The sequence below is a fragment of the Micromonospora palomenae genome (genome assembly GCF_007829925.1).
In the GTDB taxonomy this organism is placed as follows: Bacteria; Actinomycetota; Actinomycetes; order Mycobacteriales; family Micromonosporaceae; genus Micromonospora; species Micromonospora purpureochromogenes.
In genome coordinates, this window is the sequence record NZ_VIXA01000006.1 from 1 (window position 1) to 57118 (window position 57118).

Here is a 57118-nt window from a genome sequence, read left to right on the forward strand (position 1 = left end):
ACCCGCCGGGCCGGGATGATGAAGATCGGCAGCAGGACCAGCGAGAGCGTGGTGATCTGCCAGGAGAGGGTGAACATCACGCCGGCGGTCAGCACCAGCTGGATGACGTTGCTGACCACCCCGGAGAGGGTGGAGGTGAACGCCCGCTGGGCGCCCATCACGTCGTTGTTGAGCCGGCTGACCAGGGCGCCGGTCTGGGTGCGGGTGAAGAACTGCAACGGCATCCGCTGCACGTGGTCGTAGACCCGGGTGCGCAGGTCGAGGATGATCCCCTCGCCGATCCGGGCCGAGTACCACCGCTGGGCGAGGGAGAAGAGGGCGTCGGCGACCGCCAGCGCGGCGATCACCAGCGCCAGGCGGACCACGGTCGCCCCGGCCTCGGCGCCGCCCCGGGTGATGGCGTTGATGACCTTTCCGGCCAGCACCGGGGTGGCCACCCCGATGATCGCGGCGATCACCACCGTGATCAGGAAGACGACGATGTCCCGCCGGTACGGCCCCGCGAAGGCGACGATCCGCCGGGCGGTGCCCCGCTTGAGCCGGTGCGCGGAGACCTCGTCGCTGCTGCGCATCGACCGGAGCATGCTCCACCCGGCCATGCCCCCACCGGACATCGGGTTGGACATCGGTCACCTCCGGGATCTGCGGCAGCGCGCACCGTCGGGTTCGATTCTCCCGACGACTACGACAACCTCAGTAGTAACCCGGATCTTCCCGAACGGTCCTTACTATTCTCCCCGTCCGGCGAGGTCGCGCAGGCGGCGGGTCTGCGCCTCCCGCTCGGCGCGCTGCTGGTCGGCGTGTGAGCGGCCGGCCGCGCCGGCGAGCAACGCCTTGATCTCGACCACCGCGTCGCGGTTGTTGGCCAGCAGCCCGGCGGTGAGGTCGCGTACCGCGCCGTCCAGGTCGGCGGTGGGCACCACCAGCGTGGCCAGCCCGATCCGGTCCGCCTCGGCGGCGTCCATCCGCCGGCCGGTCGCGCAGATCTCCAGGGCCCGCGAGTACCCGACCAGCTCGACGAGGCGCTTCGTCCCGGCGAGGTCGGGCACCAGGCCCAGGGTCACCTCGGCCATGGAGAGCTTGGCGTCCTCGGCGAGCACCCGGAGGTCGCAGGCGAGCGCCAACTGGAAGCCGGCGCCGATGGCGTGCCCCTGCACGGCCGCCACGGAGATCACGTCGGGGCGGTGCAGCCAGCTGAAGCCGCCCTGGAACTCGGCGATCCGGTCGGCGCACTCCTGCTCGGGCAGGGTCGCCAGCTCGGCGAACGAACCCGGGCCGGACGCGCCGGCCACCGACAGGTCGAGGCCGGCGGAGAAGGACCGCCCCTCGCCGCGCACCACGACCACGCGCACGTCGCCGGGGAGATCCCGCGAGAAGTCGCTCATCGCGCGCCACATCGCCGGGGTCTGCGCGTTGAGCACGTCGGGCCGGCACAACGTCACCGTCGCCACCGGCCCGTCGCAGTCAAGTCGTACCCCGGTCGTCTCGGCGGTCACCGGACGGCCCGGAACACGACGCTGATGGACGACGCTGGTGGGCGGGTCACGCCTTCTTGCGGCGCCGGGCGCCGCCGCGCTGCCGCAGCTGGACGCCGGACTCGGTGAGCACCCGGTGGATGAACCCGTAGGAACGTCCGGTCGAGGCCGCGAGCGCGCGGATGCTCTCACCCGAGGTGTACCGCTTTACCAGGTCCTTGGCGAGCGTCTGACGCTCGGCTCCGACGATCCGGCGACCCTTCTCAGTGCTGGTGGCTGTGCCAGTGGCTGCCATGCTGATTCCTCACGTCCCAGACTGTGCGGTTCGGATACGGTCCCACCTATTAGACCGCCTCGAACGATCATGCGCCAGATATCAACTCTTCGCCAACCGACACGCTATGCGATGTCAGCTTCCCGATAGAGTGATCCTTCCGACCGGCCCCACAGGACGTGCGCGCCCGGGCCGTTCGGAGTCCGCCGTGCGCGCCGTACCCTGCCTGGCGTGACCGACCTGCTCGCCGCCGCGGCCGGGGCGGCCCTGGTGTTCGCCGCGACCAACGTGGACGACATCGTCGTGCTCACCGTGCTCTTCGTGGCCGCCCGCGCCACCGGCCGGCCCCGGCCCTGGCGGATCGTGGCGGGCCAGTACCTGGGCATCGGCGCTCTGGTCGCGACCGCTCTGGTGGTCGCGGCGGGCCTGCTCGTGGTGCCCGACCCGTGGACCGGCCTGCTCGGCCTGCTGCCGATCGGCCTCGGAATCCGGGCCCTGCTGGCGCGCACCGACGACGAGGCGCCACCGGCGGTGGTCGGCGGCGCGCTCGGGGTGGCCGGCGTGACCATCGCCAACGGCGCGGACAACATCGCCGTCTACGTGCCGGTGTTCCGCTCGCTGGAGCCGGCGGTCGGGCTGGTCTGGCTGGTGGTCTTCGCCGTCCTGGTGGCGCTCTGGTGCGCGGTCGCCGCCCTGCTCGGCGGGCATCCCCGGGTGGTCCGGCTGGTCGGCCGGGTCGGCCACTGGCTGGTACCGGCGATCTTCGTCGGCGTCGGCCTGGTCATCCTGGTCACCTCCGGCGTGCTGACCCGCCTGGCCGACCTGGCCAGCTGAGCCCTCCCGCCGGGCGCGGCCCCGTCCGGCCGCGTGATCGACCCCGTTACGGCGAGGTGGCGGGGTCGGGACGCCACCGACACCGCCACGTCGCCGTCATGGAGTCGATCATGCTGGCGGGCGACGACAGCGGCACCGGGCGGTCAGGCCAGTTCGACCAGTTCGAGCAGGTCGTCGCTCCAGGCGTCCTCGTCGCCGTCGGGCAACAGGATCGCGCGGTCGGGCTTGAGCGCGAGCACCGCGCCCGGGTCGTGGGTGACCAGCACGATCGCGCCCGGGTAGTTGGCGATGGCGTCGAGCACCTGTTCCCGGCTGACCGGGTCGAGGTTGTTGGTCGGCTCGTCCAGCAGCAGCACGTTGGCTCCGGAACAGACCAGCGTGGAGAGGGCGAGCCGGGTCTTCTCGCCGCCGGAGAGCACCCCGGCCGGCTTGTTCACGTCCTCTCCCGAGAAGAGGAACGCACCGAGGATCTTGCGCAGGTCGGTGTCGGACTGCTCGATGGCGGCGGCCCGCATGTTCTCCAGCACGGTCCGCTCGACGTCCAGGGTCTCGTGCTCCTGGGCGTAGTAGCCCAGCCGCAGGCCGTGCCCGGCGTGCACCTCGCCGGTGTCCGGCGTGAGCAGGCCGCCGAGCATCCGCAGCAGGGTGGTCTTGCCGGCGCCGTTGAGCCCCAGGATGGCGACCCGGGAACCACGGTCCACCGCGACGTTCACGTCGGTGAAGATCTCCAGCGAGCCGTACGACTTGGAGAGGCCGGTCGCGGTCAGCGGGGTCTTGCCGCACGGCGCCGGGGTGGGGAAGCGCACCTTCGCCACCTTGTCGGAGACGCGTACCTCCTCCAGGCCGGAGATCAGCTTCTCGGCGCGGCGGGCCATGTTCTGCGCGGCGACGGTCTTGGTGGCCTTGGCCCGCATCTTGTCGGCCTGGGCCATCAGGGCGCCGGCCTTCTTCTCGGCGTTGGCCCGTTCGCGGCGGCGGCGCCGCTCGTCGGTCTCCCGCGCCTCCAGGTACGCCTTCCACCCCAGGTTGTAGACGTCGACCACCGAGCGGGTGGCGTCGAGGAACCACACCTTGTTGACCACCGACTCCAGCAGCGCGCCGTCGTGGGAGATGACGATCAGGCCGCCCTTGTGGTTGGCGAGGAAGGTGCGCAACCAGGTGATCGAGTCGGCGTCGAGGTGGTTGGTCGGCTCGTCGAGCAGCAGGATGCCGCCGCCGTTCTCGCCGGCGTCGCGGAACAGGATCCGGGCCAGCTCGATGCGGCGGCGCTGGCCGCCGGAGAGGGTGCCGATGGTCTGGGCGAGCGCCCGGTCGGGCAGCCCGAGGTTGGCGCAGATCCGGGCCGCCTCGGCCTCGGCGGCGTACCCACCGAGGGAGGCGAACTGGTCCTCCAGCGCGCCGTAGCGGCGCACCAGCTTGTCGTCGGCGCCGTCGGCGAGCTTGGCCTCGATCTCCGTCATCTGGGCCATGAGCACGTCCAGGCCCCGGGCGGAGAGCACCCGGTCCCGCCCGGTGACCTCCAGGTCGCCGGTACGCGGGTCCTGCGGCAGGTAGCCGATCGCGCTGCGCCGGTCGATCTGGCCGGCGTACGGCTGCCCCTCCCCCGCCAGCACCTTCAGCGTGGTGGTCTTGCCGGCGCCGTTGCGGCCCACGAGGCCGATCCGGTCACCGGGCTGCACCCGCAGGGTGGTGTCGGACAGCAGGATCCGGGCGCCGGCACGCAGCTCCAGGCCGGTGGCAGTGATCATTTTCCGGTACTCGCTCTCGGGGTCTGGAAGGGCTGACTCAGGGCACGCGAAACGGCCGGCGGGCCCGATGGACCGTCGGCGCGGGGCGGTTCAGCCTTCGCAGAGCAGCACGAGGCAAGTGTACCGGGCCGGCTTCGGCGCCCCGCCCGGATTACCGAGCAAGATCATCGGGTACCGAAACGCCGTCCGGACCCGGTCCGGTACCGCAACCACCAAACGTGATGAATCGGTGATCGGGGTCAACATGGAGCTGAACGAGAACGCGCAGATCGACACCAGTCAGGTGGACGATCGGCGAGGGTCCGGCGGGGGCGGCGGGATGGGCATCCCCATCCCGATCGGCGGCGGTCGCGGAGGGATCGTCGGCATCATCATCGCCGTACTGGTCGCGCTGGTCGGCGGCGGCTTCGGGTTGAACGCCGCGACCAACGGCGGCGGGGATGAGCAGGGTGACAACACGTCGCTGCAGCAGAAGTGCTCGGCCGACGACGCGCTCCAGCAGCTGGACTGCCGCAACACCGCGTACGTCAACTCGATCCAGGCGTACTGGCAGGCCGCGCTGCCGGAGAAGTTCGGCGAGCAGTACCGGCCGTCGAAGACGGTCTTCTTCAGCCAGGGCGTGAACACCGGCTGCGGCCAGGCCGACTCCGGCGTGGGCCCGTTCTACTGCCCGGCCGACGACCTGGTCTACATCGACCTGACCTTCTACCGGGTGCTGGCCGACCAGCTCGGCGCGGAGGGCGAGTTCGCCCAGCCGTACGTGCTCGCCCACGAGTACGGCCACCACGTGCAGGACCTGCTCGGCACCGAGGCGCAGATGCGCCGCCAGCAGCAGCGCGACCCGGACAACGCCAACGCGCTGTCGGTGAAGCTGGAGCTGCAGGCCGACTGCTACGCGGGCGCCTGGGCGAAGAACGCCACCGGCACCGCCGACGCGAAGGGCCAGAAGATCTTCAAGAGCGTCAGCGAGCAGGACATCGCGCAGGCGATCGACACCGCCGAGAAGATCGGCGACGACGCCATCTCGGAGCGGGCGAACCGCCCGGTGAACCCCGAGGAGTTCACCCACGGCTCCTCCGCGCAGCGCAAGGAGTGGTTCAGCCGCGGCTACGACAGCGGCGACCCGAAGTCCTGCGACACCTTCGGCGGCAGCCTCTGAGCGCCCCGGTCCGAGGTGCCCGGCGGCGGCCGGTGGGTTCCCCACCCACCGGCCGCCGTCGCGTTTCCGGTCACCGGTTCCGGCCGCGTCCGGCCAGCATGGCTTTGGTCGAGTCAGGTTCGCCGTCGACCCGGCAGCCGCCGGTTACTGCGCCGCCTGAGTCCCTGGCTCGTGACGGCGTGATAGATGATCATGACGATGATCCCGATCAGGCCCACCACGGGGTTGACGAACCAGCCGAGTGCCGCGCTGCTGCCGTAGAGGAAGATGCCGGTGATGGGGCGGGCCCGCTGGGCGTGCAGGTGCTCGGTGGAGATCCCGGGTGCCAGCAGTGCGGGGTGGCGTTCCAGGTAGGCGAAGAAGGCCAGCCAGGGTACCGACATCAGCGCTGCGGACAGTGCGTACAGGACCACCGCCACCCGCTGGTCGGCGGCGCCCGCATGGGCGAATGCCGACGCGAGCACCGCGGTGGGAAACGGGATGATCACGGCGCCGAGCAGGAGGGCGAGGTTGATCCAGTTGAGGGCGAGATTCGTCCGGCCGACCAGGAGCAGCAGCGCGTGGTGGTTCAGCCAGAGCACACCGATGTAGACGAACGAGATGACGAAGGCGAGGTAGGCGGCCTTCTCGTGCAGGAGCGCGTCGAGCAGCCCACCGGATTTGTACGCCGGTGGGCGAAGTTCCAGCACGAGGAGGGTGATGACGATCGCGAACACCCCGTCGCTGAACGCCGTCATCCGGTCGGTGTCGGTCGTCGTCGTGCCCTGCGCCGCCGGCACGGCCCCCTCGTGTGCGGCCATTGCCGCAGGCTAGCGGCCGGAACACAACGAGTTGGCCACGCCACACCGAGCAGGTTCCTGGGATGGAAGTAGGCAGTGTCGGGCGGCCGCCGCACCGCAGGTCAGTCCTCCAGCAGTGCGGTCAGCCTCGCGGAGCCCGTGGCCAGGTCGCCGGGACCGCTCGCCCAGCTCGACAGCAGTCGAAGCTTCTCCTCCGACGGAGAGCCGGTGTCGGCGGTGTAGATGATCAGCGACTGGCCCGGGTCGGCAGGCAGGGCCAGCGATTGATAGTTGATCGTCATCGGGCCGACGAGTTCGTGGTGCAACAGCTTCGTCCCGTGGGTGTGCTGAAAGACCGGGTGGTCGGCCCACCAGCGAGCGAACTGGTCGGAGCGGGCGGTGAGTTCGGCCACGAGCTCGGCCAGCGCGGGATCCTCAGCGTGACGGCCTGCTGCGAGGCGCAGGATGGCCACCATCTGCGGTGCGACCACGTCCCACTCCCGGTAGACCCGACGCGCGCGTGGGTCGAGGAACGTCCAGCGGGCCATGTTCCGCTCTCGCAGCGGCATCGCTTCGAAGTCGTCCAGCAGGACCTTGCCCATCCGGTTGATGCCCAGCACCTCAAGTCGAGGGCCGTGGATGATCGCCGGCGTCGGATCGAGGCTGTCGAGCATCGCCCGCAGGGCCGCGCGTGGCTTCGGCGGCTGCTCTGGGGCCGTCCGCCTGGCAGCCGCAGCCGGGCGGGTGAGGGCGAACAGGTGCCGCGTTTCAAGATCATCGAGCCGGAGCGCCCGCGCAACAGCGTCGAGAACCTGGTCCGAGACGTTTCGGGCGCGGCCCTGCTCAAGCCGGGTGTAGTAGTCGGCGCTCACGCCGGCGGCCAGGGCGACCTCCTCGCGGCGCAGGCCGTGGACCCGCCGACCGCCGTTGGGCCAGGCGAGCCCTAGGTCCGGCGGAGTCAGACGGGCGCGACGCGACCGGAGAAAGTCCCCCAGCTCGGCTCCTCGGTGCATCAGCCAAGTATCCGTCGCGTCCGGCAGGCCGACCAGGTGCTGGGTGGTCCTGACAGACCCAGGATGCGCAGACCGAGGAACAGGAGGGCCGGCCAGCACCTGTCGACAACCCGGTGCAGCGGCTGCAATTGACGAGCCCGCCCGATCCGGCGGACAGCAACGATCCAGGGAGCACAACCATGCCGATGCCGGCCCTTCCCCCCAAGAACTACAAGACCCCGTTCGCGTCGATGATCGGCCACCACGTCGCCATCCGCGTGCCGGACTTCGAGGCGAGCAAGAAGTGGTTCGTCGAGAAGCTGGACTGGCGGGTTCTGCACGAGTGGCCCTACGGCGACCTTCAGCTGGCCTACGTCGGCCCGGCCACCGACGACACCTTCTTCGTCGAGATCCTCGGCGGCGGCGACCCGCAGCCCAAGGTGATCTACGACGATGTCGACGCCAGCCTCGTCCACGCCGGCTACCACCACTTCTGCCTGACCGTCGACAGCGTCGACGACACCGTGGCCGAACTGCGGCGGCGCGGCGTCACGATCATCGGCGAGCCCTTCGAGCTGGAATCCATCAGCCGACGACTGGCGTTCTTCAGCGACCCGTGGGGCAACCTGATCGAACTGGCCCAGGTCATCGCCTGACACCCGCGTCAGCTGGCGTGCTGGTCCGTGGTCGGCGTCCCCTCTCCAGCCGCGCGGCTCACGGGCCAGCACGCCGAGGTCATCCAGGCCCCAGGCCCCCTGCTGACGCCCGGGAGATCCGCCCCCTTCAACTTGCTCCGGCCGGTGCCGCGTCTGGTCGGCTCGACTTCCGAAGCAGCGGCTCCAACACCCCCACTGCTCATCGGTCAGATCACCGCGACCCACCGGAAGATCACCGATGCGATCAGCCAGCAGGATCAACTTCTGCAACAGGCCCCAGGCCGGACGCAGGATGCGCCGCCGCGGGCTCAAGCTGGCACACGACGCGCCGCAGCGAGTGTCGAGCCTGGCGCACAACGGGTCGCAACGGGCTCAGGGCGGAAGCACGACCCGCCGCAACCGGACCGACCCAGGCCACGGCACACCCAAACAGGCTCAGGCCGGAGGAATGACGGGCCGCAGCCGTTCAGGCGGCGTCGGGTGCGGCGTCGCGGACCAGGATCCGCACCGCGCGGGCCGCGGCGATCGCGGCGACCAGCACCGCGTGCCGGGGCTCGGGGACGTCGAGCAGCCGCTCGGCCCGCAGCGCGGCGAGCGGGGCCAGCCGCCGGTCGGCGAGCACGGTGTCGACGGCCCGCCGGTCACCGCCGCAGACCAGCGCGCGCAGCGTCGCCGCCTCCGGCAGCAGCAGCCGTACGGCCAGCTCGGCCGCGTCGCCGAGGGCCGCCTTCGCCTGGTTGTCCCGCCGCCGGGCGAAGCGCTGCTGCGACCACCCGCCCGCGGCGGTGCGGCCCTGCACGTAGCGGGTGTCCACCTTGGAGACCACCAGCTCCTCGCCCACCGCGACGCCGACCGCCACCGCGCCCTTGCGGGCCAGCAGCAGGCCGATCCGGCGCGGCTCGGCCGCGGCGGCCACGAATTCGGGTACGTCCCGGGTGGGCGGCGCCCCGGGCGGGGTGTGCAGCTCGGCGGTCGCGCCGTCCGGCGCGGCGAGCAGCAGGCCGTACCCGGCGACGGTGGTGGTGGGCGGGCCGTGCCGGTCGGCGAAGCCCTCGACCCAGCGGGCGACGCGGGTCGGGTCGACCTCGACCCACCGGCCACCCCCGGCTGCGGGTCGACTGGTCATGGCCGAACGGTACCGAATTGCCGGACCACGGGCGGCGCCCCACTCCGGGCCTTTCATGGGCATCGATGAACGCTTACCATCCGGTAACCGAATGTTTCTCGGATCCACCCTCCGTCTGCGAGGTACCCATGCAGCCACGCGGTCCCGTCCCACCGCACCCCGCCCGCCGCCCCGTCGCCCGCCGGCTGACCGCCGCCGCCGCGGCAACGGTCACCGTGGCGGCCCTGCTCCCCGTCTCCCCCACCGCCCCCGCCGCGGCCGCGACCGCCGCCACCACCGCCACCACCAGCAGTTTCGCCGCGGGCGACCACTGTCTCGGCGAGTGCTCGGACATCCTGCCGCCGGGGCAGAACGGCAACGCCACCCTCGTCGAGGTGCTCGCCAACCAGGCCCTCGGCACCCTGCCCCGGCACGCCGGTGACCAGCTCGGCCGGTACGCCGACCTGGTCTACGGCTACGCGGGGCTGCGCGAGGACCAGCTCGGCGCGTTCTTCAACGACGCCGGCTTCGGCGTGCCGGCCGATCAGGTCGAGCGCAGCTACTCGCCGCGCGCCGACGTGACCATCGTGCGCGACCGGGCGACCGGCGTCCCGCACGTCACCGGCAGCACCCGCGGCGGCACCATGTTCGGGGCCGGCTACGCCGGCGCCGAGGACCGGCTGTTCACCATCGACCTGCTGCGCCACGTCGGGCGGGGCACCCTCACCCCGTTCGCCGGTGGCGCGCCCGGCAACCGCGCGCTGGAGCAGAGCGTCTGGCGCAACTCGCCGTACACCGAGGCGGACCTGGCGGCGCAGGTGGAGGCGCTGCGGCGCAAAGGCCCGCGGGGCGAGCAGCTCTACGCCGACGTGCAGGAGTACATCGCCGGTATCAACGCCTACATCGGGCACTGCATGGCGCACCGCAACTGCCCCGGCGAGTACGTGCTCACCGGGCACCTGGACGCGGTCACCAACGCCGGCGGGCCCGAGCCGTTCCGGATGACCGACCTGATCGCCATCGCCGGCGTGGTGGGCGGGCTGTTCGGCGGCGGGGGCGGCAACGAGATGCAGTCGGCGCTGGTCCGGCTGGCCGCGCGGGCCCGCTACGGCGTGGTCGAGGGTGACCGGGTCTGGACCGCCTTCCGCAGCCAGGAGAACCCGGAGACGGTGCTGACCCTGCACGACGGGCAGAGCTTCCCGTACGGTGGCGCCCCCGCGAACGCGGCCAGCGTGGTGCTGCCGGACGGCGGCTCGGCCCGGGTGGAACCCGTCGTCAGCGACGCCACCGGTGCGGCCACCGGCGCCGCCGCCGGTGGACCGTCCGAGCTGGCCGCCGCACTGTCCGGGCTGACCATCGGCCGGGCCAACCGGGGCATGTCGAACGCGGCGGTGATCTCGGCCGAGCACTCCGCCACCGGCCACCCGATCGCCGTGTTCGGCCCGCAGACCGGCTACTTCTCACCCCAGCTGCTGATGGTGCAGGAGTTGCAGGGGCCGGGGATCAGCGCGCGCGGCGCCGCCTTCGCCGGGCTCAACCTCTACGTGCTGCTGGGCCGGGGCCAGGACTACGCCTGGAGCGCCACCTCGTCGGCCCACGACATCACCGACACCTACGCGCTGCCGCTGTGCACGGTGGACGGCAGCGCACCCACCCTGGCCAGCAACCACTACCGCTACCGGGGCCGGTGCCAGCCGATGGAGGAGATCTCGCACGTCAACGCCTGGCGGCCGACCCTCGCCGACGGCACCGCCGCCGGGTCGTACCGGCTGGTCGCCCGGCGCACCGCGCTCGGCCTGGTCGCCTGGCGGGGCACCGTGGGCGGCCAGCCGCACGCCTTCACCCACCTGCGCTCCACCTACCGGCACGAGGCGGACTCGGCGATCGGCTTCCAGATGTTCAACGACCCGGCCGCGATGGGCGACGCCGCGGCCTTCCGCGAGTCCGCCGGCACCATCGGGTACGCGTTCAACTGGTTCTACGTCAACTCCACCGAGTCGGCGTACGCCAACTCGGGGCTCAACCCGGTGCGCGCGGCCGGGTCCGACCCGAACCTGCCGATGAAGGCCGACCCGGCGTACGAGTGGCGCGACTTCGACCCGGTCGCCAACACCGCCGCGTACCAGCCCCTGGCCGAGCAGCCGTACTCGGTGGACCAGGACTACTACGTGAGCTGGAACAACAAGCAGGCCAAGGACTTCGGCGCCGCCGACGGCAACTTCAGCTTCGGCCCGGTGCACCGGGCGAACCTGCTGGACCGGCCGATCCGGGCGGCGCTGGCGGACGGGCGCACCTTCGACCGGGCCACGCTGACCTCGCTGGTCGAGCGGGCCGGCCTGACCGACCTGCGCGGCGCCGAGGTGCTCGACGAGCTGATCCGGGTGCTGGAGAGCCAGCCGGTCACCGACGCCGACCTGGCCGCCGTGGTGGGCAAGCTCCGGGCCTGGCGCGCCGACGGCGCACTGCGGGTCGAGACGGCCCCCGGCAGCAAGGTGTACCGGCACGCGGACGCGATCCGGATCTTCGACGCCTGGTGGCCGCTGCTGGTCAACGGCCAGTTCAAGGCGCCCCTGGGCCCGGAGCTGTACCAGGCGCTGGTCAACGCGATGCAGATCAACGAGTCGCCGTCCGGGCAGCAGCGCGGCGACGAGTCCACCCTGCCCACCTCGGCCAACGAGGCGCAGGGACACAAGGGCTCGTCGTTCCAGTACGGCTGGTGGGGGTACGTCGACACCGACCTGCGCGCCGTGCTGGGCGAGCCGGTGCCCGGCGGGTCGGACCGCCGGTACTGCGGCGGCGGCGACCTCGCCGCCTGCCGGCAGATCCTGCTGGACACGCTGCGCAGCGCCGCCGCCCGACCGGCGACCGAGGTCTATCCCGGCGACGCGAGCTGCGCGGCCGGCGACCAGTGGTGCGCCGACGCCATCGTCCAGTCCCCGCTCGGCGGGCTGAAGCAGCCCGTCATCGCCTGGCAGAACCGGCCGACCTACCAGCAGGTGGTGTCGTTCCCGGCCCGCCGCGGCGACGACCTGACCAACCTGGCCGCCGGCCGCCCGGTCACCGCCTCCAGCAGCCAGCTCTTCCTCCCGGCCAGCCGGGCGGTGGACGGCGATCGGGGCACCCGGTGGTCGAGCGGCTGGTCGGACAACCAGTCGATCACCGTGGACCTCGGCGCGGTCCGGCCGGTGGCCCGCGCGGTGCTGCGCTGGGAGGCGGCGCACGCCCGGTCGTACCGGATCGACGTCTCCACCGACGGCGTCGCCTGGCGGACGGTCTGGTCCACCACCGCCGGGGACGGCGGCACCGACAACAACCGGTTCGCCACGACAAGTGCCCGCTACGTGCGGATGGTCGGGCTGACCCGGGCCACGTCCTACGGCTTCTCGCTCTGGGAACTGGAGGTGTACCCGCACTGAGCCGGCCGGCTCACCAGACCATCCGCAGCGCCAGCAGCACGATCAGCGCGCTGGCCAGCAGCGCGGTGACCAGCCGGCCACGGTCGGAGGTGAGCAGCCGGCCGAGCAGCGAGCCGCCGCCGGCGACCAGCAGTTGCCAGCTCGCCGAGGCGGCGAACGCCGCGGCCACGAAGACCACCTGGCCGGCGGGCGTCCACCCACCGGACGCCTGCCGGCCGATCACCAGGGCCACGAAGTAGACGATGGTCATCGGGTTGAGCAGGGTGAGCGCCAGCAGCCCGGCGAAGGCCCGGCCGGGCGTGGCCAGACCCCGCTCGGCCCGCGCCGGGCCGGGCGGGCGACGGTGCCGGCGCAGCGCGCCCACGGCGAGCTGCCCGGCGAGGAAGAGCAGGATCACGACGGCCGCCCAGCGCAACGGGGTCGCCACCGGGCGCACCAGGCCGGCGAGGGCCGCGCCGCCGAGCACGGCCAGCGCGGCGTAGAGGCCGTCCGCCGCGGCCACCCCGAGGGCGGCGGCGGCGCCGACCCGCAACGAGGTACGGGCGGTGAGCCCGATGACCACGATGGCGATCGCCCCGACCGGCACCGCCACCCCGTAGCCGGCGAGCAGGCCGGCGAGCAGCGCGTCACCCATGGCGGCGGGTACCGGGTCGCAGCCGCCGCGGCACCGGCCGCTGTCGCCCGGCGGCGATGGCCGCGGCGACAGGGACGGTGCGGGACGACTTCGACTCGATCACGCAGCGATTGTCGCCGGACGCCGTCCGGGCACGCCACCGGTTATCCGTCGGTGCGGGCCGCGCGTACGACAAAGGCCCCGACCTGAGGTCGGGGCCTTTCGTCCGGCCAGCCGGCGCGGTCGGTCAGACGTTGAAGCCGAGCGAGCGGAGCTGGTCGCGCCCCTCGTCGGTGATCTTGTCGGGACCCCACGGCGGCAGCCAGACCCAGTTGATCCGGATGTCGTTGACCAGTCCCCCGCCGGGGCCGGTGGTCAGCGCCTGCCGGGCCTGGTCCTCGATCACGTCGGTGAGCGGGCAGGCCGCCGAGGTGAGCGTCATGTCCAGCGTCGCCACGTTCTCGTCGTCGACGTGCACGCCGTACACCAGGCCTAGGTCGACCACGTTGATGCCGAGCTCCGGGTCGACGACGTCCTTCATCGCCTCCTCGATGTCGGCGAGGGCGGCCTTGCCGCCCGCCGGCGTCGGAGCGCCGTCGGTCGCCACGGCACCGGTCGCCGGCGTCGTGGCGGCGTCACCGGCCTCCGGCGTCGCCGCGGTGGCGGTGTCCTCGCTGTTCATGCCTTCACCTCCGTCGGGCTCACGCCCACGCCGGCGCGTGCCGCGGCGTCCTTGAACGCCATCCACGGCAGCAGCGCGCACTTGACCCGGGCGGGGTAGCGGGCGACGCCCGCGAAAGCCACCCCGTCACCGAGTACGTCCTCGTCCGGCGTGACCTGGCCACGCCCGGACATCAACTCGACGAACGCCTCGTGCACGGCGAACGCCTCACCCGCACCCCGACCGCGCAGCAGCTCGTGCAGCACGCTCGCCGACGCCTGGCTGATCGAGCAGCCCATCCCGTCGTACGAGATGTCGTCGAGGGTGTCGCCGTCGGTGGCCACCCGGACGGTGATCTCGTCACCGCAGGTCGGGTTGACGTGGTGCGCCTCGGCGACCCGGGCGTCCGGGTCGGCGTCGCGCAGGCCACGCCCGTGCGGGTGCTTGTAGTGGTCCAGGATGATCTCCTGGTAGAGCTGGTCGAGCTGCATCAGTCGAACACCTTCCGCGCCTGCTCGAGCCCCGCCACCAGGGCGTCGATCTCCTCCGTGGTGGTGTACAGGTAGAACGACGCCCGCGTCATGGCCGGAACGCCGAACCGGGTGCACACCGGCTTCGCGCAGTGATGCCCCACCCGCACCTGCACGCCGAGCGAGTCGAGGACCTGCCCCACGTCGTGCGGGTGGATGTCACCGAGCGCGAACGAGATCGTCCCACCCCGGCCGACCGGCACCGTCGGTCCGAAGATCCGCAGCCCCGGCACGGTGGCGAGGGCGTCCAGCGCGTACGCCGTCAGCTGCTTCTCGTGCCACTGGATGGCGCGCATCCCGATGCCGGTGAGGTAGTCCACCGCCGCGCCGAGCGCGACCGCCTCGGCGATCGGCGGGGTGCCGGCCTCGAACCGGGCCGGCGGCGCGGCGAACGTCGAGCCCGCCATCGACACAGTCTCGATCATCGACCCGCCGCCGAGCACCGGGGGCATCGCGGCGAGCAGCTCGCCCCGGCCCCAGAGCACGCCGATGCCGGTCGGGCCGCACATCTTGTGGCCGGTGAAGACGATGAAGTCGGCGTCGTAGTCGACCACGTCCATCGGCATGTGCGGCACCGACTGCGAGCAGTCGAGCAGCAGCAGCGCACCCACCTCACGGACCCGCTGGGTGATCCGGGAGGTGGCGTTGACCGTGCCGAGGATGTTGGACATGTGCACCAGCGAGACGATCTTCGTCCGCTCGGTGACCAGCTCCTCCAGCCCCGACTCGTCCAGCCGCCCGTTGTCGGTGACCGGGAACCAGCGCAGGGTCGCGCCGGTGCGCTCGCAGAGCAGCTGCCACGGGACGATGTTCGAGTGGTGCTCCATCTCGGAGATCACCACCTCGTCGCCCGGGCCGAGCCGGAACCGGGGGTCGGCGTCGGCCCGCAGCGAGGCGTTGGAGAACGCGTACGCCACGATGTTGATCGCCTCGGTGGAGTTCTTGGTGAACACCACCTCGTCCACGCTCGGCGCGTTGATGAACGCGGCGATCTTCGCCCGCGCCCCCTCGTACGCCTCGGTCGCCTCGGTGCCCAGGGTGTGCACCGAGCGCGACACGTTGGCGTTGTGCATCGCGTAGTGCTCGGCGAGCACGTCGAGCACCTGACGCGGCTTGTGCGAGGTGTTGGCGCTGTCGAGATAGACCAGCCGGTGCCCGTTGATCTCCCGGTCCAGGATCGGGAAGTCGGCGCGCACTCCTGCCACGTCGAAGCGTGGCACGTCGTCGTACTGCGGCATCCCGGACGGGATCGCGATGGTGGTCATCTCAGCCAGCCCCTGTCGTGTCAGGCCCGCGCCGAACCGGCCCCGGCCGCGTACCGCTCGTAGCCCCCGGCCTCGAGCTTGTCGGCCAGCTCCGGCCCGCCCTGCTCGACGATCCGGCCGGCGACGAAGACGTGCACGAAGTCCGGCTTGATGTAGCGCAGGATGCGGGTGTAGTGGGTGATCAGCAGCACGCCGGTGTCGCCGGTGTCCCGGACCCGGTTCACGCCCTCGCTGACCACGCGCAGCGCGTCCACGTCGAGGCCGGAGTCGGTCTCGTCGAGGATGGCGATCTTCGGCTTGAGCAGCTCCAGCTGCACGATCTCGTGCCGCTTCTTCTCACCGCCGGAGAAGCCCTCGTTGACGTTGCGCTGGGCGAACGCCGGGTCCATCTGGAGGCGCTCCATGGCGCCGCGCAGCTCGCCGCCCCAGGTGCGCAGCTTCGGCGCCTCGCCGTCGATGGCGGTCTTGGCGGTACGCAGGAAGTTGGCCACCGAGACGCCGGGGACCTCGACCGGGTACTGCATGGCCAGGAAGAGGCCGGCGCGGGCCCGCTCGTCGACGGACATGGCCAGCACGTCCTCGCCGTCGAGGGTCACCGAGCCGCCGGTGATCTCGTACTTGGGGTGGCCGGCGATCGAGTACGCCAGGGTGGACTTGCCGGAACCGTTCGGCCCCATGATCGCGTGCGTCTCACCCGAGCGGACGGTCAGGTCGACACCGGCCAGGATCGGCTTGAGCTCACCCTCGGGCAGCTTGACCGACACCTTCAGGTCGCGGATCTCCAGGGTGCTCATTATCGGGTCACTCCATTGCTCGGCGTCAGGCTGACGTAGATGTCGCCGTCGCGGACTTCGACGGGATAGACGGGGACGGGTTCGGTGGCGGGCAGCCCGGTGGGCTCGCCCGTCCGCAGGTCGAAACGGGATCCGTGCAGCCAGCATTCCAGCGTGCACCCCTCGACCTCACCCTCGGAGAGGGCGACCGAGGCGTGCGAGCACTCGTCGTGGACGGCGTAGAAGGTGTCGTCCTCGCCGTGCACGACCGCGATCTGGACGCCGTCGACGTCCGCGCTGATCGCGGTCCCCTTCGGCACGTCCTCGGTCGAGCAGATCTTGATCATCAGGCGCCCGCCTTGGCCAGCCGGGCCTCGATCGCGTCGCCGAGCCGCTCGCGCAGCTCCTCGACCGGGATCTTGTTGATCAGCTCGGCGAAGAAGCCGCGCACCACCAGGCGACGGGCCTCGCCCTCCGGGATGCCCCGGGCCATCAGGTAGAACAGCTGCTCGTCGTCGAAGCGGCCGGTCGCGCTCGCGTGGCCGGCGCCGGCGATCTCGCCGGTCTCGATCTCCAGGTTGGGTACGGAGTCCGCCCGCGCGCCGTCGGAGAGCAGCAGGTTCCGGTTGATCTCGTACGTGTCGGTGCCGGTCGCCTCCGCGCGAATCAGCACGTCGCCCACCCAGACGGTGTGCGCGTCGTCGCCCTGCAGGGCGCCCCGGTAGCCGACGTAGCTGCGGCAGTCCGGCACGTTGTGGTCGACCAGCTGGCGGTGCTCCAGGTGCTGGCCGCCGTCGGCGAAGTAGACGCCGTACAGCTCGGCCTCGCCGCCCCGGCCGGTGTACTCCACCGAGGTGTACTGCCGGACCAGGTCGCCGCCGAGGCTGACCTGGATGTGCGTGACCTTGGCGTCGCGGCCCAGCTTGACCTTGAGGTGCTGGGCCTGCACCGCGTCGGCGGCCCAGTCGGCGACGGTGACCAGGATCAGCTTCGCGCCCTCGGCCACCGACACCTCGACGTTGTCGGCCAGGGTGGCCGAGCCGACGTGCTCCAGCACCAGGGTGACCTCGGCGAACCGGCCCACGTCGACGAAGGTGTGCCCGAAGGCCAGCCCCTCGGCGCCGTCGCCGACCACCCGCAGGGTCACCGGCGCGCCGACCACGGCGTCCCGGGCGACCTCCACCAGCAGCGCGTCACCCGCGCCGCCGTACCCCAGGGCGCTGACCCGGTCGACCGGGGTGAGCACGCTGCCCACCCGCGGGTCGTCCGCGCCGATCCGCCCGACGGTGACGCCCTCGGGCAGGTCGCCGTACTCGTGCCGGACCGTGGCGGTGGCGGCCTGCGCCCCGCCGACCAGCCCGCGCAGGCGCTTGAGCGGGGTGAAACGCCACTCCTCCTCCAGGCCGGTGAGGGCCGGGAAGTCGGCGACGTCGTACGAGCGGAGCGCCTGCGTCTTGGTGCTGGGCGGCGCGGAAGCCTGGGTAGTCATCTCTTCCTTGGTCTGTCTGCGACGACGATGTCAGTTGAACCGGACGGCGGGCCGGGCCGGGCGCGGCCCGCCGCAACGCGGGCGGGCGTCAGCCGACCGCGCCCTCCATCTGGAGTTCGATCAGGCGGTTGAGCTCCAGGGCGTACTCCATCGGGAGCTCCTTGGCGATCGGCTCGATGAAGCCACGCACGATCATCGCCATCGCCTCGTCCTCGCTCAGACCGCGGCTCATCAGGTAGAAGAGCTGGTCGTCGCTGATCTTGGAGACGGTCGCCTCGTGCCCCATCGCCACGTCGTCCTCGCGGATGTCGACGTAGGGGTAGGTGTCCGAGCGGGAGATGGTGTCGACCAGCAGCGCGTCGCACTTGACGGTGCTCCGGCTGTGGTGCGAGCCCTCCAGCACCTGGACCAGGCCCCGATACGAGGTGCGGCCGCCGCCCCGGGCGATCGACTTGGACACGATGGTGGAGGAGGTGTGCGGCGCGGCGTGCACCATCTTGGCGCCGGCGTCCTGGTGCTGGCCCTCGCCGGCCATCGCCACCGAGAGCACCTCGCCCTTGGCGTGCTCGCCGGTCATGTAGACCGCCGGGTACTTCATGGTCACCTTGGAGCCGATGTTGCCGTCGACCCACTCCATGGTCGCGCCCTCGTGGCAGACGGCGCGCTTGGTGACCAGGTTGTAGACGTTGTTCGACCAGTTCTGGATGGTCGTGTAACGGCAGCGGGCGTTCTTCTTGACGATGATCTCCACCACCGCGCTGTGCAGCGAGTCGGAGGAGTAGATCGGCGCGGTGCAGCCCTCGACGTAGTGCACGTACGCGCCCTCGTCGACGATGATCAGCGTCCGCTCGAACTGGCCCATGTTCTCCGTGTTGATCCGGAAGTAGGCCTGCAGCGGGATCTCCACGTGCACACCCTTCGGCACGTAGATGAACGAGCCGCCGGACCAGACGGAGGTGTTCAGGGCGGCGAACTTGTTGTCGCCGACCGGGATCACCGTGCCGAAGTACTCCTTGAAGACGTCCTCGTGCTCGCGCAGCGCGGTGTCGGTGTCCAGGAAGAGGACACCCTGCTCCTCGAGGTCCTCACGGATCTTGTGGTAGACGACCTCGGACTCGTACTGCGCCGCGACGCCGGCGACCAGGCGCTGCTTCTCCGCCTCGGGGATGCCCAGCCGGTCGTAGGTGTTCTTGATGTCCTCGGGCAGGTCCTCCCAGTTGGCGGCCTGCTTCTCCGTGGAGCGGACGAAGTACTTGATGTTGTCGAAGTCGATCCCGGTGAGGTCCGCGCCCCAGGCCGGCATCGGCTTGCGGCCGAACAGCCGCAGGCCCTTCAGGCGCAGGTCCAGCATCCAGGCCGGCTCGTTCTTCTTGGCCGAGATGTCCCGCACCACCGCCTCGCTGAGACCGCGCTGGGCGACCGACCCGGCGACGTCGGGGTCGGCCCAGCCGTACTCGTAGTTACCCAGGGCGGCGAGCTGCTCATCCTGGGTCAGGGGCTGGACGATCTGCTCGGTCATCTATCTGTCCTCACAGTGGTGACGGTGTTACCGGACTGGGCACGCGGCTGAGCCGGAATGTGCGTGGTGCACACCCCGTCGCCGTGCGCGATGGTGGCCAGGCGCTGTACGTGGGTGCCGACCAGACGGGAGATCACCGCGGTCTCGGCCTCGCACAGTTGGGGGAACTCGGCGGCCACGTGCGCCACCGGGCAGTGGTGCTGACACAGCTGGCCGCCGGAGGCGATCGTGGACGCGTTGGCAGCGTATCCCTCGGCGGTGAGGGCGCTCGCGAGCGCCTCCGCCCGCGCGAGCGGGTCGTCCCCGGCGTCCTCCATGGCGGCCCGGCAGCGGGCCTCCAACGCGGCGACCTGGTCGGCGGCGAACGCCTCGACCGCCGACGAACCGCCGTTGCGGGCGATCCAGCGCAGCGCGGCGGTGGCCATGTTGTCGTAGTGGTGGGTGCCGCAGCGGACCCGGGCGGCCTCGGTCAGCAGGAAGACCTTCGCCGGGCGACCGCGCCCGCGGCTGCCGCGCACGGCCTGCTCGCGGGCGACCACGTCACCGTCGGCGAGCATCGCGTCGAGGTGCCGGCGGATCGCGGCCGGGCTGAGCCCCAGCGCCGAGCCGAGCTGGGCGGCGGTGGTCGCCCCCCGCTCCAGCAGCAGCTGGGTGACCCGGTCCCGGGTGGAGGTGGAAAGATCGGTGGACGCGGCCTGCGACAACTCCAGCTCGGCGCGTCTGACGCCGCGCCGCGACCTGGAGCCGCCGCCGACGACCGTCCCGGTCGCCGGCTGCTGCTCGGAGAGCGCCGCCGCGTTTTTCACAACGCCAACGTTACGTAATTCGCCGGAGGCCCGCAAACCCGGCCCCCGGTGATCCCTGACACCGGGCCGGCGGAGTCACCCGATCGTGCTCCACTACGGTGCGTAGGATTCGCTCCGTGAAGCGATCCGTCCGGTTCCCGGTCTCCACCGCTCTGCTGCGCCGCCTCGCGTACGCCTCGATCGTGGCGAACGTGGCCATCGTCGTGACCGGTGGGGCCGTCCGGCTCACCGCCTCCGGGCTCGGCTGCCCGACCTGGCCGCGGTGCACGGACGAGTCGTACCACACCACCGCCGAGATGGGCGTGCACGGGGTGATCGAGTTCGGCAACCGGCTGCTCACCTTCGCCGTCGGCCTCATCGCGCTGGCCACCTTGCTGGCGGTGCTGGCGCACCGGCCGCGCCGCAAGGGGCTGCTGGGGCTGGCGGTGGCGGTGTTCCTCGGTATCCCCGCGCAGGCGGTGATCGGCGGGATCACCGTGCTGACCAACCTCAACCCGTGGGTGGTCGGACTGCACTTCCTCGCCTCGATGGCGGTCATCGCGGCCGCGTACGCGCTCTGGCGGCGGATCAAGGACCCGGACGGCCCGGCGGTCGCCGTGGTGCCCGGCCCGCTGCGCACCCTGGCGGCGCTCACCACGGTGGTCAGCGTCGCGGTGCTGGTCGTGGGCACCTGGGTGACCGGCAGCGGCCCGCACGCCGGCGACGGCGGCGCGGCCCGCAACGGCCTCGACCCGGAACAGATCTCCCAGGTGCACGCCGACGCGGTGTTCCTGCTGCTCGGGCTCTCGGTGGCGCTCGTCTTCGCGTTCCGGGCGGTCGGCGCGACCGGCCCGGCCCGGGCCGCCGTGGTGCTGGTCGCGGTGGAGCTGGGTCAGGGCGTTATCGGCTTCGTGCAGTACTTCACCGACCTGCCGGCGCTGCTGGTCGGCGCGCACATGCTCGGCTCCTGCCTGGTGCTGCTGGCCACCCTGTCGGTGCTCTGGTCGACCCGCGAACGCCGCCCGACCCCCGTCCCGGCCCCCGCTCCCGCCGAGGAACGGGTCCCCGCCACCGCCTGACCCGCCCGCACCCCCCCTCTGTCCCGCCCGGTCCCGCCGGCTGCGCGTCGGCGCCGCCGTTTGCGGCGTGTTGGGGTATCCCAGGCGCCGGACACCCCAACACGCCGCACACGGGGTCGATCAGGGCGAGGACGCCGGCTGGCCGTCTGCGGGCCCGACCAGCGACCCCGCAACGACGCGGCGCCCCGGGATGAGAAAGAGCGGGTGCGTCCGTCGTCGGTGAGGGACGACGGCCGCACCCGCTGCAGGGTCGGACGGGGGTAGGGCGGTCAGGGCCGGCGGCGGGCCAGGTGGGTGAGGACGGCGTCGGCGAGGCGTTCGGCGGCCCCGTCGGCGTACCCGAGGAAGAGCGACGGCTCGGTCAGCTCCAGCTCCACCAGGACGGGCGCGCCGTCCGGGCCGGGGATCAGGTCCACCCGGGCGTAGAGCAGGCGCTCGGGCCCGCCCGGCACCTCGGCCAGGACCCGCTCCGCGACGGCCAGCTGCTCGCCACCGGCGGTGCGGGCGCTGATTTCCTCGGGCTTGTAGAGCCCTTCCACGCCGAGATCCGGGCCGTCCAGCATCGCGCCCTTGCGGATCGCGTGGCTGAACGCCAGCCCCTGCGGGCCGGCCAGGAACAGCAGCGCCGTCTCACCGTCCGAGTCCACCGCGTCGAGGTACGGCTGCACCATGGTCAGCCGGCCGGCGTCCGACAGCCGCCGCACGTGCGCGGCGGCCAGCTCGCGGTGCTCCGGGTCGGCCAGGTCGTAGCGGCCGGTGTCCTGGCTGCCCGCGCTGACCGCCGGCTTGATGACGTACTCGCCGGAGTCGGCGGGCGGTCGCCAGGACTCCCCCGGCGCCACCCACGAGGTCGGCACGACCGGCACGCCGGCCGCCGACAACTCGCCCAGGTAGCGCTTGTCGGTGTTCCAGCGGACCACGTCGGCGGGGTTGACCAGGGCCGGCACGGTCTGCGCCCAGGCGACGAACTCGTCGCGGCGCAGCGCGTAGTCCCAGGGTGAGCGGAGCACGACCAGGTCGTACCCGGCCCAGTCGACCCTCGGGTCGTCCCAGACGGCCACCTCGGCGGTGACGCCGCGCGCGGCGAGCGGGGCGAGTACGAGTCGGTCGTCCGGGTCGAGGTCGGCGAGCCGGTCACAGGTGACGAGAGCGACCCGGGGTTCCCCCCGGGTCGACTGGTGGTGGTTGGTCAATTTATGTCAACGGGCCATCGTGCGCCGGGCCATCGACCGCCAGAGGTCGTTGCTCGGACGCATCTGGTCCATCAGTTCACGCTCCCAGGCGTTCTCGACGGTGACTCCCGCCTTGGCGCACGCCTGCCGCGCGACGACGGTGTCGTCCGCGAACTGGTCGGCCCACGCGCCGTCCTCGCCGACGAGGACGATCCGTGCGCCACGCTTGCCGACGTACTCGATGACCGCCTTGGCGCCACCGTGGCCGGCGGCGAACGACTTGATGCCCGAGACCAGCCCGTTGGGGGCCTGCTCGGCGGTCTGCTCAGCCGTCAGCGTCGTATCGGAACCATCTGCCATGACGCGAAGCCTAAGCAGACATGCCCCCGTACGTGCGAGAAGCATGAACTATTTGTGATGCCAATTACCTACGGGTTTAAGGAAGACCACAGGTGAATCGCCCGTACTTGTCGGATAAATAAAGGCGAATCGGGCGGTCCGGATCGCCCCAATGGGTCCGAGTTGAGTCGATGGGACTCAGACCGAAAACCGACTCTGGAAATTCATCGTCCGGACCCGACGGACCGGCCCGCAAGGCCGCCCGGGGCGGTCAGCGACCGCTCGGCGGCGGTCAGACCAGCGCGTCGAGGGCGACAGCGGCGAAGAGGATGGTCAGGTAGGTCGTCGACCAGTGGAACAGCCGCATCGGCTTGACGGCCTCGCCCCGGGTCACCCGGCGGCAGAGCCGGTGCGCCTCGAGAACGAAGATCCCGCCCACCACCAGGGTCGGCACGCCGTAGATCGGGCTCATCCCCATCGGCCAGAGCGCCAGCGAGAGCAGCACGGTGATCCAGGCGAAGATCAGGATCTCGGCGTTGACCCGGCGGGCCGAGGCCACCACCGGCAGCATCGGGATGCCCGCCCGGGCGTAGTCGTCCTTGTACTTCATCGCCAGGGGGTAGAAGTGCGGCATCTGCCAGAAGAAGACCACGCCGAAGAGCACCCAGGCCTGCGGCGCCAGCGAGCCGGTCACCGCCGCCCAGCCGATCAGCACCGGGGCCGCCCCGCAGGCGCCGCCCCAGAAGGTGTTCGTCGGGGTGGTGCGCTTGAGCCAGAGCGTGTAGACGACGTCGTAGTAGACGATCGCCGCCAGGGTCAGCCCGGCGGCCAGCAGGTTGGTGCAGGCCGCCATCAGGACCACCGACACCGCCGCCAGCACCAGGCCGAAGACGAGCGCGTTGCGCGGCGACACGGTGTGCGCTGGCAGCGGGCGGCGCTTCGTACGCCGCATCAGCTGGTCGATGTCGCGGTCGATGTAGCAGTTGATCACGCTCGCCGCGCCGGCCGCGAGCGAGCCGCCGACCAGCACCACGGCCACCAGCCAGAGCGACGGCATGCCGCCGTCGGCGAGCATCATCGCCGGCACCGTGGTGACCAGCAGCAGCTCGACGATGCGGGGCTTGGTCAGCGCGACGTACGCGGCGATGACCGCCCGAACGTCGCGGCGGGCCGGCTCCGCGACCACCGTGCGCACCGGCGGCTGCCCGGCAGAGTTGCTGACGGGGCGCTCGGTGATCATGCTCACGGATTGCCACCTTCCGGCATCGGCAGGGGTGATCAGGTCGGCGGGACCGGGAAGGGTCCACACACCGACCCACAGACTACGCGTCGTCGTTTTGGCTGCCCGGGCGACCCGACAACGGTGCGGGCCGTCACACCGACGGGCTGAACGACCAGACGGGTCCGACCCGTACCCAACAGGGTGGAGTGATCCCCGGGCGGACGTTTAGGGCCGCTCGATAGGGTCATCAGTGAGGGTTCCGCCCATCTGCCGAGGAGCACAAACGATCGTGGCTGCCAACCGACCCGAGCACCCCGCACTCAACTGGACCGACCTCGACCGCCGGGCCGTCGACACCGTCCGCGTGCTGGCCATGGACGCCGTGGAGAAATCCGGCAACGGCCACCCGGGCACCGCGATGAGCCTGGCGCCCGCGGCGTACCTGCTGTTCAACCGGGTGATGCGCCACAACCCGGCCGACCCGAACTGGCCCGGCCGGGACCGGTTCGTCCTCTCCGCCGGGCACTCCAGCCTGACCCTCTACATCCAGCTCTTCCTCTCCGGCTACCCCCTCGCGCTGGAGGACCTGCAGTCGCTGCGGCAGTGGGGCTCGCTCACCCCCGGCCACCCGGAGCACGGGCACACCCCCGGCGTGGAGACCACCACCGGCCCGCTCGGCCAGGGCCTGGGCAACGCGGTCGGCATGGCGATGGCCGCCCGCCGCGAGCGGGGCCTGTTCGACCCGGAGAGCGAGCCGGGCGGCTCGGTCTTCGACCACGACATCTGGTGCATCGCCTCCGACGGCGACATCGAGGAGGGCATCAGCCACGAGGCCAGCGCGCTGGCCGGGCACCAGCAGCTGGGCAACCTCACGGTGATCTACGACGACAACGAGATCTCCATCGAGGACGACACCCGGATCGCCAAGAGCGAGGACGTGGCGGCCCGCTACGAGGCGTACGGCTGGCACGTGCAGACCGTCGACTGGCGGACCGGCGATGCCGACCAGGGCGACTACCACGAGGACGTGGAGGCGCTCCACCAGGCGCTGCTGGCCGCCAAGGCGGAAACCGGCCGTCCCTCCTTCATCGCGCTGCGCACCATCATCGGCTGGCCCGCGCCCAACAAGAAGAACACCGGCAAGATCCACGGCTCGGCGCTCGGCGCCGACGAGGTGGCCGCCACCAAGCAGGTCCTCGGCTTCGACCCCGCGCAGAGCTTCGAGGTCGACGAGGAGGTGCTGGGCCACGCCCGCCAGGTGATGAGCCGCGGCGAGGCCGCCCAGCGGGAGTGGACGACCGCGTTCGACGCCTGGTCGCAGGCCAACCCCGAGCGCAAGGCGCTCTGGGAGCGGATGGCCGGCCGGGTGCTGCCGCAGGGCTGGACCGAGGCCCTGCCGACCTTCCCCGCCGACGCCAAGGGCGTGGCCACCCGGGCCGCCTCCGGCAAGGTGCTGGAGGCGCTCGCCCCGGTGCTGCCGGAGCTCTGGGGCGGCTCCGCCGACCTGGCGGAGAGCAACAACACCACCATGAAGGGCGAGCCGTCGTTCATCCCGGCCACCCACGCCACCAAGGACTTCCCGGGCCACGAGTACGGCCGCACGCTGCACTTCGGCATCCGTGAGCACGCCATGGGAGCGATCCTCAACGGCATCGCCCTGCACGGCGGGACCCGCCCGTACGGCGGCACCTTCCTGGTGTTCAGCGACTACATGCGCCCCTCGGTGCGGCTGGCGGCGCTGATGAAGCTGCCGGTGGTCTACGTCTGGACGCACGACTCGATCGGCCTGGGCGAGGACGGCCCGACCCACCAGCCGGTGGAGCACCTGACCGCGCTGCGTGCCATCCCCGGCCTGGACGTGGTCCGCCCGGCGGACGCCAACGAGACCGCCTGGGCCTGGCGGCAGGCGCTGGAGCACACCGACCGGCCGACCGCGCTGGCGCTGAGCCGGCAGGCGCTGCCGACGCTGGACCGGGAGACGCTGGGCAGCGCCGAGGGCGTGACCAAGGGCGGCTACGTGCTGGCCGAGGCGTCCACCGGCAAGCCGCAGGTGATCATCGTCGGCACCGGCTCCGAGGTGCAGCTCTGCCTCACCGCCCGGGAGCGGCTGGAGGCCGACGGCACCCCCACCCGGGTCGTCTCGATGCCCTGCCAGGAGTGGTTCTACGAGCAGGACGAGGCCTACCGGGAGTCGGTGCTGCCGCGCGGGGTAAAGGCACGGGTGAGCGTGGAGGCGGGCATCGCCATGTCCTGGCGCGGCGTCGTCGGCGACCTCGGCGAAAGCGTCAGCCTGGAGCACTACGGCGCGAGTGCCCCGCACACCGTGCTCTTCGAGCAGTTCGGGTTCACCCCCGACCGGATCGTGGCGGCGGCACACGCCTCGATGGCCCGGGTGGGCGACATCACCGGTTTCACGACCGGCAACTGAGGGGAGCGTGGACGGCATGACGGACAGGCTGGGTGAGCTGAGCGCCGCTGGGGTGGCGATCTGGCTCGACGATCTTTCGCGGGTACGACTGAGTTCCGGCGGGCTGGACCAGCTGCGCCGGGAGAAGCACCTGGTCGGGGTGACGTCCAACCCGACCATCTTCGCCAAGGCGCTGAGCGACGCGGACGAGTACAACTGGCAGCTCAAGGACCTCGCCACGCGTGGCCTGGAGGTCGAAGAGGCGGTTCGCCTGCTGACCACGTACGACGTGCGGTGGGCCTGCGACGTGATGCGGCCGGCGTACGACGCGAGCGCCGGGGTCGACGGCCGGGTCTCCATCGAGGTGGACCCGCGGCTGGCCCACGAGACGGAGAAGACGGTCGCCGAGGCCAAGGGGTTGTGGTGGCTGATCGACCGTCCCAACCTCTTCATCAAGATCCCGGCTACCGAGGCGGGCCTGCCGGCGATCACCGCCACCCTGGCCGAGGGGATCAGCGTCAACGTCACGCTGATCTTCGGCCTGGACCGGTACTCCGCGGTGATGGAGGCCTTCCTCGCCGGCCTGGAGCAGGCGAAGGCGAACGGGCACGACCTCTCCAAGATCGGCTCGGTGGCGTCGTTCTTCGTCTCCCGCGTCGACTCCGAGGTCGACAAGCGGCTGGAGAAGATCGGCTCGGACGAGGCCAAGGCGCTGCGCGGCAAGGCGGCCGTCGCCAACGCCCGGCTGGCGTACGAGCGCTACGGCGAGGTCTTCTCCTCCGACCGGTGGCAGGCCCTGGCCGACGCGGGCGCCCACCCGCAGCGGCCGCTGTGGGCGTCCACCTCGACGAAGAACCCGGACTACCGGGACGTCATCTACGTCGAGGAGCTGATCGCCCCCGGCACGGTCAACACCATGCCGGAATCGGTCATCCACGCCTACGCCGACCACGGCGAGACCCGGAGCGACACCATCACCGGGGCGTACGACGAGGCCCGCAAGGTCTTCACCGACCTGGAGTCGGTGGGCGTCGACATGTCCGACGTGATCGCCACCCTGGAGCGGGAGGGCGTGGAGAAGTTCGAGGCCAGCTGGCTGGAGCTGCTCGACGGGGTGCGCAAGTCGCTCACCGCCGCCGCGCAGGGCACCGGCGCCCCGAACAAGGCCGCGAAGGGCAACGCGCAGGCCGCCGAGCAGGCCGGGGGCAACGCGTGACGGAAAGCGTCGGACGCGTCGCGGGGCCCCGCCCCGCGCCGCTCCACGCCGCCACCCGACGCGGGTGGCGACATGGGTGACCTGCTGGCCGGCCCGGCGGACGTCGCCGCCGGGCTGGCCGTGCACGGCGCGGACGCGGTCGACAGGTCCGCGCCCGCGTCCGTGCGGGACGCGCTGGCCGGCCGGGACGTCCCGGCCCGGCTGGCCGCCGGGGACCCCGGACTCTGGGGGCCGGCCGTCGAGGAGGAGGCGACGACCCGCCTCGGCTGGCTGGACACCCACCGCCGCAGCCGGGAGCTGCTCCCCCAGCTCGCCGAGCTGGCGGCGGAGCTGGAGGACCTGGACCACGTGGTGCTCGCCGGGATGGGCGGTTCCTCGCTCGCCGCCGAGACCATCACGCGGACCCTGGGCCGGCCGCTGACCGTGCTCGACACCACCGACCCGGGCCGGGTCCGGGCGGCGTTGGCCGACCGGCTGGAGCGCACGGTGGTCGTGGTGGCCAGCAAGTCCGGCACGACGGTGGAGACCGACAGCCACCGCCGGGCGTACTGGCAGGCGTTCCTGGACGCCGGGATGACCGAGGCCGAGGCGGCCCGGCACTTCGTGGTGGTCACCGACCCGGGCTCCCCGCTGGAGGCCACCGCCGACGAGATGGGCGTGGTGGTGCTGCCGGCCGACCCGCAGGTGGGCGGGCGGTACGCGGCGCTGACCGCGTTCGGCCTGGTCCCCGCCGCGCTGGCCGGGGTGGAGGTCACCGAGCTGCTGGACGACGCCGAGGCGGTGTCGGCCGCGCTGGGCGGGGACCGGGACAATCCGGGCCTGGCGCTCGGGGCGGCGCTCGCCGCGGCGGCCACCACCGGCCGGGACAAGGTCGCCCTGGTCCCCGACGGCACCGGCCTGGACGGCCTGGGCGACTGGATCGAGCAGCTGCTCGCCGAGTCGACCGGCAAGGCCGGGCTCGGCGTCCTGCCCGTGGTGGTGGAGTCCCCGCAGGCGCCGGGGGCGACCGGACCGGACGTGCTGACCGTCAGCCACGGTGGCGCGCTGACCGCGGGGGACGTCCCCGGCGGCGGCTGCGAACCCGACCTGGCGGTGAACGGCCCCCTCGGGGCCCAGTTCCTGACCTGGGAGTACGCGACCGCGGTCGCGGCGGTGGTGCTCGGCGTCGACCCGTTCGACCAGCCGGACGTCGCCGCGAGCAAGGACAACACCCGGCGGATCCTGGAATCCGGGCCGCCGGCGCAGGCGCCCTCGTCGACCGAGGGCGCAATCGAGGTGTACGCCCCGCCGGGCACGCCCGCCGACCTCACCGGCGCGCTGCGCCACCTGGTGGACGGCGTGGGCGACGCGGGCTACCTCGCCGTGACGGCGTACCTGGACCGGGTGGACGACGCGGCGGCGGCGCAGCTGCGGCCGCTGCTGGCGCGGGCCGCCGGGCGTCCGGTCACCTTCGGCTGGGGCCCCCGGTACCTGCACTCCACCGGGCAGTACCACAAGGGCGGCCCGCCGGTCGGCAGCTACCTTCAGCTCACCGGCGCGGTGCACGTTGATCTCCCGGTACCGGGTCGGCCGTACTCCTTCGGAGAGCTGCAGGCGGCGCAGGCCGCCGGCGACCGGCAGGCACTGGCCGACCGGGGCCGACCCGTGCTACGCCTGCACCTGACCGACAGGTCGGCGGGCCTGGCCCAGCTGCTGGATGCGATCGGACGATGGCGGGCGTGAGATGAGCGACATGGACCAGACGGAGCGAGGAGGCGGCGTGAACCCGCTGCGCGACGCGCAGGACCGGCGACTGCCCCGGATCCCGGAGCCCTGCGCTCTGGTGATCTTCGGCGTCACCGGTGACCTGGCGCGCAAGAAGTTGCTGCCAGCGGTCTACGACCTGGCCAACCGTGGGCTGCTGCCGCCCGGGTTCGTGGTGCTGGGCTTCGCCCGGCGGGACTGGGGCGACGGCGACTTCGAGTCGCTGGCCCACGACGCGGCCAAGAAGCACGCCCGTACCCCCTGGCGGGAGGAGGTCTGGTCGCGGCTCGCCGGCAACATCAAGTTCGTCGGTGGCTCGTTCGACGACGACTCCGCCTTCGACCACCTCGCCGCCACCCTCGACGAGCTGCGGGACAGCCACGGCATCCACGGCAACGCCGCGTTCTACTTCTCCATCCCGCCGGCGGCCTTCCCGGTGGTGCTCAAGCAGCTGGCCCGCACCGGGATGGCCGACAACGCCAAGTCCGGCGGCTGGCGCCGGGTGGTGGTGGAGAAGCCGTTCGGCAACGACCTCCCGTCGGCCAAGGAGCTCAACGACCTGGTCGACGACGTCTTCACCCGCCAGGACGTCTTCCGGATCGACCACTACCTGGGCAAGGAGACGGTCCAGAACATCCTCGCCCTGCGGTTCGCCAACAACCTGTTCGAGCCGCTCTGGAACTCCAAGTACGTCGACTCGGTGCAGATCACCATGGCCGAGGACGTCGGCATCGGCACCCGGGCCGGCTTCTACGACTCCGTCGGCACCGCCCGGGACGTGCTCCAGAACCACCTCCTCCAACTGCTCGCCCTGGTGGCGATGGAGGAGCCGACCAGCTTCGACGCCGACGAGATCCGGACCGAGAAGCTGAAGGTGCTCAAGGCGATCACCCTGCCCAAGGACATCGCCCAGGGCACCGTGCGCGGGCAGTACCTGCCCGGCTGGGTCGGCGGCGAGCGGGCGCTGGGCTACCTGGAGGAGGAGGGCGTCCCGGAGGACTCGACCACCGAGACGTACGTCGCCGTGGAGCTGGGCATCCAGAACCGCCGCTGGGCGGGGGTGCCGTTCTACATCCGGGCCGGCAAGCGGCTGCCCCGTCGGGTCACCGAGGTGGCGGTCGTGTTCAAGAAGGCGCCGCACCTGCCGTTCAACGCCGCCGACATGGAGTCGCTCGGCCCCAACCAGCTCGTCATCCGGGTGCAGCCGGACGAGGGCGTGGTGCTGAAGTTCGGCTCCAAGGTGCCGGGCACGACCATGGAGGTCCGGGACATCGCAATGGACTTCCAGTACGGCGAGGCGTTCACCGAGTCCAGCCCCGAGGCGTACGAGCGGCTGGTGCTGGACGTGCTGATCGGCGACCGGACGCTCTTCCCGGACGCCGCCGAGGTGGAGCAGAGCTGGCAGGTGGTGGACCCGCTGGAGCACGCCTGGGCGGGCACCAAGCCGGAGCCGTACCGGGCCGGCGAGTGGGGGCCCCGGGCGGCCGACGAAATGCTGGCGCGCGAGGGCCGCGCCTGGCGGCGGGCGTGAGCGCGCGGATGATCGGACACAGCGGCGTGCGCGGGCACAGCCAGCGGACCGGGAGGCTCCAGTGATCGGCCTGTGGGACACCACCGGGAACGAGGTGGTCAAGGCGCTCGCCGCCGAGCGGCGCAGCGCGGGCGGGGTGGCCAGCGGCATGGCGCTGACCCTCATCGTGGTGGTGGACGAGAAGCGGGTCCGCGAGGCGGAGGCGGCGGCGACCATCGCCGCGGCGGCCCACCCGTGCCGGCTGCTGGTGGTCGTGCGCACCGACGTGGAACGGGAGCGCAACCGGCTGGACGCGGAGATCGTCGTCGGCGGGCGGCTCGGCCCGTGCGAGGCGGTGGTGACCCGGATGTACGGCCGGCTGGCCCTGCACGCCGAGTCCGTGGTGATGCCGCTGCTGGTGCCGGACGTACCGGTGGTGACCTGGTGGCACGGCGAGCCGCCGACGGAGATCGCCACCGACTTCCTCGGCGTGGTCGCCGACCGGCGGATCACCGACACCGCGCAGGCGGCCGACCCGATCGACGCGCTGCGCCAGCGGGCCCGGGACTACGCCCCCGGCGACACCGACCTGGCGTGGACCCGGATCACCCCGTGGCGCACCCTGGTCGCCGGGGCGTTCGACACCACCGAGGCCCGGGTCACCGCGGCGACCGTGGTGGCGCCGCGCACCGACCCGACCGCGGCGCTGATGCGCGGCTGGCTGACCGCCCGGCTCGGCATCGACCCGGTGTGGGAGCACACCGACGAGTACCCGCGCATGCGCGAGGTGCAGCTGCGCTGCGCCAACGGCGACGAGCTGACGCTGACCCGCGACGACAACATGGCGGTGTTCCGCCGGACCGGTCAGGAGGACCGGACCCTGCCGCTGGTGCGCCGCCCGCTCGGCGACGAACTGGCCGAGGAGCTGCGCCGGCTCGACGCCGACCAGGTGTACGCCGAGGCGCTGGGCGCGGCGGCCGGCATCTCCGGCCTGGACCAGCGGCCCGCCGGGCGGGTGCACGTCTGGAAGGACCCGGCGACCGCGCAGCGGGCCGAGGCCGGGGTCACCGCCCACGCCGGCACCAGCGCGACCCCCTGACCGCTGCCCCGGGGGGCCGACACGGTCCCCGGGGGCGTGGGAGGGCGCGACGGACGGGCCGACCGGCCCCCGGGCACGACGAACACGGACCGCGCGAGCGCGGTCGGGAGACGAAGGCACAACATGAGTGAGGCGAGTGTCGCCGTACACGCCGATGCCGACCTGCTGGCGCAGGCGGTGGCGGCCCGGCTGGTGGTGAAGCTGCTCGACGCGCAGGCGGACCGGGGTCAGGCGTCGGTGGTGCTGACCGGGGGGCGGATCGCCGCCGCGGTGTACCGGGCGGTGGCCGAGCTGCCGGCCCGGGACGCGGTCGACTGGTCGCGGGTGGACGTCTGGTGGGGCGACGAGCGGTTCCTGCCCGCCGGCGACCCGGAGCGCAACGAGACGCAGGCGCGGGCGGCGCTGCTGGACTCCGTGCCGCTGGACCCGGCCCGGGTGCACCCCATGCCGGCCTCCGACGGCCCGCTGGGCGCCGACCCGGAGGCCGGTGCCGCCGCGTACGCCGAGGAGCTGGCCCGGGCCGCGCGGCCCGGCCACGCCGCGCTCCCCCACTTCGACGTGCTGATGCTCGGCGTCGGCGAAGACGGGCACGTGGCGTCGGTCTTCCCCGAGCACCCGGTGCACTACGACAACCGGCCGGTGAGCGCGGTGCGGGGCAGCCCGAAGCCGCCGCCGCTGCGGACCACGCTCACCCTGCCGGCGATCAACACCGCCGAGGAGGTCTGGCTGGTGGCCAGCGGCGCCGACAAGGCCCGGGCGGTCGGCATGGCGCTGGCCGGGGCGGGCCCGGTGCAACTGCCGGCGGCCGGCGCGCGGGGCGTGTCGCGCACCCTCTGGCTGCTGGACCGGTCGGCGGCGGCCGACGTGCCACCCCGGTCGCGCAGCCTGCGCTGAGCCATCACGACGATGAGCCCCGGCCCCCGGTGGGGGTCGGGGCTCCGGCGTGTCATTCCCGGCCGCGACGGCGGCGCAGCGCGGCGAGGGCCTCGGCCAGGATGGCCGCCCCCTCCTCCTCGCTGCGCCGCTCCTTCACGTACGCCAGGTGGGTCTTGTAGGGCTCGGGACGACTCCGCCCGGGCGGGTTCTCCGCGTCCCGGCCGGCGGGCAGCCCGCAGCGGGGGCAGTCCCACAGCGGGGGCGCCTCGGCGTCCACCGCCATCCTGATCTCGGTGGCGTGCCCGTTGCGGCACCAGTAGGTCACCGCCCGGCGGGGTGCGGGCTCGTAGCGCTCGGCGGGGCGTTCGGGGGCGGACCCGATCCGTGAGCCACGGATGACGTTGCCACTGGGCACGGCTGCTCGCTCCTGTCGTCGGAGGGACCGCCGCTCGGCAGGGGGTGGGCGGCGGCGACGCGCTGCACAACGAACTGCGCGCGGTCCGTAACGGACCGCGCGCAGATTGTACGCCGAGACTCCGACGGGCTCAGGCCCCGGTGTTGAGCTGGAGCCGGAGCCAGAGGCCGAGCCCGACGATGCAGGCGAACCAGATGATGCTCACCAGGACGGTGTAGCGGTCGAGGTTCTTCTCGGCCACCGACGAGCCGGCCAGGCTGGAGCTGACGCCGCCGCCGAACATGCTCGACAGCCCGCCGCCCTTACCCCGGTGCAGCAGGATCAGCATGGTGAGCAGAACGCTCGTGATGACCAGCAACACGATCAACGTGTATGCGAACCAGATCGGCATGGCTGGGGTCAGTCCTCTCGTTACGATCCTCGCCCGGACAGATCGGGCACGGTGGCACCGACCGGTGGACGGGCGGCCTCAAGGATAGCGAGCGATCAGCGGGCGGTGTGCTCCGGGAACCGGCAGATCTTCGCGAACTCCTCGGCGTCCAGGCTGGCACCGCCCACCAGGGCCCCGTCCACGTCCGGCTGGGCCATGATCGCGGCCACGTTCGAGGACTTGACCGACCCGCCGTAGAGGATCCGGACCTGGTCCGCCGTGCCCTGGTCGAAGGTCTCGACCAGCCGCTTGCGCACCTCGCCGCAGACCTCCTGGGCGTCCTCCGGCGTCGCCGTCTTGCCGGTGCCGATCGCCCAGACCGGCTCGTACGCCACGACGACCTTGGCCACCTGCTCGGCGGTGAGCCCGCGCAGGGCGCCGTCGAGCTGGTCGCAGCAGTGCGGCACGTGCCGCAGCTGCTCCCGGATCTCCAGGCCCTCACCGATGCAGAGGATCGGGGTGAGCCCGTTGGCCAGCGCCGCCGCCACCTTGGCGTTGACGATCGCGTCGTCCTCGTAGTGGTAGGCACGCCGCTCGGAGTGCCCCACCACCACGTACGTGCAGCCCAGCTTGGCCAGCATCGGCCCGGCGACGTCCCCGGTGTAGGCGCCCGACTGGTACGGCGACAGGTCCTGCGCGCCGTAGCCGATCAGCAGCTTGTCGCCGTCCACCGCGGTCTGCACGGTGCGCAGGTCGGTGAAGGGCGGCAGGACCACCGTCTCGACCTCGGTGAGCTGCTTCTCGGTGAGGCTCGCGGCCAGCTTCTGCACCAGCAGGTTGGCCTCGAGGTGGTTCAGGTTCATCTTCCAGTTGCCGGCCATCAGCGGCCGGCGGGTGACGCTCGCCATCACTTCTCCAGGGCCGCGATGCCGGGGAGGGTCTTGCCCTCCAGGTATTCCAGGGAGGCGCCACCGCCGGTGGAGATGTGCCCGAAGGACGACTCGTCCAGCCCCAGGGCCCGGACCGCCGCCGCGGAGTCACCGCCACCGACCACGCTGAACGCGTCGGCCTTCGTGATCGCCTCGGCCACCCCGCGGGTGCCGGCGGCGAACGGCGCCATCTCGAACACGCCCATTGGACCGTTCCAGAAGATGGTCTTCGCCTGGGACAGCGCGGCGGCGAAGCCGGCCACCGTCTCCGGGCCGATGTCCAGCCCGAGCCGGTGGCTCGGGATGCCGTCGGCGCGCACCGTGTCGTGCGCGGCGTCCGGGGCGAAGGCGTCCGCGGCCACCACGTCGACCGGGAGCATGATCTTGCCGCCGGACCGCTCCAGGAGGTTGCGGCAGGTCTCGACCATCTCCTTCTCCAGCAGCGAGGTGCCCACCTCGTGGCCCTGGGCCTTGAGGAAGGTGAAGCACATCCCGCCGCCGATGAGCAGCCGGTCCACCGTCGGCAGCAGCGCCTCGATGACCGCCAGCTTGTCGGAGACCTTGGAGCCGCCGAGCACCACCACGTACGGGCGCTCCGGCTGACCGGTCAGCTTGGAGAGCACCTCCACCTCGCGCAGCACCAGCCGGCCGGCGGCGTGCGGCAGCCGGGCGGGCACGTCGTACACGCTGGCGTGCTTGCGGTGCACCGCGCCGAACGCGTCGTCGACGTACGCGTCGCCGAACGCGGCGAGCTGATCGGCGAACGCGCCCCGCTCGGCGTCGTCCTTGCTGGTCTCCCCCTTGTTGAACCGGAGGTTCTCCAGCAGGGCGACCTGGCCGTCGGCCAGCGCGTCCACGGTGGAGCGGGCCGAGTCGCCGACGGTGTCCTCGGCGAAGTGCACCGGCGCGTCGAGCAGCTCGCCGAGGCGACCGGCGACCGGGCGGAGGCTGAACTGCGGGTCCGGCGCGCCCTTCGGGCGGCCCAGGTGCGAGCAGACGACCACCTTGGCGCCGGCGGAGACCAGCGCGCTCAGGGTCGGCAGGACCGCGCGGATGCGGCCGTCGTCGGTGATCTCACCGGTCTGCTTGTCGAGCGGGACGTTCAGGTCGGCGCGCACCAGCACGCGCCGACCCGACACCCCCTCGGCGAGCAGGTCGTCGAGGTTGCGGATGCTCACAGCGAGGAACCCACCAGCTTGACCAGGTCCACGAGGCGGTTGGAGTAGCCCCACTCGTTGTCGTACCAGCCGACGACCTTGACCTGGTTGCCGACGACCTTGGTCAGCGGCGCGTCGAAGATGCAGGACGCCGGGTCGGTGACGATGTCCGAGGAGACGATCGGGTCCTCGTTGTAGACCAAGATGCCCTTGAGCGGGCCGTCGGCGGCGGCCTTCATCGCGGCGTTGACCTCGTCCACCGTGGTCTCCCGGCCGACGTTGACGGTCAGGTCGGTGGTGGAGCCGGTCGGGATCGGCACCCGCAGCGCGTAGCCGTCCAGCTTGCCCTTCAGCTCCGGCAGCACCAGGCCGATCGCCTTGGCGGCGCCGGTCGAGGTCGGGACGATGTTCAGCGCGGCGGCCCGGGCCCGGCGCAGGTCCTTGTGCGGCGCGTCCTGCAGGTTCTGGTCCTGCGTGTACGCGTGGATGGTGGTCATCAGACCGTGCTGGACGCCGAACGTGTCGTGCAGGACCTTCGCCATCGGGGCGAGGCAGTTGGTGGTGCAGGACGCGTTGGAGATGATGGTGTGCTTGGCCGGGTCGTACTGGTCCTGGTTGACGCCCATCACCACCGTGACGTCCTCGTTCTTCGCCGGCGCGGAGATGATGACCTTCTTGGCCCCGCCGTCGATGTGCGCCTTGGCCTTGGTGGCGTCGGTGAAGAAGCCGGTGGACTCGATGACCACGTCCGCGCCGACGTCGCCCCACGGCAGCTTCGCCGGGTCCTTCTCGGCGTACGCCTTGATGGTCTTGCCGCCCACGGTGATCTCGTCGGCGGTCGCCTTCACCTCGTGCGGGAGGCGGCCCAGGATGCTGTCGTACTTGACAAGGTGGGCGAGCGTCGCGTTGTCGGTCAGGTCGTTGACCGCCACAACCTCGATGTCAGCGCCGGACGCCAGCACTGCCCGGAAGAAGTTACGGCCGATCCGGCCGAAGCCGTTGATGCCAACCCGGATGGTCACAGGTCCCATCTCCTCGCGTTCTGGTCCGCCGGCGTCAGACCCGGGCCGGCGGAGGTGTGTGCGCCGACCGTTGGAGCCGGCCGTTGACGGTTCATCTCGGCCACCCCGCCGCGGTCCGTGAAGACCTGACCGCCCGAGGCGGTGAGCACGGCGAGGAGTGCCTGTGCCGGCCCCCTTGCCGTACGCAGCGACCTTATCCGAGCGTGTGGCGTCACGCTGCGGCGGGTGGTGATCCCGCTCGCATCGTGGAGCCCCACCGTCCTATCAGACCACGAGCATGTCGGGCGTGACGGCCGCTTCCGTATCCGGGATGCCCAGGTCGCGGGCCCGCTTGTCGGCCAGCGCCAGCAGCCGGCGGATCCGGCCGGCGATGGCGTCCTTGGTCAGCGGCGGGTCGGCCAGCGCGCCCAGCTCCTCCAGCGAGGCCTGCCGGTGCTCCAGGCGCAGCCGCCCGGCCGAGGTCAGGTGGTTCGGCGCGTCCTCGGCCAGGATCTCCAGCGCCCGGGTCACCCGGGCGGCGGCGGCCACCGCGGCGCGGGCCGAGCGGCGCAGGTTGGCGTCGTCGAAGTTGGCCAGCCGGTTGGCGGTGGCCCGGACCTCGCGGCGCACCCGGCGCTCCTCCCAGGCCAGCACGCTGGAGTGCGCCCCGATCCGGGTGAGCAGCGCGGCGATCGCGTCACCGTCCTTGACCACCACCCGGTCCACCCCGCGCACCTCGCGGTTCTTGGCGGTGATGCCGATCCGGCGGGCCGCGCCGACCAGGGCCAGCGCCGACTCCGGCCCCGGGCAGGTGATCTCCAGCGCGCTGGAGCGACCGGGCTCGGTCAGCGAGCCGTGCGCCATGAACGCGCCCCGCCAGGCGGAGACCGCGCAGCAGACGTTGGCCGCCACCACGTGCGGCGGCAGGCCGCGCACCGGGCGGCCGCGCACGTCGAGCAGGCCGGTCTGCCGGGCCAGCGCCTCGCCGTCCTTGACCACCCGGACGATGAAGTGGCTGCCCTTGCGCAACCCGCCGGAGGCGAGCACGTGGATCTCGCTCGGATAGCCGTACACCTCGGCGATCTCCCGGCGCAGCCGCCGGGCCACCGCCCCGGTGTCCAGTTCGGCCTCCACCACCACGCGACCGGAGACGATGTGCAGCCCGCCGGCGAAGCGCAGCAGTGCGGCCATCTCCGCCCGCCGGCAGCAGGGCTTGGGCACGTCGACCCGACTCAGCTCGTCCTTGACCGCAGCCGTCATCGCCATTCTGCGCCCCTCCACGGACCGGTACCGGCGTGTCGCCGGTGATTACGTACGTGCTTAACGATCGGCGCCCAGGACAGGCACCAACGCGGCGCCCAGGGCGGCCGGATCATGACGGGGAGAGCCGTCGGTGACGGCGACAGGGGCGAGGACCAGCCGGGCACCCAGCGATTCTGCCGCACGTCCGGCCGGTTCGGGATCACCCACCGCCTTCGAATCGGCCAGCACGAAGTCCACGGTGAGCTGCGGAAGGTACGAGTGCAGGGCGGCCAGGTGGTCGGCGACGGAGAGGCCGAGGGTCTCTTTCTCGGCCGCCAAGTTGAGAGTGACCAGCCGTCGGGCCCGGCTCGCGACGATCGCGGCGGCCAGCCCCGGCACCAGCAGGTGCGGCAGCACGCTGGTGTACCAGCTGCCCGGCCCGAAGATCAGCCAGTCGGCCTCGCCCACCGCGGCGACCGCCTCGGCGCACGCGTCCGGCGCGGTCGGGGTGAGCCGCAGCGACTCCACCCGGCCGGTGGTCACCGCCACCTGGTGCTGGCCGCGCACCGTGCGTACCTCGTCGGGGCGGGCCGGGTCGGCGCCGCGCACCCGCGCCTCGATCCCCACCGGCTGGCGGGACATCGGCAGCACCCGGCCCACCGCGCCGAGCATCGCCCCGGCGTGCTCCAGCGCGGCCACCGGGTCGCCGAGCTGCTCCATCAGGCCGCAGAGCACCAGGTTGCCCACCGCGTGCCCGGCCAGGCCGTCGCCGGAGTCGCCGGCGAAGCGGTGCTGGAAGAGCCCGGCGCTGCGCCGGGTGGCGGGGTGGTCGCCGGCCAGCGCGACCAGGGCCTGCCGCAGGTCGCCCGGGGGCAACCCGCCGCGCTCGGCGCGCAGCCGGCCGCTGGAGCCGCCGTCGTCGCCGACGGTGACCACGGCGGTGATGTCCAGGTCGAGGTCGCCGGCGCAGTGGCGCAGCGCGCGCAGCGAGGCGGAGAGCCCGTGCCCCCCGCCGAAGGCGACCACCTTCGCCGCCGTCATTCCCGCCCCAGGTCCCGGTGCTGAGCGTTGGCGGCCAGACCCGACTGGCGCAGCCGGCCGGACAACTCCTCCGCGATGGCCACGCTGCGGTGCTTGCCACCGGTGCAACCGACGGCCACGGTCAGGTAGCGCTTGCCCTCCCGCTCGAAGCCGGCGGTGGTGGCGTTGACCAGGTCGGCGTACGCGGCGACGAACGCGTCCGCGCCCTCCTGGCCCAGCACGTACGCGCTGACCGCCTCCTCCCGCCCGGTGTGCTCGCGCAGCTCCGGCACCCAGTACGGGTTCGGCAGGAACCGGGCGTCGAGCACGAAGTCGGCGTCGGGCGGCAGGCCGTACTTGAAGCCGAAGGAGATCACGGTGACCCGCAGCCGGCGGGCGTCCTCGCCGCCGAAGAGCTCCTCGATGCGCCGCCGCAGCTGGTTGACGTTGAGGTGGCTAGTGTCGATGATCACGTCGGCCTGGTCGCGGGCCTCCTCCAGCAGGCCGCGCTCCACGGCGATGCCGTCGGCCAGCCGCCCCTCGCCCTGCAACGGGTGCGAGCGCCGGACGCTCTCGAACCGGCGGATCAGCACCTCGTCGTCGGCGTCGACGAAGACCACCCGGGGCGAGAAGCCCCGGTCCCGCAGCTCGCGGATCGCCCCGGCGAGATCGGTGGAGAAGGCGCGCGAGCGCACGTCGAGCACCATCGCGGTACGCCGGGCCGCGCCGCCGGCCTTGACCGCCAGCTCGGCCATGTCCAGCATCAGCGCCTGGGGCAGGTTGTCCACCACGTAGTAGCCGACGTTCTCCAGCGCCCGGGCGACCGTGCTCCGGCCGCCACCGGACAGCCCGGTGACCACCACCAGCGTGGTGTCCGCCTCCGCCGTCGCCGCGCCGCCGTCCGGGGCGTACCCGTCGGTCGTCCGCACCTCGCTCACCCACTACCCCCCAGCCGTGCCGCGTCCGGTTCGTCCCGGACACGCATGGTCGATCAGCGACTCTATCCCGCCGGGCGGCGTCGATCGGTTCCCGCCCGTCCGACCGGTGCCGGTGTCGGCACGGCGGCCTTTTCAGGAAGCGGCGGCGGCGGAGCGGGTATTCCCGCGCGGGTCGGCGGCGGCGGGTTGTCGGCGTCGGCTCGTAGACTCCGCGGATGACCTCCCCCACCGACCTGCGCACCGAGGACGCGCTGCGGGTGCTCCGCCGGGTCTTCGGCTACGACGCCTTCCGCGGCTTCCAGCGGGAGGTCATCGACCACGTGGTGGCCGGCGGCGACGCGCTGGTGCTGATGCCCACCGGCGGCGGCAAGTCGCTGTGCTACCAGATCCCCGCCCTGGTCCGCGAGGGCGTCGCGGTGGTCGTCTCCCCGTTGATCGCGCTGATGCAGGACCAGGTCGACGCGCTGACCGCCGTCGGCGTCCGGGCCGGCTTCCTCAACTCGACGCAGGACCTGGAGGCCCGCCGCCAGGTGGAGAAGGCCTTCCTCGCCGGCGAGCTGGACCTGCTCTATCTCGCCCCGGAGGCGCTCGGCTCCCGGGCCACCCTCGGGCTGCTCGACCGGGGCCGGATCGCCCTGTTCGCGATCGACGAGGCGCACTGCGTCTCGCAGTGGGGGCACGACTTCCGCCCCGACTACCTGGCCCTGTCGATGCTGCACGAGCGGTGGCCGACGGTGCCCCGGATCGCGCTCACCGCCACCGCGACCAGCGCCACCCGCGCCGAGATCGCCAGCCGGCTCAAGCTGACCGACGCCCGGCACTTCGTGGCCAGCTTCGACCGGCCCAACATCCAGTACCGGATCGTGCCGAAGAAGGAGCCGCGCAAGCAGCTGCTCGCCCTGCTGCGCGACGAACATCCCGGCGACGCCGGCATCGTCTACTGCCTGTCCCGCGCCTCGGTGGAGAAGACCGCCGAGTTCCTGGTCGCCAACGGGGTCGCCGCGCTGCCGTACCACGCCGGCCTGGACGCGGCCACCCGCGCCGCCAACCAGCAGCGCTTCCTGCGCGAGGACGGCCTGGTCATGGTGGCGACGATCGCGTTCGGGATGGGCATCGACAAACCCGACGTCCGGTTCGTCGCCCACCTCGACCTGCCGAAGTCGGTGGAGGGCTACTACCAGGAGACCGGCCGCGCCGGGCGGGACGGCCTACCGTCCACCGCCTGGCTGGCGTACGGCCTCCAGGACGTGGTGCAGCAGCGCAAGATGATCGAGACGTCGGAGGGCGACCTCGCGCACCGGCGCAACCTCGCCACCCACCTCGACGCGATGCTGGCCCTCTGCGAGACGGTCCGCTGCCGCCGGGTGCAGTTGCTCGAATACTTCGGCCAGAGCGGGGCGGCCGGCTGCGGCAACTGCGACACCTGCCTCACCCCGCCGGAGACCTGGGACGGCACGGTGCCGGCGCAGAAGCTGCTCTCCACCGTCTTCCGGCTGGACCGGGAGCGCAACCAGCGCTTCGGCGCCGGGCACTGCGTCGACATCCTGCTCGGCAAGCAGACCGACAAGATCACCCAGCACGGCCACGACTCGCTGAGCACCTTCGGCATCGGCGCCGAACTGCGGGAGGCCGAGTGGCGCGGGGTGGTCCGGCAACTGCTCGCCGAGGGACTGCTCGCCGTCGAGGGCGACTACGGCACCCTGGCCCTCACCGAGGCCAGCGCGGAGGTGCTGGGCCGCCGCCGCACGGTGACCATGCGCCGGGAGCCGGAACGGCCGGCGTCCGGCCGGTCCGCGAAGCCCCGGGGCGCGGCCACCGTCGTCGCCGACCTCACCCCGGAGGCGGCCCCGGTCTTCGAACGGCTGCGCGCCTGGCGGGCCGCCACCGCCAAGGAGCAGGGCGTACCGGCGTACGTGATCTTCCACGACGCCACGCTGCGACAGATCGCCACCGAGGCGCCCACCTCGCTGGCCGGGCTCTCCCAGATCAACGGCGTCGGCGAGAACAAGCTGGCCAAGTACGGCGAGGGCATCCTCGCCGTACTCGCGGAGGGCTGACCCCAGGTACGACGAAAGGGCCGGCCCCGGGTGGGGCCGGCCCTTGTCGGTGGTGCGGTGGGTCAGGAGGCGGTGGAGTAGCCGCGGGTGGCGATCCAGTCGGCGAGGTTGTCGATGCTCATCCGGTAGGAGGCCTGGTCGGGGTTGGCCGAGTCGGCGATGGTGACGGTCTTGCCGCCGTCGCGGTAGCCGATGACGCTGATGTAGTGCCCGCCTTCGAAGGAGTGGGTGGTGCCGTCGGTGTCGGTGGCGGTGCCGGCGATGTTGGCGACCACGGCCCGGCCGTCGTCGATGGTGCGGATGACGTCGGCGCGCAGCTTGTCGGTCTGCTTGCGGTCGGCCTTGCTGTCGCGGATCTCGACCGAGCGGTAGACCTTCTTGCCGGTCTCCTTGTTCAGTACCGGGGTGATGTCGTTGATGCTGTTGGTGCCGGCCTCGGTGGTGCCCATTTCCTTGGCCACGGCGTCGACGTCGATGTCCTTGCCCTGCACGGACAGGGCGTTGCGGGTGGCCGAGGGGCCGCAGTAGTAGAAGTTCGGCTGGGCCTCGTAGCGCACGTTGAGCTCCCGCTCGCCGTGCGGCTTACGGTCGTTGCCCCGGTCGGTCTGCATCGAGGCGGTGGCGCCCTGGGTGGGGGCGGCGTGCGCGGCGAGGGCCGGGCCGGCGATCCCACCGGCGGTCGCGGCGATGCCGGCAGCGGTCAGAACGGTCTTGCGGATCAGATCGGTACGCATGAGGGTGCACCTTTCGATCGGGGGACACGCACACACCGCCGGGGGACGGCTGCGCGTGAAAGGAAGTCAAAGAAGGGGGATGCCCGGCGGCCGCACAAAGGGGCTCTGCTCGGGTGTCCGGGGGGATGTAACCAGCCCGGCGGGCTGCGCATTCCACAGGCCCGAGGCCCATGGTGCCGGGGGATGTAACCAACCGGTGCGGGCCGGCATTCCACCGGGCCTGACTTGCCGGTTCACCGTCCGGCCGGGGGGCCAAGCGCCGTATGCCATGTACAACGACCCCGCCCCGCCGACCATTCCACCACCCGGCCTGCCCCGACCACCCGACACCGCAGGGCAAACCCGACATTCAGGCACGCGAGCGCCCCCCGAATCCGGACATCCGGCGCCGATCCGGAGGAGCGGGTGACGACCTCGCTCGAGGTGTCGGCCGGTCGGCTACCCGCTCGGCTGCCGCACCGGGACCGGTCCAGCGCGGGCCGGTGAGCCGGTTCCGGCGTGTCCCGGCGCGGAGGCATGCCCGCGACGAGCGTGATACCTCTGAGGTATCAAAATGCCTCAGAGGTATCACGCTCACCGGACAGCTTCCCCTCCAACAGTCGCCTGCCGGAGGGGCCACCGGCGCCGCACGGCTGGACCCGACCACCGGGCCGCCGGTCCGGGACCGCCGGTCGCGCCACCCGGGCCCACGCATGCCCACAAGCCGGCATCCACGCCAGTCGGGACGGCCCGCCTCAGACGGCCATGGGCCGACAGGAAGCTGACGGATGGTCAGCGACCAGGACCCGCCTTGGTGCCCTCGTCCAGGGCGGCCAGAATCGCCTCGGCGGTCCGCTTCCCCACCCCGGGCACCTCGGTGATCTCCTCCACGGTCGCGGCAGAGAGCCGCTTGAGCGAGCCGAAGTGCCGCAGCAGCGCCTTGCGGCGTACCTCGCCGAGGCCGGGGACGTTGTCCAGGGCGGATTCGGTCATCCGCTTGGAGCGGCGCTGCCGGTGGAAGGTGATGGCGAAGCGGTGCGCCTCGTCGCGGACCCGTTGCAGCAGGTAGAGCCCCTCGGAGGTGCGCGGGAGGATGACCGGGAACTCGTCGTCGGGCAGCCAGACCTCCTCCAGCCGCTTGGCCAGGCCGCAGAGCGCCACGTCGTCGATGCCCAGCTCGGCCAGCGCCTGGGCGGCCGCCGCCACCTGCGGTGCGCCGCCGTCGACCACCACCAGCTGCGGCGGGTACGCGAACCGGCGCGGGCGCCCGGTGGTCGGGTCGATGCCGGGCCGGTCCGGGTCGGAGGCGGTCTCCTCGCCGATCTCGCCGCTCTCGGCCCGGGCGTCGAGGTAGCGGGCGAAGCGGCGGCGCAGCACCTCGGACATCGCGGAGAGGTCGTCGGTGGCGCCCCGGACGATGAAGTGGCGGTACTCGCTCTTGCGGGGCAGCCCGTCCTCGAAGACGACCATGCTGGCCACCACGTCGGTGCCCTGGATCTGCGAGACGTCGAAGCACTCGATGCGCAGCGGGGACGTCCGCATGCCGAGCGCCTCGCTGATCTCGTCGAGCGCCTTGCCGCGGGTGGTCAGGTCGCCGGCCCGGCGCAGCTTGTGCCGGGCGAGCGCGTCCTTCGCGTTGCGCTCGACCGTCTCCATGAGCGACCTCTTGTCGCCGCGCTGGGGCACCCGCAGCGACACCCGGCTGCCCCGGTGGCTGGAAAGCCAGTCGGCCAGCGCGTCGGCGTCGGCGGGCAGCTCGGGGACCAGCAACTCGCGGGGCACGTCCGCCTCGCCGTGCTCGCCGCCGTACACCTGGGTGCAGAAGTGGTGCACCAGGTCGCCGGTGCTCAGCTCCTCGGTCTTCTCCACCACCCAGCCGCGCTGGCCGCGCACCCGCCCGTCGCGGACGTGGAAGACCTGCACGGCGGCTTCCAGCGGGTCGTCGGCGAAGGCCACCACGTCGGCGTCGGTGCCGTCGCCGAGCACCACGGTCTGCTTCTCCATGGCCCGGCGCAGCGCTGCGACGTCGTCGCGCAGCCGCGCGGCCCGCTCGAACTCCAGCTGCTCGCTGGCCTCGGTCATCTCCCGTTCCAGCTTGCGGACCATGGTGTCGGTGCGGCCGGCCATGAAGTCGCAGAAGCCGTTGACGATGTCGCGGTGCTCGTCGGCGGAGACGCTGCCGACGCAGGGCGCGGAGCACTTGCCGATGTACCCCAGCAGGCAGGGCCGGCCCACCTGACCGGCCCGCTTGAACACGCCCGAGGAGCAGGTCCGCGCCGGGAAGACGCGCAGCAGCAGGTCGAGGGTCTCGCGGATCGCCCAGGCGTGCGAGTACGGCCCGAAGTAGCGCACCCCCTTGCGCTTGGCGCCGCGCATCACCTGCAGGCGGGGGTACTCCTCGTCGAGGGTGACCGCCAGGTATGGGTACGACTTGTCGTCGCGGTAGCGGACGTTGAACCGGGGGTCGTACTGCTTGATCCAGGTGAACTCCTGCTGGAGCGCCTCGACCTCGGTGGCGACGGTGATCCAGTCCACCGACTCGGCGGTGAAGACCATCTGCCGGGTGCGCTGGTGCAGGTTGACCGGGTCGGCGAAGTACGAGTTGAGCCGGCTGCGCAGGCTCCTCGCCTTGCCGACGTAGATCACCCGGCCGGTGCCGTCACGGAAGCGGTAGACCCCCGGTGACTCCGGGATGGTGCCGGGTGCGGGACGGTAGGTCGAGGGGTCAGCCACTCGTCAAGACTAATCCGCACCCCCGACACGCTCCCCCGACCCGCGGGGACGCTCCCCGCCGCCCGGCCGGTGGATCATGAGGCCGGCGTGGCCGACCTCATGATCACGCAGGCCCGGTGCCGGCGCCGGCGGTTCAGGCCAGGCTGATCTGGTCGCCCTGCACCTTGAGCGGCTTCGCCGCGAGCGGCTTGGTGGCCGGGCCCTGCTTCACCGAGCCGTCGGTGATGGAGAACTTGCTGTTGTGGCAGGTGCAGTTGATGGTGCCGCCGTCGACGTTCGACACCGGGCAGCCCTGGTGGGTGCAGATCGGGTCGAAGCCCTTGAACTGCCCCGGCTCCGGCTGGGTGATCACCACGCCCTGGGCGGCGTAGACCTGCCCCCCACCGACCGGGATGTCGCTGGTCGTCGCCAGCGAGGACGAGCCCTCGCGGTCGCCGCCCTCCGCGTCGCCGGCGGTGGCGCCCGGTCCGCCGCTGGTCGGCGCGGTCGTCCCGTCCCCGGAGTCGTCGCCTCCGCAGGCGGTCAGGAGGACCGACGCCCCCACCGCGCCGGCGCCGGCGAGCAGGGCTCGCCGCGTCTGCGTACCGGGTCCGGTCAACACCTGGTCGTCACTCATCTCCGGCCTTCCTCTCGACTGCCGCCGCCGGTCGTCGACCTCGCGGCCTCACCTCGGCACACGCAACACTGTGCCCGACGGTTCAATCCGGTCGACCCGCGGCTCGCCGGGGAACGGGACGGGGCGGGCCGGTTTCCCGACCCGCCCCGCCGTACCGTCGCTCAGCGCGCCGCGGCCGGCACCTTCCGGGTACGCGACTTCGTGGCGCTGCCGTTGGCCTTGGCCGCCCGGCTGGTCGCCGCCTTGGCGCCCTTGGCCGCGCCGTCGAGCTTGAGCACCTGGCGCAGGAACTGACCGGTATGGCTCTCGGCCACCTCGGCGACCTCCTCCGGGGTGCCGGTGGCCAGCACCGTGCCGCCCCGGTGGCCGCCCTCCGGACCCATGTCGATCAGCCAGTCGGCCGTCTTGATCACGTCGAGGTTGTGCTCGATGGTGATCACCGTGTTGCCCTTGTCGACCAGGCCCTCCAGCACCATCAGCAGCTTGCGGATGTCCTCGAAGTGCAGGCCGGTGGTCGGCTCGTCGAGCACGTAGACCGTCCGCCCGGTGGAACGCTTCTGCAGCTCGGAGGCGAGCTTGACCCGCTGCGCCTCGCCGCCGGAGAGCGTCGGCGCCGGCTGGCCGAGCCGGACGTAGCCCAGGCCGACGTCGACCAGCGTCTTGAGGTGCCGGTGGATGGCCGGGATGGCGGAGAAGAACTCCGCCGCCTCCTCAATCGGCATCTCCAGCACGTCGGAGACGGTCTTGCCCTTGTAGTGCACCTCCAGCGTCTCCCGGTTGTACCGGGCGCCCTTGCAGACCTCGCAGGGGACGTAGACGTCCGGCAGGAAGTTCATCTCGATCTTGATGGTGCCGTCGCCGGAGCACGCCTCGCAGCGGCCGCCCTTGACGTTGAACGAGAACCGGCCCGGGCCGTACCCCCGGACCTTGGCCTCGGTGGTCTCGGCGAAGAGCTTGCGGACGTGGTCCCAGACGCCGGTGTAGGTGGCCGGGTTGGAGCGCGGCGTCCGGCCGATCGGCGACTGGTCGACGCCGACGACCTTGTCCACGTGCTCCAGGCCGCTGACCCGGGTGTGCCGGCCCGGCACCAGCCGGGCGCCGTTGATCTGGTTGGCCAGCACCGCGTAGAGGATGTCGTTGACCAGCGTCGACTTGCCGGAGCCGCTGACCCCGGTGACCGCGATGAGCTGGCCCAGCGGGAAGGAGACGGTGAGGTTGCGCAGGTTGTGCTCCCGCGCGCCGTGCACCACCAGCTCCCGCTCCGGGGTCTGCGGGCGGCGCTGCCGGGGCGTCGGGATCGACCTGCGCCCGGACAGGTACGCCCCGGTGACCGAGTCCGGGTTCTCCAGCAGCGCCGGCACCGAGCCGCTGTGCACGATCTCGCCGCCGTGCTCGCCGGCGCCCGGGCCGATGTCGACGATCCAGTCGGCGACCCGGATGGTGTCCTCGTCGTGCTCCACCACGATCAGCGTGTTGCCCAGGCCGCGCAGCCGCAGCAGCGTCTCGATCAGCCGATGGTTGTCCCGCTGGTGCAGGCCGATGGAGGGCTCGTCGAGCACGTAGAGCACGCCGACCAGGCCGGAGCCGATCTGGGTGGCGAGCCGGATGCGCTGCGCCTCGCCGCCGGAGAGAGTGCCGGCCGGGCGGTCCAGGGAGAGGTAGTCCAGACCGACGTCGAGCAGGAACTTCAGCCGGGCGTTGATCTCCTTGAGCACCCGCTCGGCGATCATCTTCTGCCGGTCGGTCAGCTCGATGCCGGCCAGCAGCTCGGCCGCCTCACCGACGGACAGGTTGCAGACCTCGGCGATGCTCTTGCCGGCCAGGGTGACCGCGAGCACCTCGGGCTTGAGCCGGGCGCCGCCGCAGGCCGCGCAGGGCACGTCCCGCATGTAGCCCTCGTACTTGTCCCGCGACCACTCCGACTCGGTGTCGGTGTGCCGGCGCTCGATCCACTGCACCACGCCCTCGAAGCCGGTGTAGTAGGAGCGCTCGCGGCCGTACTTGTTGCGGTAGCGCACGTGCACCTGGTCGTCGGAGCCGTGCAGGATCGTCTTCTGCGCCCGCGACGGCAGCGCCCGCCAGGGCGTGTCGATGTCGAAGTGCTGGCTCTCGCCGAGCGCCTCCAGCAGGCGGAGGAAGTATTCGAGGTTGTGCCCGGTGGCCCAGGGCTGGATCGCGCCCTCGCGCAGGGTGCGCTCCGGGTCGGGGACGACCAGCTCGGGGTCGACCTCCTTCTTGGTGCCCAGGCCGGTGCACTCCGGGCAGGCGCCGTACGGCGCGTTGAAGGAGAAGACCCGGGGCTCCAGGTCCTCGATCGCCAGCGGGTGGTCGTTGGGGCAGGCCAGGTGCTCGGAGTAGCGGCGCTCCCGGTCGGGGTCGTCCTCGGCCAGGTCGACGAAGTCGAGCAGCACCAGCCCGCCGGAGAGGCCGAGGGCGGCCTCGACCGAGTCGGTGAGCCGCTGCTTGGCGCTCGACTTGACGCTGAGCCGGTCGATCACCACCTCGATGGTGTGCTTCTCCTGCTTCTTGAGCTTGGGCGGCTCGGTCAGCGGGTGCACCACGCCGTCGACCCGGGCCCGGGCGTACCCCTTGGCCTGGAGCTCGGCGAAGAGGTCGACGTACTCGCCCTTGCGGCCGCGCACCACCGGCGCGAGCACCATGAAGCGGGTGCCCTCGGCCATGCCGAGGACCCGGTCGACGATCTGCTGCGGGGTCTGCCGGGAGATCCGCTCCCCGCAGACCGGGCAGTGCGGCTCGCCGATGCGGGCGAAGAGCAGCCGGAGGTAGTCGTAGACCTCGGTGATGGTGCCGACGGTGGAGCGGGGGTTGCGCGAGGTCGACTTCTGGTCGATGGAAACCGCCGGGCTCAGGCCCTCGATGAAGTCGACGTCGGGCTTGTCCATCTGGCCGAGGAACTGCCGGGCGTACGACGACAGCGACTCGACGTACCGGCGCTGGCCCTCGGCGAAGATGGTGTCGAAGGCCAGGCTCGACTTGCCGGAGCCGGAGAGCCCGGTGAAGACGATCAGGGCGTCCCGGGGCAGGTCGAGACTGACGTCACGCAGGTTGTGCTCGCGCGCGCCACGGATGATCAGTCGGTCGGCCACTGTCCGTGTACTCCCGGGGTGAAGAAAGTGAGGCGGATCTGTCCGCTCGGAGCGTGATCTGAGCGGTTTACGGGCGCAGAAATGACGCCTCGGCAACTCTAGCCCCGAGGTACGACAACTTTCCGCGCCCGCACATTCCCCCAGCTCACGCCGGTCGGGCCGGGGTGGCCCACGCCGGTGCGGGGTTCAGAATCCGCCCGGTGACGCCGGCGGTGCCGGACGCACCGTCCGCCGGCGGCCACCCCGCCACCCGCCGCGCCGCTCGGCCGCCAGCCGGGTCTCCCGGCGGCGACTCTCGTACGCCACCTCCCGCTGCAACCGGCGCCAACTCTCCCAGCGCCGCGCGGGCAGTTCCCCGGTCTCCAGCGCCTCCCGCACCGCACAGGCCGGCTCGGCCTCGTGCCCGCAGTCGGCGTACCGGCAGCCGGTGGCCAGCTCGGCGATGTCGGCGAAGGCACGGTCCAGCCCGGCGGTGCCGTCCAGCAGGCCCACCGCCCGTACCCCCGGGGTGTCCAGCACCGCGCCGCCGCCCGGAACCGGCACCAGCGCCCGCCAGGTGGTGGTGTGCCGGCCCTTGCCGTCCACCCGGCGGATCGCCTGGGTCGGCATGACCGCGGCCCCGGCCAGCGCGTTGACCAGGCTCGACTTGCCGGCCCCGGAGGGACCGAGCAGGCCGAGCGTCAGCCCGGGGGCGACGAGCGGACGCAGCAGCTCCAGCCCGGTGCCGCGCTCGGCGCTGACCGGCAGCACCGGCACCCCCGGCGCCACGACGGCGAGCTGCCGGGCCACGGCCGCCGGATCGGCGGCCAGGTCGACCTTGGTGAGCACGACCACGGGCCGCGCCCCGGACTCGTGGGCCAGGGAGAGCAGCCGCTCGATGCGGGCGACGTCCGGTTCCGGGTGCACCGGCTCGACGACCGCGGCGGCGTCGAGGTTGGCGGCGAGTACCTGCCCGCTGGCGTCCTTGCCGGCGGTCCGGCGCACCAGCGCGGTGCGGCGCGGCAGCACCGTCTCGACGGTGACCGGGCCGTCCGGCCAGGTGGCGAGGAGCACCCAGTCGCCGGCGCAGGGCAGTGCGGTCAGGTCGCGGGCCGCGGCGGCGAGCACCGCCGGGCCGAGGCTGGCGCGGACGGGTCCGTCCGCGCAGAGCACGGTGCAGACCCCGCGGTCGACCCGGGCCACCCGGCCCGGTCGGCGGTCGGGGCGCCGTCGTGCGTACGCCGCCCGGTCGGCGTCGAAGCCGAGGGCGGTCAGATCGATGGTCATGGCATCCTCATCGGAGTCGGAACTGGTCGTGGTGGTACACGCGTGCTGCTACCGGCATGGCCACCACCTCTCCTCCGATGTCCGGGTGCCGCGTTCGATGCCGACGGTAGGTGCCGCGGCGACGCGCCGAAAGCGATTTCCCCGGCGACGGGCCCGTCCGGTACCGCTAGGGTCGATGCGTGACCACTGATCCGCTTCTGCTGACCGGTGAGGTGGACGACGCCACGGCCCGGCTCCTGCGCGCCGCGGCCGCTCTCGACGACGCGGACGTCGCGGCGCCCTCGCTGTTGCCCGGCTGGACCCGCGGGCACGTCCTGGCGCACCTCGCCCGCAACGCCGACGGCTTCGTCAACCTGCTGACCGCCGCCCGTACCGGCGAACCCATCCCGATGTACGCCAGCCCGGAGGCCCGCGCCGCCGACATCGAGGCCGGCGCGGGCCGGCCGCCGGCGGCCCACCTGGACGACCTGCGCCACTCCGCCGAGCGGTTCGCCGAGGCGGTCGCGGCCATGCCTGTCGAGGCGTGGTCGGCCACGGTGCAGACCCGGCGCGGCCCCTGGAAGGCCGCGATGCTGGTCTGGGGGCGGCTGCGCGAGATCGAGGTGCACCACGTGGACCTCGACGTGGGTTACCGGGCGGCCGACTGGCCGGCGGCGTTCGCCCACCACCTGCTGCACGAGGTGGGCGGCGGCCTGGCCGCCCGCACCGACGTCCCGGCGATGGTGCTGCGCTTCGACGGCAGCCGACACGAGCTGGTCGTCGGTGAACGTGAGGCCGCGCCGCTGGTCAGCGGCCCGGTCGCCGAGCTGGCCGCCTGGTTGATCGGGCGCAGCCGCGGCGAGGCGCTGACCGTCACCCCCGACGGACCCCTGCCGACTCCCCCGGAATGGATATAGACACGTCATGAGCTACACCGGAGACGTCACCGCCGGCGGCCCGCCCGCCGTGCGGGAGCTCGACCGGCTCACCGTCACGAAGCTGTCGGTGGGCCCGATGGACAACAACGCGTACCTGCTGCGCTGCAAGGGCACCGGCGAGCAGGTGCTCGTCGACGCGGCGAACGAGGCCCCGCGGCTGCTCGACCTCATCGGCGACGGCGGGTTGGCCGCGGTGGTCACCACACACCGGCACATGGACCACTGGGTCGCGCTGGAGGAGGTCGTCGCGAAGACCGGCGCCCGCGCCCTGGTGCACGCCGACGACGCCGAGGGCCTGCCGATCGAGGCGGAACGACTCGCCGACGGCGACACCGTGCCGGTCGGCGACTGCGCCATGGAGGTCATCCACGTCCGGGGGCACACGCCGGGTTCCATCGCCCTGCTCTACCGCGACCCGGCCGGCACCCCGCACCTGTTCACGGGGGACAGCCTTTTTCCGGGCGGGGTGGGCAACACCGACCAGGATCCGGAGCGCTTCGGCCGGCTCATCGACGACGTGGAGCAGAAGCTCTTCGACCGGCTGCCGGACGAGACCTGGTTCTACCCGGGGCACGGCAAGGACAGCACCCTCGGGGCGGAGCGCCCGTCGCTGCCGCAGTGGCGGGCCCGCGGCTGGTGAGGCGTCCGGCGTCGGTCAGCTCGGCTGGCCGGCGCCGGTCAGGGCGCGCAGCCGGCGCCGGGTGCCCAGCAGCACCACGCCGGCCAGCGCCAGGCCGACCGCCATGGTGACCAGCATCGGGCTGCCCTCCCCCGGCAGCAGCCCGGCCAGCGACCGGGACGCGGTGCCCAGCGCCAGGTAGAGGCCGGCCCAGAGCGCGGCGCCCGCCGTCGCGCAGGCCACGAACCTCCGGTACGACATCCGCAGCCCGCCCGCGGCCAGCGGCAGCAGCGCGTTGAACACCGGCAGGAAGGGCGCGATGAGCACCATCCGCCCGCCGCCGGAGCGCAGGATCCCCTCGGCCGCCGCCCAGCGGGCCTCGCCGATCCAGCCGCCGACCCGGCTGTGCCGCAGCCGCTCGCCGTACACCCGGCCGGCGAGGAAGCTCAGCGACCAGCCGGCGACGCAGCCCGCCACCACCGCGGCGACGGTGGCCGCGCCGGTCGCCGGGCGGCCCACCCCCACCGCCGCGAGAATCGCGACGTCGCCGGGGACCAGCACCCCGAGCAGTGGTACGGCGTCGGCGAGCATGACCAGCCCCAGCGCCCCCATCAGCAGGGTGGTGGGCAACTCCCCGACCTGGGCCAACGTATCCAGCATGGCCATGACGCTATGGGCTGCGGGCGGCCGGCACATCGGGTTCGGTCCCCCACCCCGCCCTGAACCCCGGCTCGGGGTCACCCTGAGCCGGCCGTCGGGTCAGCGCGGCCGGAGCACCTGCACCCGGCGTACCGGCGAGTCGACGTACGGCTCGGTGGTGGGCACCGGATAGCTGGCCACGACCTCCAGGGCCTCGGCCGGCAGGTGCCCCCGGTCGGGGTCGCCGACCAGCACGACCGCCCCGGCGGCGGCGGCCCGGTGCAGGAACGGCAGCACCCGCCCGGCCAGCCCCGCGTCGTAGAACACGTCGCCGGCGAGCAGCAGGTCCACCCCGGTACCGTCGCCGTCGAGCAGGTCGCCCTCCGTGGCCGTGACCGCCACCCCGTTGGCCCGGGCGTTGACCGTCACCGCCGCCACCGCCCACGGATCGACGTCGTTGGCGACGACCTCGGACGCGCCGGCCAGCGCGGCGGCGATGGCCACCAGACCGGAGCCGGCGGCCAGGTCGAGCACCCGACGCCCGGCGGCCAGCTCGGGGTGGTCGAGCAGGTACCGGGCGAGCCCCTGCCCGCCGGGCCAGGCCGACGCCCAGTACGGCGGCGGGAGGGTACGGCCGGCCGCCGCCTCCATCCGGGCCCACCAGACGATGGCGTCCTCGGCGAGGTGCAGCCACACCTCCGGCACGAACGGCGTGGGCACCAGCCGCAGCCGGTCCAGCCCGTCGCCCGGCGCGCCGATTTCGCGCGTCAGGACGCTCAACGCCGCCGTACTGGGTCCGCCCACCGGTCGAGCATGCCGGAGCCGACCGGGCATCGCGCGGCTTTCGCGTCCGACTCGCGATTTTTCCGTTTGCCGCCTTGCGGCACTTCAGCCAGCGAACGACCGTTCCGCCGGTTACCCTCGGGGAGATACAGGGCGATCATCCGTCGACACGCGGGTGCTCACCCGTCTTGAACAGGGAGAGATGCATGGCAACCGGCACGGTCAAGTGGTTCAACTCGGAAAAGGGCTTCGGCTTCATCGAGCAGGACGGCGGAGGCCCGGACGTCTTCGTCCACTACTCGGCCATCGCCTCCAGCGGCTACCGCGAACTGAACGAGGGCCAGAAGGTCGAGTTCGAGGTGACCCAGGGGCAGAAGGGTCCGCAGGCGGACAACGTCCGTCCGCTGTAGTTCCGTGCCGGTGGCGGCGGTCGGGGTCGGCCGCCGCCACTGCGCGTCCCCCCGGACCGGTCCGACGCGGCCGGCCGGTGTCCGGCCTGCTCAAGCGACCATGCGTCGGGCGAGTTCGTCGGCGACCTGTTTGGCGATGGTCGGCGGGATCGCCGCGGCGATCTTCTCCGGCGTGAGGCCGGCCAGGACACCCTGGACGATCGCCGCCTCGTCGGTGAAGTCCTTGTTGGCGAGCACGGTCAGCGCCGTCTGCAGCGCGGTGAGTTGCGCGCCGAGCGACTTCAGGGTCGGGTGCTGGACGACGAACGCGGGGTCCGTGTGGTCCTCGCCCAACGCCATCCGGGTGTAGATCTGGCCAACCGGGTTACGTCCGTCCAGGACGGTCAGGTTGCGGTGGACGGTCTGCAGCCAGTTGTGCTCTTCGGGGGTCATGTCGTCGTCCTCCAGGAGTCCGATGGTGGTGAGATAGCGCCGGAACAGCGGCCGCTGGTCCCGGTTCGCCTTCGTGGAGTCGCGGAAGTAGCTGAAGTGGGTGTGGTACAGGTGCGAGTCGTCGCCGCTGCTGCGCCTGCCCAGCCGGTCCCACCGGCGGACGACCCTCCCATCCGGTGAGTAGATGATCTCGCGCAGGTCGCGGCTGTCCGGCGTGTTCGCCACGCACTGGGCGACACACCAGGTAGAGAACGTGTGCAGGTTGTGCGTCCGGCCGCCGGAGCGGACCTCGAAGATGCCGACGTCCATCGCGGAGGCGTACAGGGTGAGCCCGGTCGAGTCCCGGGTGGACTCGACCACCGAGTAGTCGTTGGTCACCACCCGGTCGGAGCCGCAGTGGTAGCCGCCACGATGTGCGGGATCGCCGACGATGCCGACCTCACCGGGTTCGAGGTCGTCGTCGCGAGACGTGTCGGGGTCGATGTTGAGGTTGTCGAGCAACAGGCGGCGGGCGGCCAGCAGATTGGCCGGAGCCGTTGTCATGGGATCCCCCTTCCGTAGGGTCAGGGGCCGGGCACGACAGTGACACCGCGTGGCGGTGTACGGATGCGGGAGCGAGCCCGACCAGGAGATGCACTTCGTCGGGCGTTGGCTGAACGATAACCGGACGAACGGACAAACGGCCAGCTCAAATGGCTTCTCTTCAGATGAAACGAAGCTGTGAGCCGGCTGGGACCACCCGCCGCAGCACGCCGCGCCACCCGCGCCGCCGGCCAGGATGGACTGAAGTCCACAACGGAGAGTGACCGCTAAGCCGGACGGCGTATGCGCGCAGCCTTTGGCCGAAAGGCCTCGCTCAGATGCCGGCTCAGCTCGTCGGGCGGCGCGCCGACTCGGCCCGGACGGCGTCCCGGTGCGCCCGCATCGAGTCGACCATCGTCGCCATGAAACGGTGCACGATCTCCAGTTCCTCGTCGCTGAAGCGGGCCATCACCTCGTCGGTGCGCCGGCCGAGCGGGCCGAAGAAACTCATCGCCAGCGCGGCGCCCTGGTCGGCGTAGTGCAGGAAGACCTTGCGCCGATCGGCCGTGTCCCGGTCGCGGCGGATGTGCCCGGCCCGCTCCAACCGGTCGATCAGGGCGGTCACCGAGCCGGAGGAGAGGTTGAGCTGCTCCCCCAGCCGCCCGGGGGTGATCGGGTCGCCGGTCAGTTCCGCGTCCATGACGGCGATCAGGGCGTGCAGGTCGGTGGGGTTGAGCCCGTGCAGGCCGGCGAAGGCGTGCCCGATGTGCTGCGCGTCCACCGAGTACCGCCGCAGGTTGTTGGTGATCTCGGCGACCATCTGACTGCGTCGGTCGTCCCGCCGTCGATACATGCCGTGCGCTGCCACGTCTGGTCGTTCCCCCTGTCGGACCGCCGCCCGGGTGCAGCATAGAACAGCCCTCGATAATCTCGCTTGTCAAGATACTCGACCACTTGCACCAATGCTCTCGTTCGGCAAGACTCTTGACAGCCGAGATTTCAAGTCGAAGGACCGTGAGGGCATCCGATGTCTGTGTTCACCCGCGTCGCCCGCGGCCGGCTGGCCGCCTGGCTCACCGTGGTAGCCGCGCTCGTCGTCGGCGCGGCGGTCTTCGGGCTGCCGAAGCCCGCCAATCCCGACCCGGTCTCCGCCACCGGCCTGTCGGTCGAGTGGCAGTCGACCCAGGCCGAGCGCCTCCAGGACCAACTGCCCTCCAGCGACACCCAGCCGGCGATCGTGGTGCTCAGCCGCGACGACGGCGGGGCGCTCACCGAGGCCGACCGCGCCGCGCTGACCGCACGCTCGGGGGAACTGGCCCGGTTGGCCGTCGGCGGCCGGATCAGCCCGCCGCAGGTCGCCCCGGACGGCACGGTCGCGCTGGTCGCCGTACCGCTGTCCACCGCCGGTGGTCAGGAGCAGGTCGGGCAGACGGTGGACCAGCTCCGCGCCGCCCTGGCCGGCCTGCCCGACGGGCTCGCCGTACAGGTGACCGGCGGACCGGCCTTCACCGCGGACCTCACCAAGGTCTTCGAGGGCGCCGACACCACGCTGCTACTGGTCACCGCCGCCGTGGTCGCGCTGCTGCTGCTGATCACCTACCGCAGCCCGTTCCTGTGGATCGTGCCGCTGGTCGTCGTCGCGGCGACCGAGCAGCTCACCCTGCGCGCCCTGGACACGATCGTCCCGGCGCTCGGCATCAACATGCCCGGCGGCGCCGTCACCGGCATCGCCAGCGTGCTGGTCTTCGGCGCCGCCACCGACTACGCGCTGCTGATCATCGCGCGCTACCGCGAGGAACTGCGCCGTGAGGAGGACCGCTTCGTCGCCATGCGCGCCGCCCTGCGCCGCACCGCCGAGCCGATCCTGGCCAGCGGCAGCACCGTGGTCCTGGGCGTGCTCACCCTGCTGCTGTCCGAGCAGGAGCTCAACCGGGCCCTCGCGGTGGCCTGCGCCACCGGTGTGGTCTTCGCCATGCTCTCCGCGCTCTTCGTTCTCCCCGCCGCGTTGGTGATCTTCGGCCGGGGGCTGTTCTGGCCGTTCGTCCCGCGGGCCGGCAGCGCGGCGCGGGAGGGCCGGCTGTGGGGCCGGCTCGGCGCCGCCGTCGTCCGTCGGCCGGCACCGGTCGCCGTCCTCGCCACGCTGCTGCTCGCCGGCCTGGCGCTCGGTGGGCTCGGCATCCGCACCGGCCTGTCCGAGACCGAGCAGTTCCGGGTGAAGCCCGAGGCCGTCGCCGGCGCCGAGACGCTGGCGAAGGCGTTCCCGGCCGGCACCACCCAGCCGGTCGCCGTGCTCACCACCCCCTCGGCGGCACCGGCCGTCACCGCCGCCGCGGCGGCCGTCCCCGGCGTCGCCTCCGCCCGGCCCGGCGAGGCGGGCGGCGGCATCGCCCAGGTCGACGTCGTGCTGGCGGCCGAGCCGGGCACCGCCGCCTCCGACCGGGCGATCGAGGCGCTGCGGGACGCGGTCGCCGCGGTTCCCGACTCCGCCCCGCCCAC

At 72.4% G+C, this 57118-nt stretch carries 52 protein-coding genes (1 of these 52 cut by a window edge); 16 read left to right on the top strand and 36 right to left on the bottom strand.

What is annotated here, in order from left to right; genetic code table 11:
* From FHX75_RS28810 to FHX75_RS28820, 3 genes are all read right to left on the bottom strand, one after another.
* Positions 1-614 (bottom strand): ABC transporter transmembrane domain-containing protein (locus FHX75_RS28810; protein ID WP_246158822.1); only part of this gene is annotated, 614 nt, incomplete at its 3' end.
* 114 nt (positions 615-728) lie between these two features.
* The gene (locus FHX75_RS28815; RefSeq protein WP_154943602.1) at positions 729-1496 is read right to left on the bottom strand and encodes an enoyl-CoA hydratase/isomerase family protein; all 768 of its coding nucleotides are present in this window, start codon (positions 1494-1496) and stop codon (positions 729-731) included.
* A gap of 46 nt (positions 1497-1542) precedes the next feature.
* Positions 1543-1770, bottom strand: coding sequence for a helix-turn-helix domain-containing protein (locus tag FHX75_RS28820; RefSeq protein ID WP_007462679.1), 228 nt, complete (start codon positions 1768-1770; stop codon positions 1543-1545).
* Between the two features lie 210 nt (positions 1771-1980).
* Here FHX75_RS28820 and FHX75_RS28825 point away from each other — a divergent pair, with 210 nt between their 5' ends.
* The gene (locus tag FHX75_RS28825) at positions 1981-2583 is read left to right on the top strand and encodes a cadmium resistance transporter (RefSeq protein WP_246158802.1); all 603 of its coding nucleotides are present in this window, start codon (positions 1981-1983) and stop codon (positions 2581-2583) included.
* A 143-nt stretch (positions 2584-2726) separates the two neighbouring features.
* Here the strand turns inward: FHX75_RS28825 and FHX75_RS28830 are convergent, their stop codons facing one another.
* Positions 2727-4331 (bottom strand): ABC-F family ATP-binding cassette domain-containing protein, encoded by a 1605-nt coding sequence (locus FHX75_RS28830; RefSeq protein ID WP_154943606.1) that lies wholly within the window; start codon positions 4329-4331, stop codon positions 2727-2729.
* A 244-nt stretch (positions 4332-4575) separates the two neighbouring features.
* Here FHX75_RS28830 and ypfJ point away from each other — a divergent pair, with 244 nt between their 5' ends.
* Positions 4576-5490: a KPN_02809 family neutral zinc metallopeptidase gene (gene ypfJ, locus FHX75_RS28835; protein WP_154943928.1), complete on the top strand. Its 915-nt coding sequence runs from the start codon at positions 4576-4578 to the stop codon at positions 5488-5490.
* A gap of 113 nt (positions 5491-5603) precedes the next feature.
* Here the strand turns inward: ypfJ and FHX75_RS28840 are convergent, their stop codons facing one another.
* Together FHX75_RS28840 and FHX75_RS28845 are read right to left on the bottom strand one after the other, a co-directional pair.
* Complete coding sequence (locus tag FHX75_RS28840) at positions 5604-6269, bottom strand: TMEM175 family protein (RefSeq protein ID WP_170285502.1); 666 nt, start codon at positions 6267-6269, stop codon at positions 5604-5606.
* 122 nt (positions 6270-6391) lie between these two features.
* Entirely contained in the window at positions 6392-7282 is an 891-nt protein-coding gene (locus FHX75_RS28845) for a helix-turn-helix transcriptional regulator (protein WP_154943610.1), read from the bottom strand.
* A gap of 179 nt (positions 7283-7461) precedes the next feature.
* Between FHX75_RS28845 and FHX75_RS28850 the strand changes: the two genes are divergently transcribed.
* Complete coding sequence (locus tag FHX75_RS28850) at positions 7462-7917, top strand: VOC family protein (RefSeq protein ID WP_154943612.1); 456 nt, start codon at positions 7462-7464, stop codon at positions 7915-7917.
* 466 nt (positions 7918-8383) lie between these two features.
* Here the strand turns inward: FHX75_RS28850 and FHX75_RS28855 are convergent, their stop codons facing one another.
* Positions 8384-9043, bottom strand: coding sequence for an acVLRF1 family peptidyl-tRNA hydrolase (locus FHX75_RS28855; protein ID WP_154943614.1), 660 nt, complete (start codon positions 9041-9043; stop codon positions 8384-8386).
* A 128-nt stretch (positions 9044-9171) separates the two neighbouring features.
* Between FHX75_RS28855 and FHX75_RS28860 the strand changes: the two genes are divergently transcribed.
* Positions 9172-12438, top strand: coding sequence for a penicillin acylase family protein (locus FHX75_RS28860; RefSeq protein ID WP_154943616.1), 3267 nt, complete (start codon positions 9172-9174; stop codon positions 12436-12438).
* Between the two features lie 10 nt (positions 12439-12448).
* Here FHX75_RS28860 and FHX75_RS28865 read toward each other — a convergent pair whose 3' ends face one another.
* The 9 genes from FHX75_RS28865 to FHX75_RS28905 form a co-directional block, all read right to left on the bottom strand.
* The gene (locus FHX75_RS28865) at positions 12449-13072 is read right to left on the bottom strand and encodes a LysE family transporter (RefSeq protein WP_154943618.1); all 624 of its coding nucleotides are present in this window, start codon (positions 13070-13072) and stop codon (positions 12449-12451) included.
* Between the two features lie 226 nt (positions 13073-13298).
* A complete protein-coding gene (locus tag FHX75_RS28870) occupies positions 13299-13733 on the bottom strand; it encodes a metal-sulfur cluster assembly factor (protein WP_154943620.1) in 435 nt (144 codons plus the stop codon).
* Positions 13730-14203 (bottom strand): Fe-S cluster assembly sulfur transfer protein SufU, encoded by a 474-nt coding sequence (sufU, locus tag FHX75_RS28875; protein ID WP_154943622.1) that lies wholly within the window; start codon positions 14201-14203, stop codon positions 13730-13732. The genes FHX75_RS28870 and sufU overlap by 4 nt, the downstream gene beginning before the upstream one ends.
* The gene (locus FHX75_RS28880) at positions 14203-15507 is read right to left on the bottom strand and encodes a cysteine desulfurase (RefSeq protein ID WP_154943624.1); all 1305 of its coding nucleotides are present in this window, start codon (positions 15505-15507) and stop codon (positions 14203-14205) included. Before FHX75_RS28880 ends, sufU begins: the two co-directional genes overlap by 1 nt.
* A 20-nt stretch (positions 15508-15527) precedes the next feature.
* Positions 15528-16301, bottom strand: a complete 774-nt coding sequence (sufC, locus tag FHX75_RS28885; RefSeq protein ID WP_154943626.1) for a Fe-S cluster assembly ATPase SufC — start codon at positions 16299-16301, stop codon at positions 15528-15530.
* The gene (locus FHX75_RS28890; protein WP_154943628.1) at positions 16301-16627 is read right to left on the bottom strand and encodes a non-heme iron oxygenase ferredoxin subunit; all 327 of its coding nucleotides are present in this window, start codon (positions 16625-16627) and stop codon (positions 16301-16303) included. Before FHX75_RS28890 ends, sufC begins: the two co-directional genes overlap by 1 nt.
* Positions 16627-17769, bottom strand: coding sequence for a Fe-S cluster assembly protein SufD (sufD, locus tag FHX75_RS28895; RefSeq protein ID WP_154943630.1), 1143 nt, complete (start codon positions 17767-17769; stop codon positions 16627-16629). The genes FHX75_RS28890 and sufD overlap by 1 nt, the downstream gene beginning before the upstream one ends.
* An 88-nt stretch (positions 17770-17857) precedes the next feature.
* On the bottom strand, positions 17858-19288 hold the full coding sequence (sufB, locus tag FHX75_RS28900; RefSeq protein WP_154943632.1) for a Fe-S cluster assembly protein SufB: 1431 nt from the start codon (positions 19286-19288) through the stop codon (positions 17858-17860).
* Positions 19285-20094, bottom strand: a complete 810-nt coding sequence (locus FHX75_RS28905; RefSeq protein WP_425463543.1) for a helix-turn-helix transcriptional regulator — start codon at positions 20092-20094, stop codon at positions 19285-19287. Before FHX75_RS28905 ends, sufB begins: the two co-directional genes overlap by 4 nt.
* 98 nt (positions 20095-20192) lie before the next feature.
* Between FHX75_RS28905 and FHX75_RS28910 the strand changes: the two genes are divergently transcribed.
* Positions 20193-21152: a COX15/CtaA family protein gene (locus FHX75_RS28910; protein ID WP_211364635.1), complete on the top strand. Its 960-nt coding sequence runs from the start codon at positions 20193-20195 to the stop codon at positions 21150-21152.
* A gap of 269 nt (positions 21153-21421) precedes the next feature.
* Here FHX75_RS28910 and FHX75_RS28915 read toward each other — a convergent pair whose 3' ends face one another.
* The 3 genes from FHX75_RS28915 to FHX75_RS28925 form a co-directional block, all read right to left on the bottom strand.
* Positions 21422-22345 carry an ATP-grasp domain-containing protein gene (locus FHX75_RS28915; RefSeq protein ID WP_154943636.1) on the bottom strand — a complete coding sequence of 308 codons (924 nt, stop codon included), beginning with the start codon at positions 22343-22345 and terminating at the stop codon, positions 21422-21424.
* A gap of 6 nt (positions 22346-22351) precedes the next feature.
* Complete coding sequence (locus tag FHX75_RS28920) at positions 22352-22684, bottom strand: hypothetical protein (RefSeq protein ID WP_088975121.1); 333 nt, start codon at positions 22682-22684, stop codon at positions 22352-22354.
* A 271-nt stretch (positions 22685-22955) separates the two neighbouring features.
* Entirely contained in the window at positions 22956-23909 is a 954-nt protein-coding gene (locus FHX75_RS28925) for a heme o synthase (protein ID WP_154943638.1), read from the bottom strand.
* Between the two features lie 265 nt (positions 23910-24174).
* On the opposite strand from FHX75_RS28925, the gene tkt reads away from it, so the two are divergent.
* From tkt to pgl, 6 genes are all read left to right on the top strand, one after another.
* On the top strand, positions 24175-26313 hold the full coding sequence (gene tkt / locus FHX75_RS28930) for a transketolase (RefSeq protein WP_154943640.1): 2139 nt from the start codon (positions 24175-24177) through the stop codon (positions 26311-26313).
* 16 nt (positions 26314-26329) lie between these two features.
* The gene (gene tal, locus FHX75_RS28935; RefSeq protein ID WP_154943642.1) at positions 26330-27508 is read left to right on the top strand and encodes a transaldolase; all 1179 of its coding nucleotides are present in this window, start codon (positions 26330-26332) and stop codon (positions 27506-27508) included.
* Between the two features lie 72 nt (positions 27509-27580).
* Entirely contained in the window at positions 27581-29230 is a 1650-nt protein-coding gene (locus FHX75_RS28940; protein WP_154943644.1) for a glucose-6-phosphate isomerase, read from the top strand.
* A gap of 10 nt (positions 29231-29240) precedes the next feature.
* Complete coding sequence (gene zwf / locus FHX75_RS28945) at positions 29241-30782, top strand: glucose-6-phosphate dehydrogenase (RefSeq protein WP_154943646.1); 1542 nt, start codon at positions 29241-29243, stop codon at positions 30780-30782.
* A gap of 61 nt (positions 30783-30843) precedes the next feature.
* A complete protein-coding gene (locus FHX75_RS28950; RefSeq protein ID WP_154943648.1) occupies positions 30844-31860 on the top strand; it encodes a glucose-6-phosphate dehydrogenase assembly protein OpcA in 1017 nt (338 codons plus the stop codon).
* A 123-nt stretch (positions 31861-31983) separates the two neighbouring features.
* Positions 31984-32754, top strand: coding sequence for a 6-phosphogluconolactonase (gene pgl / locus FHX75_RS28955; RefSeq protein WP_154943650.1), 771 nt, complete (start codon positions 31984-31986; stop codon positions 32752-32754).
* Between the two features lie 52 nt (positions 32755-32806).
* Here pgl and FHX75_RS28960 read toward each other — a convergent pair whose 3' ends face one another.
* The 8 genes from FHX75_RS28960 to rapZ all read right to left on the bottom strand — a co-directional run bounded on the left by FHX75_RS28960 (position 32807) and on the right by rapZ (position 39808).
* On the bottom strand, positions 32807-33151 hold the full coding sequence (locus FHX75_RS28960; protein WP_154943652.1) for an RNA polymerase-binding protein RbpA: 345 nt from the start codon (positions 33149-33151) through the stop codon (positions 32807-32809).
* A 130-nt stretch (positions 33152-33281) separates the two neighbouring features.
* Positions 33282-33542 carry a preprotein translocase subunit SecG gene (gene secG / locus FHX75_RS28965; RefSeq protein WP_154943654.1) on the bottom strand — a complete coding sequence of 87 codons (261 nt, stop codon included), beginning with the start codon at positions 33540-33542 and terminating at the stop codon, positions 33282-33284.
* Positions 33543-33637: 95 nt separating this feature from the next.
* Entirely contained in the window at positions 33638-34429 is a 792-nt protein-coding gene (gene tpiA / locus FHX75_RS28970) for a triose-phosphate isomerase (RefSeq protein WP_154943656.1), read from the bottom strand.
* Positions 34429-35628: a phosphoglycerate kinase gene (locus FHX75_RS28975; RefSeq protein ID WP_154943658.1), complete on the bottom strand. Its 1200-nt coding sequence runs from the start codon at positions 35626-35628 to the stop codon at positions 34429-34431. Before FHX75_RS28975 ends, tpiA begins: the two co-directional genes overlap by 1 nt.
* Positions 35625-36629: a type I glyceraldehyde-3-phosphate dehydrogenase gene (gap, locus tag FHX75_RS28980; protein WP_154943660.1), complete on the bottom strand. Its 1005-nt coding sequence runs from the start codon at positions 36627-36629 to the stop codon at positions 35625-35627. Before gap ends, FHX75_RS28975 begins: the two co-directional genes overlap by 4 nt.
* A gap of 264 nt (positions 36630-36893) precedes the next feature.
* On the bottom strand, positions 36894-37874 hold the full coding sequence (gene whiA, locus FHX75_RS28985; RefSeq protein ID WP_088999356.1) for a DNA-binding protein WhiA: 981 nt from the start codon (positions 37872-37874) through the stop codon (positions 36894-36896).
* A gap of 54 nt (positions 37875-37928) precedes the next feature.
* Complete coding sequence (locus tag FHX75_RS28990) at positions 37929-38891, bottom strand: gluconeogenesis factor YvcK family protein (protein ID WP_154943662.1); 963 nt, start codon at positions 38889-38891, stop codon at positions 37929-37931.
* Positions 38888-39808, bottom strand: a complete 921-nt coding sequence (gene rapZ / locus FHX75_RS28995) for an RNase adapter RapZ (RefSeq protein ID WP_425463544.1) — start codon at positions 39806-39808, stop codon at positions 38888-38890. Before rapZ ends, FHX75_RS28990 begins: the two co-directional genes overlap by 4 nt.
* Positions 39809-40023: 215 nt before the next feature.
* On the opposite strand from rapZ, the gene recQ reads away from it, so the two are divergent.
* Entirely contained in the window at positions 40024-41865 is a 1842-nt protein-coding gene (recQ, locus tag FHX75_RS29000) for a DNA helicase RecQ (protein ID WP_154943664.1), read from the top strand.
* A gap of 62 nt (positions 41866-41927) precedes the next feature.
* On the opposite strand, the gene FHX75_RS29005 is transcribed toward recQ, so the two are convergent.
* From FHX75_RS29005 to rsgA, 5 genes are all read right to left on the bottom strand, one after another.
* On the bottom strand, positions 41928-42599 hold the full coding sequence (locus FHX75_RS29005) for a C39 family peptidase (RefSeq protein WP_154936060.1): 672 nt from the start codon (positions 42597-42599) through the stop codon (positions 41928-41930).
* A 771-nt stretch (positions 42600-43370) separates the two neighbouring features.
* Positions 43371-45311 carry an excinuclease ABC subunit UvrC gene (uvrC, locus tag FHX75_RS29010; RefSeq protein ID WP_154943666.1) on the bottom strand — a complete coding sequence of 647 codons (1941 nt, stop codon included), beginning with the start codon at positions 45309-45311 and terminating at the stop codon, positions 43371-43373.
* Positions 45312-45444: 133 nt separating this feature from the next.
* Positions 45445-45927 carry a Rieske (2Fe-2S) protein gene (locus tag FHX75_RS29015; protein ID WP_154943669.1) on the bottom strand — a complete coding sequence of 161 codons (483 nt, stop codon included), beginning with the start codon at positions 45925-45927 and terminating at the stop codon, positions 45445-45447.
* Between the two features lie 161 nt (positions 45928-46088).
* A complete protein-coding gene (gene uvrA / locus FHX75_RS29020) occupies positions 46089-49034 on the bottom strand; it encodes an excinuclease ABC subunit UvrA (RefSeq protein ID WP_154943671.1) in 2946 nt (981 codons plus the stop codon).
* 186 nt (positions 49035-49220) lie between these two features.
* Positions 49221-50300 carry a ribosome small subunit-dependent GTPase A gene (rsgA, locus tag FHX75_RS29025; protein WP_154943673.1) on the bottom strand — a complete coding sequence of 360 codons (1080 nt, stop codon included), beginning with the start codon at positions 50298-50300 and terminating at the stop codon, positions 49221-49223.
* Between the two features lie 179 nt (positions 50301-50479).
* Between rsgA and FHX75_RS29030 the strand changes: the two genes are divergently transcribed.
* Together FHX75_RS29030 and FHX75_RS29035 are read left to right on the top strand one after the other, a co-directional pair.
* On the top strand, positions 50480-51196 hold the full coding sequence (locus FHX75_RS29030) for a maleylpyruvate isomerase family mycothiol-dependent enzyme (protein ID WP_154943675.1): 717 nt from the start codon (positions 50480-50482) through the stop codon (positions 51194-51196).
* A 7-nt stretch (positions 51197-51203) separates the two neighbouring features.
* Positions 51204-51857, top strand: coding sequence for an MBL fold metallo-hydrolase (locus tag FHX75_RS29035; protein WP_154943677.1), 654 nt, complete (start codon positions 51204-51206; stop codon positions 51855-51857).
* Between the two features lie 15 nt (positions 51858-51872).
* Here FHX75_RS29035 and FHX75_RS29040 read toward each other — a convergent pair whose 3' ends face one another.
* Together FHX75_RS29040 and FHX75_RS29045 are read right to left on the bottom strand one after the other, a co-directional pair.
* Positions 51873-52496, bottom strand: a complete 624-nt coding sequence (locus FHX75_RS29040) for a DedA family protein (RefSeq protein WP_154943679.1) — start codon at positions 52494-52496, stop codon at positions 51873-51875.
* A gap of 99 nt (positions 52497-52595) precedes the next feature.
* Entirely contained in the window at positions 52596-53309 is a 714-nt protein-coding gene (locus tag FHX75_RS29045; protein WP_154943681.1) for a class I SAM-dependent methyltransferase, read from the bottom strand.
* 155 nt (positions 53310-53464) lie between these two features.
* On the opposite strand from FHX75_RS29045, the gene FHX75_RS29050 reads away from it, so the two are divergent.
* Positions 53465-53668 (top strand): cold-shock protein, encoded by a 204-nt coding sequence (locus FHX75_RS29050; protein ID WP_088961229.1) that lies wholly within the window; start codon positions 53465-53467, stop codon positions 53666-53668.
* A 90-nt stretch (positions 53669-53758) separates the two neighbouring features.
* Here FHX75_RS29050 and FHX75_RS29055 read toward each other — a convergent pair whose 3' ends face one another.
* Together FHX75_RS29055 and FHX75_RS29060 are read right to left on the bottom strand one after the other, a co-directional pair.
* Positions 53759-54643: a hypothetical protein gene (locus FHX75_RS29055; protein ID WP_154943683.1), complete on the bottom strand. Its 885-nt coding sequence runs from the start codon at positions 54641-54643 to the stop codon at positions 53759-53761.
* Between the two features lie 325 nt (positions 54644-54968).
* Complete coding sequence (locus FHX75_RS29060) at positions 54969-55475, bottom strand: MarR family winged helix-turn-helix transcriptional regulator (protein ID WP_154943931.1); 507 nt, start codon at positions 55473-55475, stop codon at positions 54969-54971.
* Positions 55476-55649: 174 nt separating this feature from the next.
* Here FHX75_RS29060 and FHX75_RS29065 point away from each other — a divergent pair, with 174 nt between their 5' ends.
* On the top strand, positions 55650-57118 hold the 5' portion of the coding sequence (locus tag FHX75_RS29065) for an MMPL family transporter (RefSeq protein ID WP_154943685.1). 658 nt of this gene lie beyond the right edge of the window; the window shows 1469 of its 2127 coding nt (coding positions 1-1469); its start codon is at positions 55650-55652; the stop codon falls past the right edge of the window.

Excerpts from the sequence above, each read along its gene's own strand:
- secG (WP_154943654.1), bottom strand. The coding sequence starts at position 33,542 with ATGCCGATCTGGTTCGCATACACGTTGATCGTGTTGCTGGTCATCACG.
- whiA (WP_088999356.1), bottom strand. The coding sequence starts at position 37,874 with ATGGCGATGACGGCTGCGGTCAAGGACGAGCTGAGTCGGGTCGACGTG.
- FHX75_RS29015 (WP_154943669.1), bottom strand. The coding sequence starts at position 45,927 with ATGAGTGACGACCAGGTGTTGACCGGACCCGGTACGCAGACGCGGCGA.
- FHX75_RS28850 (WP_154943612.1), top strand. The coding sequence starts at position 7,462 with ATGCCGATGCCGGCCCTTCCCCCCAAGAACTACAAGACCCCGTTCGCG.
- FHX75_RS29035 (WP_154943677.1), top strand. The coding sequence starts at position 51,204 with ATGAGCTACACCGGAGACGTCACCGCCGGCGGCCCGCCCGCCGTGCGG.
- FHX75_RS28845 (WP_154943610.1), bottom strand. The coding sequence starts at position 7,282 with ATGCACCGAGGAGCCGAGCTGGGGGACTTTCTCCGGTCGCGTCGCGCC.
- FHX75_RS29045 (WP_154943681.1), bottom strand. The coding sequence starts at position 53,309 with ATGCCCGGTCGGCTCCGGCATGCTCGACCGGTGGGCGGACCCAGTACG.
- sufC (WP_154943626.1), bottom strand. The coding sequence starts at position 16,301 with ATGAGCACCCTGGAGATCCGCGACCTGAAGGTGTCGGTCAAGCTGCCC.
- FHX75_RS28855 (WP_154943614.1), bottom strand. The coding sequence starts at position 9,043 with ATGACCAGTCGACCCGCAGCCGGGGGTGGCCGGTGGGTCGAGGTCGAC.
- rsgA (WP_154943673.1), bottom strand. The coding sequence starts at position 50,300 with ATGACCATCGATCTGACCGCCCTCGGCTTCGACGCCGACCGGGCGGCG.
- FHX75_RS28870 (WP_154943620.1), bottom strand. The coding sequence starts at position 13,733 with ATGAACAGCGAGGACACCGCCACCGCGGCGACGCCGGAGGCCGGTGAC.
- sufB (WP_154943632.1), bottom strand. The coding sequence starts at position 19,288 with ATGACCGAGCAGATCGTCCAGCCCCTGACCCAGGATGAGCAGCTCGCC.
- tal (WP_154943642.1), top strand. The coding sequence starts at position 26,330 with ATGACGGACAGGCTGGGTGAGCTGAGCGCCGCTGGGGTGGCGATCTGG.
- FHX75_RS29060 (WP_154943931.1), bottom strand. The coding sequence starts at position 55,475 with ATGTATCGACGGCGGGACGACCGACGCAGTCAGATGGTCGCCGAGATC.
- tpiA (WP_154943656.1), bottom strand. The coding sequence starts at position 34,429 with ATGGCGAGCGTCACCCGCCGGCCGCTGATGGCCGGCAACTGGAAGATG.
- FHX75_RS29040 (WP_154943679.1), bottom strand. The coding sequence starts at position 52,496 with ATGCTGGATACGTTGGCCCAGGTCGGGGAGTTGCCCACCACCCTGCTG.
- FHX75_RS28920 (WP_088975121.1), bottom strand. The coding sequence starts at position 22,684 with ATGGCAGATGGTTCCGATACGACGCTGACGGCTGAGCAGACCGCCGAG.
- sufD (WP_154943630.1), bottom strand. The coding sequence starts at position 17,769 with ATGACTACCCAGGCTTCCGCGCCGCCCAGCACCAAGACGCAGGCGCTC.
- FHX75_RS28830 (WP_154943606.1), bottom strand. The coding sequence starts at position 4,331 with ATGATCACTGCCACCGGCCTGGAGCTGCGTGCCGGCGCCCGGATCCTG.
- FHX75_RS28865 (WP_154943618.1), bottom strand. The coding sequence starts at position 13,072 with ATGGGTGACGCGCTGCTCGCCGGCCTGCTCGCCGGCTACGGGGTGGCG.
- FHX75_RS28890 (WP_154943628.1), bottom strand. The coding sequence starts at position 16,627 with ATGATCAAGATCTGCTCGACCGAGGACGTGCCGAAGGGGACCGCGATC.
- zwf (WP_154943646.1), top strand. The coding sequence starts at position 29,241 with ATGGACCAGACGGAGCGAGGAGGCGGCGTGAACCCGCTGCGCGACGCG.
- pgl (WP_154943650.1), top strand. The coding sequence starts at position 31,984 with ATGAGTGAGGCGAGTGTCGCCGTACACGCCGATGCCGACCTGCTGGCG.
- FHX75_RS29050 (WP_088961229.1), top strand. The coding sequence starts at position 53,465 with ATGGCAACCGGCACGGTCAAGTGGTTCAACTCGGAAAAGGGCTTCGGC.
- FHX75_RS28820 (WP_007462679.1), bottom strand. The coding sequence starts at position 1,770 with ATGGCAGCCACTGGCACAGCCACCAGCACTGAGAAGGGTCGCCGGATC.
- FHX75_RS29055 (WP_154943683.1), bottom strand. The coding sequence starts at position 54,643 with ATGACAACGGCTCCGGCCAATCTGCTGGCCGCCCGCCGCCTGTTGCTC.
- ypfJ (WP_154943928.1), top strand. The coding sequence starts at position 4,576 with ATGGAGCTGAACGAGAACGCGCAGATCGACACCAGTCAGGTGGACGAT.
- FHX75_RS28940 (WP_154943644.1), top strand. The coding sequence starts at position 27,581 with ATGGGTGACCTGCTGGCCGGCCCGGCGGACGTCGCCGCCGGGCTGGCC.
- FHX75_RS28880 (WP_154943624.1), bottom strand. The coding sequence starts at position 15,507 with ATGACCACCATCGCGATCCCGTCCGGGATGCCGCAGTACGACGACGTG.
- FHX75_RS28860 (WP_154943616.1), top strand. The coding sequence starts at position 9,172 with ATGCAGCCACGCGGTCCCGTCCCACCGCACCCCGCCCGCCGCCCCGTC.
- recQ (WP_154943664.1), top strand. The coding sequence starts at position 40,024 with ATGACCTCCCCCACCGACCTGCGCACCGAGGACGCGCTGCGGGTGCTC.
- FHX75_RS28990 (WP_154943662.1), bottom strand. The coding sequence starts at position 38,891 with ATGACGGCGGCGAAGGTGGTCGCCTTCGGCGGGGGGCACGGGCTCTCC.
- FHX75_RS29005 (WP_154936060.1), bottom strand. The coding sequence starts at position 42,599 with ATGCGTACCGATCTGATCCGCAAGACCGTTCTGACCGCTGCCGGCATC.
- sufU (WP_154943622.1), bottom strand. The coding sequence starts at position 14,203 with ATGCAGCTCGACCAGCTCTACCAGGAGATCATCCTGGACCACTACAAG.